Source organism: Pantoea sp. XY16, assembly GCF_025153065.1.
Lineage (GTDB): Bacteria > Pseudomonadota > Gammaproteobacteria > Enterobacterales > Enterobacteriaceae > Pantoea > Pantoea alfalfae.
Window position 1 is genome coordinate 57,672 of the sequence record NZ_JANZNP010000014.1, and the last position, 57,671, is coordinate 115,342.

Annotated in this window: 48 protein-coding genes (2 of these 48 cut by a window edge); 21 read left to right on the forward strand and 27 right to left on the reverse strand. The window is 52.9% G+C overall.

The features are described 5' to 3' along the window. On the forward strand, positions 1-1,316 hold the 3' portion of the coding sequence (locus tag N1689_RS18490) for a GGDEF and EAL domain-containing protein (protein WP_222925675.1). 466 nt of this gene lie to the left of the window's left edge; 1,316 of the gene's 1,782 nt are visible here — the last part of the coding sequence; its start codon lies off the left edge, out of view; it ends in the stop codon at positions 1,314-1,316. Positions 1,317-1,340: 24 nt separating this feature from the next. Here the strand turns inward: N1689_RS18490 and N1689_RS18495 are convergent, their stop codons facing one another. Together N1689_RS18495 and N1689_RS18500 are read right to left on the reverse strand one after the other, a co-directional pair. Continuing rightward, positions 1,341-2,924, reverse strand: coding sequence for a diguanylate cyclase (locus tag N1689_RS18495; RefSeq protein ID WP_161736553.1), 1,584 nt, complete (start codon positions 2,922-2,924; stop codon positions 1,341-1,343). A 396-nt stretch (positions 2,925-3,320) separates the two neighbouring features. After that, positions 3,321-3,530 carry a hypothetical protein gene (locus N1689_RS18500; protein WP_061061018.1) on the reverse strand — a complete coding sequence of 70 codons (210 nt, stop codon included), beginning with the start codon at positions 3,528-3,530 and terminating at the stop codon, positions 3,321-3,323. A 476-nt stretch (positions 3,531-4,006) separates the two neighbouring features. On the opposite strand from N1689_RS18500, the gene N1689_RS18505 reads away from it, so the two are divergent. Next, positions 4,007-4,918 (forward strand): GNAT family N-acetyltransferase, encoded by a 912-nt coding sequence (locus tag N1689_RS18505; RefSeq protein ID WP_161736554.1) that lies wholly within the window; start codon positions 4,007-4,009, stop codon positions 4,916-4,918. Between the two features lies 1 nt (position 4,919). Here N1689_RS18505 and N1689_RS18510 read toward each other — a convergent pair whose 3' ends face one another. After that, positions 4,920-5,165 carry a hypothetical protein gene (locus N1689_RS18510; RefSeq protein WP_260059724.1) on the reverse strand — a complete coding sequence of 82 codons (246 nt, stop codon included), beginning with the start codon at positions 5,163-5,165 and terminating at the stop codon, positions 4,920-4,922. A gap of 215 nt (positions 5,166-5,380) precedes the next feature. Here N1689_RS18510 and N1689_RS18515 point away from each other — a divergent pair, with 215 nt between their 5' ends. The 4 genes from N1689_RS18515 to N1689_RS18530 all read left to right on the forward strand — a co-directional run bounded on the left by N1689_RS18515 (position 5,381) and on the right by N1689_RS18530 (position 9,161). After that, positions 5,381-5,914 carry an SRPBCC family protein gene (locus N1689_RS18515; RefSeq protein ID WP_161736556.1) on the forward strand — a complete coding sequence of 178 codons (534 nt, stop codon included), beginning with the start codon at positions 5,381-5,383 and terminating at the stop codon, positions 5,912-5,914. Beyond that, positions 5,915-7,081 (forward strand): zinc-dependent alcohol dehydrogenase, encoded by a 1,167-nt coding sequence (locus N1689_RS18520; protein ID WP_260059725.1) that lies wholly within the window; start codon positions 5,915-5,917, stop codon positions 7,079-7,081. A gap of 321 nt (positions 7,082-7,402) precedes the next feature. Next, positions 7,403-7,948: a chorismate mutase gene (locus N1689_RS18525; RefSeq protein ID WP_222925678.1), complete on the forward strand. Its 546-nt coding sequence runs from the start codon at positions 7,403-7,405 to the stop codon at positions 7,946-7,948. Between the two features lie 22 nt (positions 7,949-7,970). Beyond that, a complete protein-coding gene (locus tag N1689_RS18530) occupies positions 7,971-9,161 on the forward strand; it encodes a cytochrome P450 (protein WP_222925679.1) in 1,191 nt (396 codons plus the stop codon). A gap of 28 nt (positions 9,162-9,189) precedes the next feature. Here the strand turns inward: N1689_RS18530 and N1689_RS18535 are convergent, their stop codons facing one another. The 7 genes from N1689_RS18535 to N1689_RS18565 all read right to left on the reverse strand — a co-directional run bounded on the left by N1689_RS18535 (position 9,190) and on the right by N1689_RS18565 (position 18,084). Continuing rightward, positions 9,190-10,194 (reverse strand): substrate-binding domain-containing protein, encoded by a 1,005-nt coding sequence (locus tag N1689_RS18535; RefSeq protein ID WP_161736560.1) that lies wholly within the window; start codon positions 10,192-10,194, stop codon positions 9,190-9,192. Between the two features lie 29 nt (positions 10,195-10,223). Next, complete coding sequence (locus N1689_RS18540; RefSeq protein WP_222925681.1) at positions 10,224-11,633, reverse strand: sucrose-6-phosphate hydrolase; 1,410 nt, start codon at positions 11,631-11,633, stop codon at positions 10,224-10,226. Continuing rightward, entirely contained in the window at positions 11,633-13,003 is a 1,371-nt protein-coding gene (locus N1689_RS18545; RefSeq protein WP_161736562.1) for a sucrose-specific PTS transporter subunit IIBC, read from the reverse strand. Before N1689_RS18545 ends, N1689_RS18540 begins: the two co-directional genes overlap by 1 nt. A 67-nt stretch (positions 13,004-13,070) precedes the next feature. Then, positions 13,071-14,606: a carbohydrate porin gene (locus tag N1689_RS18550; RefSeq protein WP_161736563.1), complete on the reverse strand. Its 1,536-nt coding sequence runs from the start codon at positions 14,604-14,606 to the stop codon at positions 13,071-13,073. Positions 14,607-14,766: 160 nt separating this feature from the next. Next, positions 14,767-15,693, reverse strand: a complete 927-nt coding sequence (locus N1689_RS18555; protein WP_253418524.1) for an aminoimidazole riboside kinase — start codon at positions 15,691-15,693, stop codon at positions 14,767-14,769. A 220-nt stretch (positions 15,694-15,913) separates the two neighbouring features. Next, positions 15,914-16,885 (reverse strand): ParB/RepB/Spo0J family partition protein, encoded by a 972-nt coding sequence (locus N1689_RS18560; protein ID WP_253418521.1) that lies wholly within the window; start codon positions 16,883-16,885, stop codon positions 15,914-15,916. Then, positions 16,882-18,084 carry an AAA family ATPase gene (locus N1689_RS18565; RefSeq protein WP_161736566.1) on the reverse strand — a complete coding sequence of 401 codons (1,203 nt, stop codon included), beginning with the start codon at positions 18,082-18,084 and terminating at the stop codon, positions 16,882-16,884. Before N1689_RS18565 ends, N1689_RS18560 begins: the two co-directional genes overlap by 4 nt. Positions 18,085-20,080: 1,996 nt before the next feature. Here N1689_RS18565 and N1689_RS18570 point away from each other — a divergent pair. Further along, positions 20,081-21,154, forward strand: a complete 1,074-nt coding sequence (locus N1689_RS18570; protein WP_260059783.1) for a RepB family plasmid replication initiator protein — start codon at positions 20,081-20,083, stop codon at positions 21,152-21,154. A gap of 1,437 nt (positions 21,155-22,591) precedes the next feature. Here N1689_RS18570 and N1689_RS18575 read toward each other — a convergent pair. The 3 genes from N1689_RS18575 to N1689_RS18585 all read right to left on the reverse strand — a co-directional run bounded on the left by N1689_RS18575 (position 22,592) and on the right by N1689_RS18585 (position 26,619). Beyond that, positions 22,592-23,779, reverse strand: a complete 1,188-nt coding sequence (locus N1689_RS18575) for a diguanylate phosphodiesterase (protein ID WP_260059726.1) — start codon at positions 23,777-23,779, stop codon at positions 22,592-22,594. Positions 23,780-24,097: 318 nt separating this feature from the next. After that, complete coding sequence (locus N1689_RS18580) at positions 24,098-25,882, reverse strand: bifunctional diguanylate cyclase/phosphodiesterase (RefSeq protein ID WP_161736649.1); 1,785 nt, start codon at positions 25,880-25,882, stop codon at positions 24,098-24,100. A 512-nt stretch (positions 25,883-26,394) separates the two neighbouring features. Then, on the reverse strand, positions 26,395-26,619 hold the full coding sequence (locus tag N1689_RS18585; protein ID WP_013356498.1) for a DUF3606 domain-containing protein: 225 nt from the start codon (positions 26,617-26,619) through the stop codon (positions 26,395-26,397). Positions 26,620-26,990: 371 nt separating this feature from the next. Here N1689_RS18585 and N1689_RS18590 point away from each other — a divergent pair, with 371 nt between their 5' ends. Both N1689_RS18590 and N1689_RS18595 read left to right on the forward strand, forming a co-directional pair. After that, entirely contained in the window at positions 26,991-27,230 is a 240-nt protein-coding gene (locus tag N1689_RS18590; RefSeq protein WP_161736648.1) for a transcriptional regulator, read from the forward strand. Positions 27,231-27,403: 173 nt separating this feature from the next. Next, the gene (locus tag N1689_RS18595) at positions 27,404-27,892 is read left to right on the forward strand and encodes an Hsp20 family protein (protein ID WP_222925687.1); all 489 of its coding nucleotides are present in this window, start codon (positions 27,404-27,406) and stop codon (positions 27,890-27,892) included. A 73-nt stretch (positions 27,893-27,965) separates the two neighbouring features. Here the strand turns inward: N1689_RS18595 and N1689_RS18600 are convergent, their stop codons facing one another. From N1689_RS18600 to N1689_RS18610, 3 genes are all read right to left on the reverse strand, one after another. Next, positions 27,966-28,730 (reverse strand): MerR family transcriptional regulator, encoded by a 765-nt coding sequence (locus tag N1689_RS18600; protein WP_260059727.1) that lies wholly within the window; start codon positions 28,728-28,730, stop codon positions 27,966-27,968. Between the two features lie 200 nt (positions 28,731-28,930). Next, on the reverse strand, positions 28,931-29,140 hold the full coding sequence (locus N1689_RS18605) for a CsbD family protein (protein WP_010256969.1): 210 nt from the start codon (positions 29,138-29,140) through the stop codon (positions 28,931-28,933). 172 nt (positions 29,141-29,312) lie between these two features. Next, positions 29,313-30,527, reverse strand: a complete 1,215-nt coding sequence (locus N1689_RS18610; protein ID WP_161736645.1) for a diguanylate phosphodiesterase — start codon at positions 30,525-30,527, stop codon at positions 29,313-29,315. Positions 30,528-31,471: 944 nt separating this feature from the next. On the opposite strand from N1689_RS18610, the gene N1689_RS18615 reads away from it, so the two are divergent. Continuing rightward, on the forward strand, positions 31,472-31,705 hold the full coding sequence (locus N1689_RS18615) for a DNA polymerase V subunit (protein WP_260059728.1): 234 nt from the start codon (positions 31,472-31,474) through the stop codon (positions 31,703-31,705). Between the two features lie 80 nt (positions 31,706-31,785). Here N1689_RS18615 and N1689_RS18620 read toward each other — a convergent pair whose 3' ends face one another. Continuing rightward, a complete protein-coding gene (locus N1689_RS18620; protein ID WP_260059729.1) occupies positions 31,786-32,115 on the reverse strand; it encodes a hypothetical protein in 330 nt (109 codons plus the stop codon). A 620-nt stretch (positions 32,116-32,735) separates the two neighbouring features. On the opposite strand from N1689_RS18620, the gene N1689_RS18625 reads away from it, so the two are divergent. Together N1689_RS18625 and N1689_RS18630 are read left to right on the forward strand one after the other, a co-directional pair. Beyond that, positions 32,736-34,394, forward strand: a complete 1,659-nt coding sequence (locus N1689_RS18625) for a methyl-accepting chemotaxis protein (protein ID WP_161736642.1) — start codon at positions 32,736-32,738, stop codon at positions 34,392-34,394. Between the two features lie 614 nt (positions 34,395-35,008). Then, complete coding sequence (locus N1689_RS18630) at positions 35,009-36,934, forward strand: methyl-accepting chemotaxis protein (RefSeq protein WP_161736678.1); 1,926 nt, start codon at positions 35,009-35,011, stop codon at positions 36,932-36,934. Positions 36,935-36,985: 51 nt separating this feature from the next. Here N1689_RS18630 and N1689_RS18635 read toward each other — a convergent pair whose 3' ends face one another. From N1689_RS18635 to N1689_RS18650, 4 genes are all read right to left on the reverse strand, one after another. Continuing rightward, positions 36,986-37,786: an MBL fold metallo-hydrolase gene (locus N1689_RS18635; RefSeq protein ID WP_161736677.1), complete on the reverse strand. Its 801-nt coding sequence runs from the start codon at positions 37,784-37,786 to the stop codon at positions 36,986-36,988. A gap of 77 nt (positions 37,787-37,863) precedes the next feature. Further along, the gene (locus N1689_RS18640) at positions 37,864-38,979 is read right to left on the reverse strand and encodes a metallophosphoesterase (protein ID WP_253418506.1); all 1,116 of its coding nucleotides are present in this window, start codon (positions 38,977-38,979) and stop codon (positions 37,864-37,866) included. 219 nt (positions 38,980-39,198) lie between these two features. Beyond that, positions 39,199-41,526 (reverse strand): FdhF/YdeP family oxidoreductase, encoded by a 2,328-nt coding sequence (locus N1689_RS18645; protein WP_161736675.1) that lies wholly within the window; start codon positions 41,524-41,526, stop codon positions 39,199-39,201. A gap of 526 nt (positions 41,527-42,052) precedes the next feature. Next, positions 42,053-42,391 carry a cupin domain-containing protein gene (locus N1689_RS18650; RefSeq protein ID WP_161736674.1) on the reverse strand — a complete coding sequence of 113 codons (339 nt, stop codon included), beginning with the start codon at positions 42,389-42,391 and terminating at the stop codon, positions 42,053-42,055. A gap of 202 nt (positions 42,392-42,593) precedes the next feature. On the opposite strand from N1689_RS18650, the gene N1689_RS18655 reads away from it, so the two are divergent. Next, positions 42,594-43,322, forward strand: coding sequence for a 2-phosphosulfolactate phosphatase (locus N1689_RS18655; protein WP_260059732.1), 729 nt, complete (start codon positions 42,594-42,596; stop codon positions 43,320-43,322). Between the two features lie 54 nt (positions 43,323-43,376). Here N1689_RS18655 and yajD read toward each other — a convergent pair whose 3' ends face one another. Together yajD and N1689_RS18665 are read right to left on the reverse strand one after the other, a co-directional pair. Further along, entirely contained in the window at positions 43,377-43,724 is a 348-nt protein-coding gene (gene yajD, locus N1689_RS18660) for an HNH nuclease YajD (RefSeq protein ID WP_013356513.1), read from the reverse strand. Positions 43,725-43,956: 232 nt separating this feature from the next. After that, a complete protein-coding gene (locus N1689_RS18665; RefSeq protein ID WP_190285975.1) occupies positions 43,957-44,124 on the reverse strand; it encodes a hypothetical protein in 168 nt (55 codons plus the stop codon). Positions 44,125-44,408: 284 nt separating this feature from the next. Between N1689_RS18665 and N1689_RS18670 the strand changes: the two genes are divergently transcribed. Beyond that, the gene (locus N1689_RS18670) at positions 44,409-47,513 is read left to right on the forward strand and encodes an efflux RND transporter permease subunit (RefSeq protein ID WP_260059735.1); all 3,105 of its coding nucleotides are present in this window, start codon (positions 44,409-44,411) and stop codon (positions 47,511-47,513) included. A gap of 222 nt (positions 47,514-47,735) precedes the next feature. On the opposite strand, the gene N1689_RS18675 is transcribed toward N1689_RS18670, so the two are convergent. Then, entirely contained in the window at positions 47,736-47,912 is a 177-nt protein-coding gene (locus N1689_RS18675; protein ID WP_009093122.1) for a general stress protein, read from the reverse strand. A gap of 201 nt (positions 47,913-48,113) precedes the next feature. Between N1689_RS18675 and N1689_RS18680 the strand changes: the two genes are divergently transcribed. Beyond that, positions 48,114-48,407, forward strand: a complete 294-nt coding sequence (locus N1689_RS18680) for a hypothetical protein (RefSeq protein ID WP_161736671.1) — start codon at positions 48,114-48,116, stop codon at positions 48,405-48,407. 124 nt (positions 48,408-48,531) lie between these two features. Here N1689_RS18680 and N1689_RS18685 read toward each other — a convergent pair whose 3' ends face one another. Next, positions 48,532-48,771, reverse strand: coding sequence for a type II toxin-antitoxin system RelB/DinJ family antitoxin (locus N1689_RS18685; protein WP_161736679.1), 240 nt, complete (start codon positions 48,769-48,771; stop codon positions 48,532-48,534). A gap of 358 nt (positions 48,772-49,129) precedes the next feature. On the opposite strand from N1689_RS18685, the gene N1689_RS18690 reads away from it, so the two are divergent. The 4 genes from N1689_RS18690 (at position 49,130) to N1689_RS18705 (ending at position 54,346) form a co-directional block, all read left to right on the forward strand. After that, positions 49,130-51,103, forward strand: coding sequence for a methyl-accepting chemotaxis protein (locus tag N1689_RS18690; protein ID WP_260059741.1), 1,974 nt, complete (start codon positions 49,130-49,132; stop codon positions 51,101-51,103). A gap of 104 nt (positions 51,104-51,207) precedes the next feature. Continuing rightward, positions 51,208-52,224, forward strand: a complete 1,017-nt coding sequence (locus N1689_RS18695) for an NAD(P)-dependent alcohol dehydrogenase (RefSeq protein WP_260059744.1) — start codon at positions 51,208-51,210, stop codon at positions 52,222-52,224. 274 nt (positions 52,225-52,498) lie between these two features. Further along, positions 52,499-53,278, forward strand: coding sequence for an MBL fold metallo-hydrolase (locus N1689_RS18700; protein WP_260059746.1), 780 nt, complete (start codon positions 52,499-52,501; stop codon positions 53,276-53,278). Between the two features lie 75 nt (positions 53,279-53,353). Continuing rightward, the gene (locus tag N1689_RS18705) at positions 53,354-54,346 is read left to right on the forward strand and encodes a GlxA family transcriptional regulator (protein WP_260059749.1); all 993 of its coding nucleotides are present in this window, start codon (positions 53,354-53,356) and stop codon (positions 54,344-54,346) included. A 90-nt stretch (positions 54,347-54,436) separates the two neighbouring features. Here N1689_RS18705 and N1689_RS18710 read toward each other — a convergent pair whose 3' ends face one another. Beyond that, the gene (locus N1689_RS18710; RefSeq protein WP_161736736.1) at positions 54,437-54,838 is read right to left on the reverse strand and encodes an H-NS family nucleoid-associated regulatory protein; all 402 of its coding nucleotides are present in this window, start codon (positions 54,836-54,838) and stop codon (positions 54,437-54,439) included. A gap of 274 nt (positions 54,839-55,112) precedes the next feature. On the opposite strand from N1689_RS18710, the gene N1689_RS18715 reads away from it, so the two are divergent. Together N1689_RS18715 and N1689_RS18720 are read left to right on the forward strand one after the other, a co-directional pair. Continuing rightward, on the forward strand, positions 55,113-56,684 hold the full coding sequence (locus N1689_RS18715) for a sensor domain-containing diguanylate cyclase (protein ID WP_161736737.1): 1,572 nt from the start codon (positions 55,113-55,115) through the stop codon (positions 56,682-56,684). A 55-nt stretch (positions 56,685-56,739) separates the two neighbouring features. Beyond that, entirely contained in the window at positions 56,740-57,192 is a 453-nt protein-coding gene (locus tag N1689_RS18720; protein WP_260059784.1) for a VOC family protein, read from the forward strand. A gap of 224 nt (positions 57,193-57,416) precedes the next feature. On the opposite strand, the gene N1689_RS18725 is transcribed toward N1689_RS18720, so the two are convergent. Next, positions 57,417-57,671: the 3' portion of an H-NS family nucleoid-associated regulatory protein gene (locus N1689_RS18725; protein ID WP_098049800.1), read on the reverse strand. It continues 147 nt past the right edge of the window; the window shows 255 of its 402 coding nt (coding positions 148-402); its start codon lies beyond the right edge, outside the window; the stop codon is at positions 57,417-57,419.

A 57,671-nucleotide genomic window follows, 5' to 3' on the forward strand; every position in this document is an offset into this window, starting at 1 on the left:
TTCTTGACGCCTGGTACTCGGCTGGCTTTGCCGACCCGGTAACTGGCCTGCCCAATCGTCAGCGTCTGATCCGCGACCTGCAGTTCCTTGCGACCTCCGGAGACACCACGCCACGGCGGCTGGTGCTGATTGACTGTATCGATATGCCGCGTGCCTACGAACTGGCACGCTCAATGGGCATGGGGCCGGTTGAGAGCCTGCTGAAGGATGTGGCGACACTGCTGCCGCTGCGTCTGCGCCCTGCCCCAGGAGAAATGCTTTACACCGTAGCAACCGGACGCTTTGCCCTGCTGACACGGCAGGAGAGCAGACTCACTGCCAGCTGGGTGGCCAATAAGCTGGCCGGGATCAGCGCCGATCTTGGTGATGGGCTGTCGGTTGCGCTGATGACCCATACCGGTGAGGCAAGTTTCAACACGGGTGAATTGCCTGCCCAGGAGATCCTGCGGCGGGCAGTCAGCGCGTTGCACGAAGCCATTACCCGCAACGTTGCCTCAATGCCGTTCAGTGAAGCCACGGATACGCGCCATACCCAGGATTTCACCCTGATGCATGACCTGGCCACTGCCATTCGCGAAGATAAAGGGTTATGGCTCGCCTGGCAGCCGAAAATCTGCCTTCACAGCGGTAAGCCGATAGGACTGGAAGCGCTGATCCGCTGGCAGCATCCCCAGCGCGGCGAACTTTCGCCTGCGCAGTTTTTGCCCGTTGCCAGGCAAACCCAACTGCTTACCGAACTGACCGCCTGGGTCATAGAGCACGCCATCGCCCGCCTTGCCCGTCTTCGCGACAGCTATATTCAGCTGCCCATCACCATTAACGTCAGCAGCAGCGATTTTTCCCGTGACGGTTTTGCTGACGAACTGGAAGAACAGATGCTAAGAGCGAAGCTGCCGGTTTCGCTGCTGGGCATTGAGTGTCTGGAAACGGAACGGATTCTGGAAAGCCCGACCGCGATGCAGGGGCTTGAGATGCTGAAGCTACGGGGATTTGGTATTTCACTGGATGACTTCGGTACCGGCTACAGTAACATCAGTTATCTGCGGCGCATGCCGCTGGATGTGATCAAGCTGGACCGCTCACTGATCAGCGAAATTTCGTCTGACACTGCATCGCGTGTTATTGCCCGCAGTATTATTGCAATGCTCAAAGACCTTGATTACATGGTGCTGGCCGAAGGCGTGGAGAATGCGGAAACCGTTACGGCGCTGACTGAGTTCGGCTGCGACCAGGCCCAGGGATTTTTCTACTCCAGGCCGCTACCGGAAGCGGCGCTGGATGAGTGGCTTGGCTGGCGATTACGCAGTAAGTGCTGATCCTGACTTCCCTGCCCCGCAATCTTATCTGGCAGACTCAGGCGTACTGAATCCGTCCGGCCCGGCAATGATCACCGTATTGCGGCCGGCCGCTTTTGCTTCGTAAAGCGCTTCATCCGCCCGGCGCAGCAGCGCCTCGCGATCGCGACTCTGGTCATCCCGTGAAGCCACGCCTGCTGATATGGTCATCGCCCCGGCGAACGGGAAGGTGGTGGCGCAGACCGTCTCGCGGATGCGTTCCGCGGTACGGGCAGCATCGGCCAGCGTCGTGTGTGGCAGCAGCAGTATAAATTCCTCGCCACCAAACCGGCTGACGATATCGCCGGTGCGGCAGGCCTGACGCAGCAACGCCGCCAGATTCACCAGAACCGCATCGCCCGCGTCATGCCCATACCAGTCATTGATCTTCTTGAAATGGTCAATATCAATTGCGATGACACACTGTTCATGCTCACTGTCTGCCTGCGCCGCCAGCGCCGAAAATCCGCGACGGTTGCAAAGCCCGGTCAGCGGATCGGTCATCGCCTCATCGTTAAGCGCAGCCAGATGGCCTGCCACGGCATGGCGATGCTCCTGCACCGCTTCTTTGAGCCGGTCAGCCTCGTAATACCAGGTTTTGACAGTAGCGAGTGACTCCGCCTGTGCTTCGCTGCCGCCATCCCGCACTCTGTCCGCCAGCTTTTCCAGTGGCGAAGCGATCCGACCCGCCATAAACGCGATGACGCTGGCCGTCAGGAGAATAATGCCCAGAACGAACCAAATGGCGCTTTCCGCCGTGCGCAGCAGAATATGCCTGACCGTTTCAGAGGTGCCAGTAATAAATACGTTCCAGCCGGTTTTCTGCAGCGTGCCATAGCCGGTCAGATAGCTTTGCCCTCCATTTTCCAGGGTAAAATGTCCACTTTCCGTGGTGGACAGGCGCTTCTGCAGGGCCAGACTCAGCAGCATCTTTGTTCCGACAAGCGTCGGGTCATGACTGAAAATAATCAGCCCCTCATTGCTGACCACGCTGACCGTCGATCCTTTGGTATAAAAATGCTGGCTCAGGATTTCGCTCAGCATGCTCTGTTTTTTTAGATAAATGGTGCCGCCGATATAACCCAGATAGCCCCCCTCTTCGCTGAACAGCGGCTGAGATAAAAACACCACATAGTTTCCGGCGGCAGAGGTAAAGGGCGCGGAGATAAAGGGCTTACGGGTCGTAATAGCCTGCAGACTGGCTGCTGAGTGAAGTTTCATGCCTGTCAGATTCAGGCTATCCGGTGAGGTTGCCGCAATGATGGCATCATGGTTAACCACTACCACCGAGTTGAAGAAGCCTGACTGCATGCGCAGGCGCTCAGTTTCTGCTTTTAGCTGCTTCAGATCGCTAAGGCTCTTGATCTGCGATGCACTCCAGGCCAATTCCCGTTGCGCTGTCGTCAGGTAACGATCGGTGGTATCGGCCAGTTTACGGGCATAGGCAATGTTTCCTTCTAGCAGACTGTCTTCAATATTGGCCTTCTGAAACAGTAGCAGCGCACTCAGCAACAGACCGGAGGTCAGAATGACGCCCCCAATGGAAAGTAAAGTCAGCAGCGAACGAAGGCGCATTTTTTTATGGGGCATTGCAGTCGGGATCCGGATGAAGTATCACCTGAGTGTAACAGTTGATGCTTAACGTCAAGGGAAGAAAAGAAGAGGATTTACAGTGGATCACGATGCATTGCCGGGTGTAGGACAAATCCGTACGCACTTGCATAAGGCCTTGTTGAGCATTTCTCAGGCACTGATAAACAGCAGCCTAAAATAATTAAGCAGTAATAATGAAACTGTTTAACCTGCGACCGTCTCAGGTGAGGTGCATTATTATTGCTGAGCGCCAGCGTGAGGTACTGCAGGCACGAAAAATAACGGGGCAGAATCTGCCCCGTTTAATATGGTGAATGAAATTCTCGGAAACAGTTAAATTAAATCTGCGTTATGAATACGCAGTCAGGCACAGGCTTAATCATTGCGGTCGGATTAACGCCAGAACGACTTAATATAAGAACGGCTGCTGAGTCTTTTAATAAACTGATGCGGGCAGGTAAAGCGACACCCTTCCCACTCCAGATTAAACCATTGGAATTCATCATCTTTAATTTTATCCAGCAGGTTCATCGCCTGCATGGGCGTCTGGAAAGCATAAGCCTTCATCACACCCTCTTTGGTACATAAATCAATATGGACCATATAACCCCCGGGAGTTAAAAAGATCGTAAATCTTATAATTATTGAACAGCCTGTTTAGCATAATCCATTTGCCGGCCGCCGATTATCTGATTCCGTCATATTTACGTAAAAAATGAATATTTTTATTTTTCATTTAATTTTTGGGCAACTTAGCCCCATTACATCAATTAATTTGACCATGTTTGCGTAACATGCCAAAAATCGGGGAAATACTCTTTGTTTTTTAAATCAGCACAGCCGGCGGCAATAATAAGCGCACAGGAGGATGACGTTTATCTGACTCCATTTCCGGCATGAGAACGTGTGTGCGGCAGGTCCGGAACCGTTATGAAACGTTAAATATTCCTGCTGACCGATGCGATGGTGATGGTCATAAAGCGAACGTATCGTTTACACTCTCAGCAGCCTTATCGGCACGGTTCTGTAGTGTACGCAGAGAGGCAGGAGATTACTGACGGCGGGCAATAAGGAATCTTATGCTGAATTATATGTTATCGCTCTACCGTACTGTGCCTGTCTCATCTGAATGTCTCAGCGACTGGCTTGCCAGCTGGCTGACTCAGCAGCAGGCCCTATGCCACGATCATCACTTCTCCGCCGCCTTCCCCTGGCGTGAAACCGGCCTGCCCCAGCACACATTTTTGCAGCGCGAACTGACGATTAACGGCCAGCGTTTTCTCACCGGCCCGCGCTATCTCGGCGGCGACCCCGCTCAGCCTTTTATTGAGATCGTGGCCCGTGATGGCGCACTGGATTACGCAGCCGCAGCCGCCATCATGCGTGAGTGGCAAACGATCAAGCCGCTGAAGATGCGTATTCTGTTACCTGCCACCAATCCTGATATTGGTATAACCGATCAGCTGATTTACCTTAGCGTTCCAGGCTCACACTCCGCGTCTGACGACGAAGAGATTTCGCTGATTACGGCCTGCCGGAAAGATTATCCCCTCTGTAGCTCCGCCATTAACCGCGCTTATCGTGCCAGCTGGCACACGCTTCCGCATCTGCGGGATCAGCTGATGGCCACCAGCAGGCAGGAATTACGGGACGATATTGCCGGAGGGCATGTTTTTCTGATCCTCTGGCAGGGCATGGTGGCTGGGCTGATGATTTGCGTGCCGCGACGACTGGCTTTTATTGAGGGATTTCAGATCATGGATGAGGTGATTCTGCCGGTGTATCAGGGTCGTGGACTCGCTGCACGCGCTCAACAGCGTCTGCTGCAGCAGCTTCACCATTACTGTGGTCAGCATGCGATGCTGACCGGCACCATTCTGCCCGGCAATACGCCTTCTCTGCGAAGCGCGCAAAATGCCGGACGGCGCTGCGTGCTGAAATATCACTTTTTTACCCCAGCAGATTTACGGGCGGACCAGCGGGCCATTTAAATCACCCCAGCGCCAGCTCAATCAATTTATGCTGAATGCTGTAAACACGCAGCTTCAGGTTCAGGCTCTCTTCTGCGCCGATCCGTTTTGCCTCAACCACATGATTACTTTTTTCCAGTGCGATTCTGGTGCTGCTTTGCAGACCGTCGTGCCAGTTGACATCCGCACGGTTCGCCGCCTGTTTTTCCAGGGGGCCGACGAGTTCCGCGACATTTTCACCCCTGGCTGACGTTTCAGTTACAGACATATCTGCCTCTTTTTGCTGCTAAAAATGACCAAACTGGCGGCACGTATTCTACCGACTATCCGACAGGCATGACGCCTCTCTGTTCGCATAACCCGGCATGCATCGCAGAAGCTTTATAGCCCTGCAGGGCGCGGCTTCGCTCGCAAAATTCCGCCAGCTGTTCTTAACTCAAAATCAGTGATTTTGTTCCACTGAGAGAACTATCGGAGGACATTTTGACATCAACATCTCTGATTACCGCCAGTGATAATACCCTCACGCTACGGCGCTGGATTACTGTAGGCCTGCCCGCTACCGAGCTTTTTAACCTGTGGCTTGAGCCCGATACTCTGCCCCGCATTATGAGCCACTTTGCCAGCGTGACACCGGTCAATAAAAGCGATGCACACTGGCAGATTGAGGGCCCACTGGGTAAGCACTACCGCTGGGATTCCCGCATTGTTGAAGCGCAGCCAGGCGAAGTTATTGCCTGGCGCTCGCTTGAGGATGCAGACATTCCTAACGAAGGTGAACTGCGACTGCGCCCGGCGCCGGGGGAATGGGGCACCGAGCTGGCTCTGACTCTGCAGTTCACGCCGCCGGGTGGCGCACTGGGAAAAAAGGTAACAACGTTATTTGATCTGCTGCCAAAAGAGGTGGCCAGCAAAGCGTTACATCGCTTTAAAAGTCTGGCTGAAACCGGTGAGATTCCTACCCTGCACGGGCAACCTGCGGGTCGTCATGGCGGACGTCAGGATAAGGAGAAATAAATGCGCGCACTCTGCTGGAATGGCGTCAACGATTTAAGCGTTGAAACCGTGGCCGACCCGGGTCTGCTCAATCCTCATGATGCCATTATTCGCGTCAGGCTCACCACCACCTGCGGCTCCGATCTGCACGTCATTGACGGCCTGATCCCGAGTATGCGGGAGGGCGATATCCTGGGTCATGAATTCATGGGCGAGGTCGTTGAAGTTGGCCGTGCGGTAAAAAATATCCGGCGCGGCGATCGGGTAGTGGTGCCCTCTTTTATCTCCTGTGGCTCCTGCTGGTATTGCCAGCATCAGTTGCCCTCCTGCTGTGACAATACGCATCCGCAGTGGGAGAAAGGCGAAACGGTGCTGGGTCATGCCACGGGCGGCATTTACGCCTACAGCCACGCGTTTGGCGGTTATGCGGGTTCACATGCAGAGTATGTTCGCGTGCCCTTTGCCGACAATGATTGCTTCGTCGTGCCCGAAGGCGTAACCGATGAGCAGGCGCTGTTCCTCTCCGATGCGACGCCGACCGGTTATATGGGTGCCGACTTCTGTAATATTCATCCGGGTGACACCGTGGTGGTCTGGGGCTGTGGCGGTGTCGGACTGATGGCACAGCAAAGCGCCTGGCTGATGGGTGCGCATCAGGTCATTGGTATCGATCGCTATCCTGAACGGCTGGCCATGGCACGCGACTTCGCAGGCAGCATCACGCTGGATTACACCGAGGTCGATATCAACGAAGCGCTGCTGGAATTAACCGGCGGGCGCGGCCCGGACAGCTGTATTGATGCTGTCGGCATGGAAGCCCGCGGTGAAGGATTAAGTCAGGTCTATGACAAGACCAAACAGATGCTGCATCTGGAAACGGATGTCGGTGCAGCCTTGCGCCAGGCGTTATATGCCTGCCGTAAAGGCGGCAACATCGCGATTCTGGGGGTGTATGGCGTGATGGATAAGTTTCCGCTGGGGCTGATGATTAATAAAAGCCTGACTATTCGTACCGCCCAGCAGCACGGGCAACGCTACATGCATCGCCTGCTGGAGCATGTTGCCAGAAATGAACTTAATCCGGCTTTTATGGCGACACATCGTTTTCCACTGGAAAAGGCCCCGCGAGGCTATGAGATGTTTAAACACAAAGAAGATGGCTGCGTTCGTGCCGTGTTCGTACCCTGAAAACACATAAACCGATTCGGGCGGCGCTGCCGCCCGGCGAGACCTATCCTGAACCCTGGCAAAAATCCCACTTATTTTCGGACGCTGAAAGACAGATGATAAGAGCCTGTCACGGCCAGGCTGAATCTGAATTAACCCACCATAACGCCATGCAGATATGAATTTTTTATGAACGTGAAGTGAAAAAAACACATCTGAATCATATCCCTGCAAACGCCATGCGGACACTTCTGCCTGTTCACATTTTGAAAACAAAATAATCACACTAAGTTATTTTTTCATGCGTAAATTAGTGCCAGTTTTCATTTATGGAGCAGGCCAATGACGCAATATGTGGCGGTTTTTCTCTCTTCACTGTTCATGTGCAGCACCGTTTTCGCAGGTTCGGTTTCTTCCGTATCACTCGACGCGCTTTCCACCGCATTGAATGAACGCATGCAGGTCATGAAGGCTGTGGCGGGTTATAAGGCGCAGCATCATTTACCTGTTGAGGATCTGCCTCGTGAGCAGGTTGTTCTGGAAAATATGCTGCATAACGCGCAGCAGGCAGGACTTGAACCTCAATCGGTTGAACCTTTTGTCCAGGCTCTGATGAACGCCAGCAAAGCGATTCAGTATCGCTATCGGGCTGACTGGCTCTCAACACCGGAGAGTGACGTATCCGTCACCGATCTGGCCGGGACCCGGCAGCAGATTGAACGGCTGGATACCCAGCTCCTGGCTGCGATCAGCCAGCGCCTGATGACCGGTAGCTTCTCGCAGGAGGACAACGTGTTTCTGATGTCACAGCTCACGGCCCCCCACCTCAGCGAAAGTGATAAAAACAACCTTTTCGCTTCTCTCGCCCGCATTCAGCGCTCGCATTAATCCTCAAGTCCTGGAGTAAGCTATGCAGCTTCATGAACTCATGAACCCCGACTACGCTGACAATCCCTTACCGCTTTATCGGAAACTCCATCGGCAGGGCCCGCTTATTCCAGCCGGGGATAAGATCATCATCAGCGGCAGTCACGCGGTGGTGGATGCCCTGCTGAACGATCGGCGGGTCGGTAAGAATTATATAGAAAGTGTCCGGTTAAGATTTGGTGATGCCGCCGCCGACATGCCGCTGTTTCAGAGCATCGGCAGAATGTTTCTGGTGCTGAATCCGCCGGACCACAACCGGTTGAGAGCACTGGTCATGAAAGCGTTCAGCGCCCGGGAGATTCATCCCCTCAGAGAGATGGCGCTGACGATAGCCAATGATCTGATTGATGCACTGGCAGGCCTTCGCACCTGCGATTTAGTCCAGGCATTCGCTTTTCCGCTACCGGTACGTATTATCTGCAGGATGCTGGGAGTCCCGGAGTCGGATGCGCCTGAACTGGGTCGACTTACGTCTGTGCTGGTCAAAGTTTTCGACCCGCAAATCAGCCAGACAGATCTGCTTGAAGCCGCCGATGCGTTTGCCGTACTGGAGAGTTACTTCAGCGCCCTGATCGTCGCGCGCCGTGACAGCAGCGCCAGTGATCTGGTGTCCCTTTTCCTGCGTAGCGGTAACGACGGTGACCGGCTAAGTCACGATGAGATCATCGCCAATGTGATACTTCTGTTTCTTGCCGGTCATGAGACCACCTCAAATATGCTCTGTAATACCATTCTGGCTTTGCATGACCATCCGCAGGAACTGGCATGTCTGCAGCAGAATCTTGCGCTGATACCCGATGCTATACAGGAATGTCTGCGCTACGACAGTTCGGTCCAGATGCTTTACCGCACGACGCTGGAAGAGATTGAGGTGGCAGGCCAGCTCATCCCGCCCGGAACGCGCTTCTTTCTGAGTCTGGGCGCAGCCAATCACGACCCGCTTGTCTTTACCTCGCCGGAGCGGGTCAATATCCGTCGGCATGAGGGACGCTGCCTGGCATTCGGTGGCGGGATACATCACTGCATGGGCTACCGGCTGGCACTGGCGGAAATGGAGGTGGCGTTACAGGTACTGCTGACCCGACTGCCAGCCATGCGGCTGGTAACCGCCGGGGTTCGCCGCAACCACAGAGCCAACCTGCGCGGTGTCAGCGCACTGCCGGTCGAGTGGTAAAGCCGCCCGGGCCAGCTGCGCCCGGCGATTAACCGCGCAGACGCAGCGTGGCGGGCAGCACCAGTTGGCTGTCTGCTGGATCATTTCCGGCAATCATCGTGGTCAGCATAGAAAAACAGGCCTGCGCGAGCGCCGGAACATTCTGCTCTATAGTGTCGACAGAAATCGAGAGTGAATCATAGAGATAGTGGTCATCAAAACTGGCGATGCGGATATCGCTGGTCAGCAGGTTGTGCTCACTCATGTAGCGCAGTACCCCTTCCAGCAGGCCGCAGGCCGCAGTGAACATCGCTTTGGGTGGACGCCCCAGTCGCTTACATAGCGCGGCAAACATCTCGTAGCCGCTGCCGGGATGGTAGTTCCCCTGAATAATCCACTCCGGCTGCAGCGTCACACCCGCCCGCGCCAGCCCCTCTCTGAATCCCGCCAGACGATCCTGGGTCGGGGAAAGATTGGACTGTCCGCCCATAAAGTAGATCTCCTCCGGACAGGCGCGCGCCAGCTTTTCAACCAGCTCAGCGGTGGGCGTCACGGCATCGGTGATGACCCATGGCAGCTTCGTGTTGTTCATGTGGCGGTCAAACAGCAGCACCGGCAGCTGTTCGCTGAGACTGACATAGTCGCTGTCGGTTAGCATACTGGAGGCAACAATCAGCCCGTCGACCTGACGCGCCACCAGATTGTTGACTACGACCCTCTCCTGACCGGCATTTTCGTCGGTACAGGAGATCAGCAGCTGCAGACCCGCTGCGCGGCAGAGATTTTCCAGCGCATGAGAAAAGGCAGCGAAACCGTGGTTAGTGATCTCCGGTACCACCAGCCCCAGCGTATGACTGCGGGCATCGTGCAACATCCGCGCATGGATACTGGGCTGATAATGGTGTTCGCGGGCCAGCGTCAGAACCCGCTCTCGCGTCTCCTTCGCGACCCGTAACTCTTCGCCACGGCCGTTGAGCACCAGGCTGGCAGTGGCTTTTGAAACTCCGGCCAGCCCGGCGATATCACTGATGGTAACGCGTTTTGTTTTTCTCACGACAAGACATCGGTTAGTGAAACAAGGGTTTATTCTACCATGCAGCGACGTAACGACCAGTAGCGGGCCTGCAGTTCTGCGCGCCCGCGCAGGGTCAGCAGCGCCGGCTGGTCCGGAAAATAGCGGCTGCTCATCACCCCTTCCCCGTCGTTGATGAAGATCTCAACGCTCGAATGGTCACACAGGATCTGCAATCGACGCGCTGCACCGGTCCAGTAGCGGGTTATCCATTCACCCGACACCAGGCTGCGACGGGCAAGCCGCAGTTCGTTGTGTTGCCAGGTCAGGATCAGGGTATCGGCGAAATTGAGTTCGATGTCGCCCTGGCTCGCAAGCTCAATTTCAAGCCGCTGGGCGGCAATCGGCGGCGCATCATCGGCGCGGCCCTGATAGTGCTGCTCGTTCCCGCGCAAGGCCTGCAGTTCCGCGATGGGCTGCTGACAGAGCCGGCCGTTACGTGAGCTCAGCTCGCGCAGACAGGTCATCTGGTGGATCCACCCCTGCGCCACGGTTGGCTGGGCCATCTCTTCACCGTCCGGCGTCCCCATCCAGCCCACCAGCAGACGTCGGCCATCAGCGGTCAGCGTGGTTTGCGGAGCATAAAATTCAAAGCCGGCATCCATTTCGTTCAGCGGGCCGTGCTGATATGCAGGCTGCTGATAATCCAGCTCCCCACTCAGCCAGGCACAGGCGTGACTGTTCAGATAACGCTTCTCTTCGGGCGCAACGCCCTGCGGACAGCAGATCAGATAGGTGCTGTCGCCGAGCGTGAACATATCCGGGCACTCCCACATATAACCCGCGGCATCCAGGCCGCCCAGTTCACTGCCCGCGATCTCGCCGAGATTCTGCCACTCCCGCAGCGTGTCAGAACGCAGCAGAAGCACCCTGCCCTGCCGCTGCATATTCTGTGCCGCCAGCACCATGTACCAGCGATCGTCATGACGCCACACTTTAGGATCGCGAACGTGGCCTGTATAACCCTCCGGCACGGCAATGACCGGGCCAAGCTTGTCAAAACCGCCCGCGCTGTTCTGCTGTGCCAGGCACTGCCACGCCGTGCGCGAACCATCATCGAATTTTACGTTGCCGGTGTAGACCAGTGTCAGTACGCCGTTATCGTCGACTGCGCTGCCGGAGTAGCAGCCACTGCGGTCATACTCCTCATCCGGCATCAACGCGATGGGCTGATGCTCCCAGTTCAGCAGATCGGCTGAGCGCCAGTGCCCCCAGCATTTATGCTGATGCGCACAGCCCAGCGCGTTCCACTGGTAGAAGAGATGATAGTGACCGTCGAAATGGATGAAGCCGTTGGGATCGTTAAGCAGCCCGGTAACCGGTGCCAGATGCCAGCCAGGATAGTGGCTGTCGCTGAGCGCCTTTGGCATACCCTGCATCACCGCCTGCAGAATGGCGGCAAGACGTGTTGATGAGGCCATTATTCAGAGTCCGTTTTGTATTTGAGCAGATAAGAGATTACAAACGCGGTGGTGAACGCGATAGCAACGCCGATGACATAATTGAGCAGAGAACCCGCTTTGACAATCGCCATACCCGGCAGGCCGGTCAGTCCGACCGCCGTCATATAAACATGGACCGACACCACCCAGGCACCGCCCAGCGCGCCGCCCACCAGACCCGCGATAAAGGGTTTCATAAACCGCAGGTTGATACCAAAAATAGCCGCCTCGGTGATCCCCAGCAGTGCTGAAAACGCGGAGGGCAGCGAAATCGCCTTGATCTTCGCATCGCGGGTTTTGAACCACACCGCCAGACAGGCCCCGCCCTGAGCGACGTTTGCCATCGCCCAGATGGGCAGCAGGAAGTTCACGCCAATCGAAGGATTGCCCAGCAGTCCCGCCTCAATCGCATGGAAGCTGTGATGGACACCGGTGATGACAATTACCGAATAGAGTCCGCCAAATACCAGACCTGCCAGCCAGCCGGCGTGCGCAATCAGGGTGCTGAGCACAAAGGAGATACCATCGCCCAGCATACGGCCCGCCGGACCGATAATCAGCAGCGCGACAAAGCCGGAGATAATCACCGTCAGGAACGGGGTCAGGATCAGATCGAGCGCATCCGGGATCACCCGACGCAGCTGCTTTTCCAGCATGCTCATAAACCACACCGCCAGCAGTACCGGGAATACCGTACCCTGATAGCCAATCATCGCCACTTCAATGCCGAAAAAGTTCATGGTGTGGAAACCGGCGGCGACGCCCCAGGCGTTGGTTAGCGCCGGATGCGTCAGAATACCGCCCAGCGTGGCACCCAGAAACGGGTTACCGCCAAACTCGCGGGCCGCCGTAAAACCAATCAGGATCGGCAGGATAATAAAGGCCGCCGAGCTGCACATATCCAGCATGATATAGAGCGCATTTTCCGGATTGACCCAGCCGTAGGTTTTAACCATCCCCAGCAGGCCCATCAGCAGACCCGACGCCACGATCGCCGGAATGATCGGCACAAAGATGTTCGACAGCAGGCGAGCGATGCGCTGGAAAGGATTGAGCTTGCGGGCGGCAATATCAGCAGCTTCTGACTTGCTCGATTCGCTGATGCCCGCCTCGGCGATAAAAGCGGCGTAGACCTTATTCACCACGCCGGTGCCGAAGATAACCTGAAGCTGTCCCGCGTTGCGGAAGCAGCCTTTAACGCCTTCAATCTGGCCAATCGCTTTGGTGTCCGCCTTCTCATCATCCGCCAGCACCAGCCGCAGTCGGGTCGCGCAATGAGCCGCGCTGGCGATGTTCTCTTTACCACCCAGCAGGGGCAGCAGGGCCCGCGATATTTTTACATAGTCCATACATACCTCACTCTTGTTATGTTTTTATCCGCGTGACGTTCAGGCCCCGGCAGCCGGGGCCGCCCGATCAGAACCAGGTTTCCATCTGTACACCGAAGTTCCATTCACCGCCGGCATCGAAGCCTTTGCTGCCGAACGCGTCGTCACTGGCATAGTTATCCAGCCGGTGATCCCAGTTCATCCAGGTTGCAAACAGACGAATTTCCGGACGTTTAAGGAAGTCGCCGACATCACCGGCTTTCAGGGTTGGCGCAACAGTAAGTTTGGTGAAGCTGCCGCTGACCGCGTTACGGTTGTTGTAACCTTCCGGACGCAGATCCATGTACTGATAAGAGCCTTCATACTGCATCTCGAAGTTCTGCGTGATTTCCTGAATCAGCCGCAGGTTGACTGTCGCCCAGTCGTAGCTGTCACCTTTGACGTAGCGATCGTCACTGCGCTGTGCCAGTAAGGCGGGCGCAATGTGCCAGCCGCCGCCAAGGGGAGTGATCCCGTAACTTGCCAGCCGCCAGGTGTTCGCTTCCGGCAACAGTGCGCCGTCAGAACCAATCGACTTCACCTCAGCGCCCAGGCCATGACCATAGAGCAGGGCTGTTTTCGACGTGCCTTCTGTCAGCCCATAAAAGCTGTCGTTATGAAGGCCCAGCAGCGCATGGACGCCGGTTTCGGCCGCATCGCTTTTAACACGGAGGCCGTCAATATCCCGACGATCGTCGTTATCTTTCGCCCGCATACCGCTGACCATCATCTGCACCGGGCCGACAAAATTATTCAGCGACAGGATGTAGTTCTGCGCGGTGTTTTCATTGTTTTCGATGTCACCAAAGGTACGACCATAAAGCGAGAGGTTGCTGCGCGCCTGCTCTGCCCATTTCATGTCGTAAATACCGGCGCCGGTTCCGGCAAGGAACACGACATCGGAGTCGATCCAGTGAATATCAAAGTTATCACGATCAAAACGCTTACCTGCCCAGACCGTTGCGTTATCGAATGCACCGCTGAAGGTGGGAAGCTGTCCCAGTTCGACAAACGCCTGACGCAGGTTGAGATCGCTGCTGGCGGCCGTCCAGTCGTTATAAGTGCGCTGTCCATCGGCCAGCATCGCTTTGAAGCGGGTGGTGGCACCATTATCCAGCGTCTGCTTATGTTCAAGGTTGAGCTCAACGTAGGTATCCGGCTCATTACCCAGACGCCCGACGTGACCGCCGGTTTCTCCAGCCGGGGTTACGGTCGGGCCGCCCTGCGTTTTGGCGGCGGAGCTGTTCATCAATAATCCGGAGCGGGCATAACCGTGGAACTCAAAGCCACCTTCATCGGCAGATTTTTGTTCCAGTTTCGCGGTGCGCTGCGCGACCTCAGCGGTGGAGGTCTGGGTCTGCTGCTGAACCGCCGCCAGCTGCTGAGCCTGCCGTTCAGCCATCTGAGCCTGCTTTTCGGCGATCTCTGCACGGCTTTCAGCCGCATTCGCCCGCTGCTCGGCAGCCTGCAGTCGCTGCTCCATTGCCGCCAGGCGGGCTTCGATGCTGCTCATGCTGGGATCGGCCCAGACGGATGTGGAAAAGAATATTGCAGAGAGGGCGATGGCTAACGTGCTTAGTTTCATTTTTTTTATATCCCTGAGGAGAGGCTATCATCACCGGTTTTTTTGCTAAACCGGTTTAGGCGCAAATCATAGCCACGGGTAATTTCCCTCTGCAATGAAAAATGCTAAACCGGTTTAGTGATTGTGAGATAGCTCGCAAAACAGGGCTGTCAGATGACGATTAGCCAGCCAGATCGTCCAGCTGGTGGCGCAAGGGAAGTGCTGTCATGGCACCTTTTGCCGTGGTGGCGAGTGCGCCACAACGTTGGGCAGTCAGCAGGCAGCTGACAAGCTGCGATTCATTAACAGGCAGACCTGACTTCGCCAGCTCCCAGAGTAATCCGGCCACAAAGGCATCACCTGCACCGGTAGTATCGACGCTGTTAACGGGCGTGGTAGCATGGTGGGTGATTCGGCCCTGATAACAGGCCATCACCCCTTCCCTGCCCCGTGTCACCAGTAACAAGCGAATGCTGAATTTTGCGGCCAGCTGCGGCATGCTGACAGCCGCTTCCTGACCCGGGCTGAGAAAATCGAGTTCTTCGTCGGAGAGTTTCACCACGTCTGTATGATTGAGGGCCTCGTTCACCACCGTATGCAGCAGCGCCGGGTCGGGCCAGAGATCTTCCCGCAGATTTAAATCGAAACTGACATGGCCGCCTGCCGCCCGAATCTGTTTCATAGCGGTCAGCGTCGCGGTGCGTGAAGGTTCCGCCGCTAAGGCAATTGAACAGCAATGCAGCCACTCCCCTCGATTAAATTCGGGCAGATCGGACGTTTCAAGAAACAGGTCGGCACTGGGCCGCACCATAAAGGTAAAGGTGCGCTCGCCCTGCTCATCCAGACCGACCACCACGGTTGACGTGCGATGCTGTGAATCAGCGATCATATAGCGGGTATCAACATTCTCCTCATTTAGCGTCTGCCGCATAAACTCACCAAAAGGATCGGCACCCACCCGTCCGATAAAACCGCTGTTTCCCTGCAGTCGGGCAATGCCAACGGCAACATTGGCAGGTGCTCCGCCAGGACATTGCATCAGGCGCCCCGGTATTTCGGGTAGCAAATCGACCACGGCATCCCCGAGGCACCATACGCGAACAGACATAAAAAACTCCTATGATTAAACCTGAAAGCTAAACCGTTTTAGCTATAGCGCTAAATGGCGTAAGGTTCAAGCATTAACATGCTGAAGTGATATGTGATTAACATAAGACGTTTATGGTAGAGAGCCGAACAGGCACATGCCCGATAATTACGGGCAGAGGTCAGGTATAAAAAAAACCGGCACAGCGGCCGGTTTGATTGTCAGTGATGTGTGATGAAGATTATTTAAGCGTAGAGAGTATCTGTCTGATCGACGCATCAATCTGTTCAGCAATCTCTTTTGGCAAACGACTGAATTCATACTGCACGGTGCGCTTCTCATCGTTGGTTTTACGACGCGCATAGGTATTGGCTGTAGTAAACGTTGCCAGCTTTTCCGTCACCATTTTGCTGACCGGTGCAGGTTTTTTTAACTGACGACGGGCGCTTTTGAAACCATTCAGGATTGCGCTCTTCTTCTCATCTGAATTAGCGTTTTGCAGTGAATCATCTGCCTCCAGCTTTTGCTGGATTTCGCTGGCCAGTCCGGCGGCATCCATCGCTTCCGCTTTCGCCTCCTCCCAGACATCAAGCAGTAACTGATAATCCTGAAGGGTCAGCTCAGAAACGACCGGGAAGAGTTCGATAAACTCAGCGGGCACGGATGCGGCCTGAAATGCACGTGAGACCTTAGCGTTTGAGATGCCTTCCGCTTTAGCAATTTCTGATTTGCTCATGCCACTTTCGTTCATAAGCATAAAGCGCAGACCTAATTCACGCAGGTTATGCTCTTTAGCCGTCTGAATATCAGCAGCCAGCTGACGCGCATCGCTGAGGCTCAGTTCATCTGCAGTAACCAGCACTTCCAGACTGGCCCCGGAAAGAATGCAGGCAGCACGACGGCGCGAACCATCCATAATCTCAATCCGGTCGCCGTTTACGCGACCAATGGCCGGGAAAAACTGCTGCAGTGTAATCGTACGGGTGATTTCCTGCAGCGATTCCGGCGTCAGCGTGCTCTGATCACGTCCGTTGATCTTCGGGTCAACACTGGTTCGGGTTTCTATATCATCATGCAGGACCAGCTGGCGCACAAAAGTTGCCTTCGCACCTGACTTCAGCGTAAAGGTGCGCGACTGGCTGCTGCTGTCGATCATGTTCGCAATAGCAGAATCGCCGAACTTGCGGCCAATGCGCTGTATAGGTTTGCTCACAGGGTACTCCTGATATATTCGATGCGATCAAACACAGCCCTTGAGAACTGCTCAGCTTCATATTTGGCTTTACGCAGGGCGTCTGCACTGCCGGGATAGGAAGCGGGATTAGCACTGATTACCGTGTCAAAGGATTCGCCACAACGCTCGAATCCATCAAGACGAGGTAAGCCACAGTCCAGCATCGATTTAGTAAACACCTCACGTGCATAACTTTGCGACGTCAGGTGGTCATGCTTGGATGTCATCTTAGACATAAAGCCGATATTAGCTTTGAGCCGCGGTTCGATACCTTCGGACTCGATACGCTCCAGCATTTCTGGCAGGCGCGTCAGATACTTCATGGTGGAATGGAAATCGACCTGTGCCGGTGGCGTCGGTGTCAACAGCACATCGCTGGCCGCGATGGCATTCAGCATAAAGGAATCAAGATGAGGACCGGTATCAAGGAAGATAAAATCATAGTCACCTGCCAGACGATCGATCACATTACGGCGAAGGACCTCTGAAGGCGCAACACCGGGCAGATGTTCAGCAACCAGCTCTTCCCAGTCGCTGGCAACGAAGCCATCATCGATTGAGGCCGGAATAACGTCAACGCCGGGCATAACGGTAGGCTTAATAAACTGCTCACGAAGCTGATCTGCATCCAGATCGTTGAGCATAGCCTGCGCTGCTGTTTCCAGTACGGAACCGACACTGTTGGTATGGCTCAGGAACATCGTGCTCGATGCCTGTGGATCCAGATCGATAACCAGTATACGCAGGTCATTGTGCAGCATAGAAGGATGGGCGCGCATACCGTGAGCCAGCGTCACGGTGCTGACGGTTTTAGAGACGCCGCCTTTAAGACTGACAACAAACACGACAAAGGGGCCAGCATGCCGATCGCGATATTTAGGCACTTTACGATGCTGATAAATGTCGACGACGTTCTGAATGGTCAGGGCATATTGCGATGTACTGCCGGTTTGCTTTTTACCAAACTGGTATCCTGCTGCTTCCATATCACTAATCGCTGCGACGACAGCGTGCTTACTCAGCAGTGGCATATTTGCTACAGCATTGCGAGAGAAAGTCTGGTAAAACCCTGTCTGGTTAAATTCCTGACGCTGCTGCTCAATGTGGTCACTAAGTCCATGTAACATGGAGTTGGCACGTGTTGCCATCTCCAGCACTCCACCATAATCACGCTTCATAAGCCCCTCTGCGTTAATGTTTTTTGCATACTACACAAAAAGCGAATATCTGCCAATTTTTTAGGAAAATGCCAAAAACCTGGATTTTTTGTCTCAGGTAGTGGAATGATGATCTGAGATTTATGGTTGGCTGTAAAAGAGGTTTGCTTAAGCTCTATGACTTTTGTTCATTCAGTTTGAGTATGTTGAACAGATATCAGAGTTAAGTTTGATAATGGATGGCGGATGTCAGCACTCGATATCTGTTTTTTGGTAAGGCAGAAATGATCGGCCAGCAACGCTGACCCATATTACAGACGCTCCACATGGTGTTTTCATCATGAAAATATCAGATATCTCTATTAAAATCATAAACTTAAATGAATATAAGCTTGGTGAAAATGCGTATTGAAAACGTGTTTTTATCAAGCTTACTATTATTTGTAAATTTGTTTCATCAGACATTACCAGAGCATGGGTTCTGATCAACCATAGTGAATTAAACGTTGATGAAATTGATAAGTAGCCATACTGTCAGTAAACCCTTGTTAGCCCTGCCAGTAGTTCATACCTTTACATTACTCGATTACGATTTGTTTAGAGTCTGCATGAGTGTTTTCCAGCCTGGTTCAGCAGCATTTTTCATTACATCTGATAGAGATTCTTTTGTTATTTCTGACTAATTATTTTTCTCATAAAAAAGCGGTCTTTCAATCAATCGGTTTAGTCGCGTTATGAATTACTACCATGACATATTGATACCTTTGAACGGAGCAGGGGATTGAGAGCGTCACGCGAGATAATAATAAGCAATAAAACCTCGCATAAGCAGCAAAAAGAAATCTGCATAATTTAATCTTTTAAATCATTTGCGCACCAGTAGGCCCATCCACTTTCTTTCCCCCTCCTTATCAAGGATTACTTGCTTTCAGATAATAATGTGATTATGCATAACGAGTTCCTTTATGAGCCGTGTTGATTATGCCGGGTAAAAGAGTACCTTATTTCAAACTAATTTATGGCTACTTTAATGCAGTAAGGAGAGAGCTCATCGGACATAATAAAACGATGTTTAAGCCTCAGAAAAGCTGAATCTGGCGTTATACTGCTGGTGTTTTCACAGTGAAAATTTAAAAAAATATCTTTACTATCAGATACATAAGTAATTTAATTCATGGTGAAAATTGCGCTCCCCTCCCGGATTATTATCTGAATAGCGCCAAATTATTACCTCAGGGCTAAAAACCTTTACACCTACAAGGTTATCAGCGGATGTCTGGTTTCATGTTTTGTTTTGTCTTGCCAGTAACCGGTTGCGTTAACAGGTAATAACCTGCTTATAGCGATTCTCTATTTCATATCCGCAACTGAAAATCTGTCTGATGTCAGCCTCGATGATTTCTGAATCAGGTATGTTTTATCCCCGTTATTCACAGGCCAGATCCAATTGGTCGATCCTCAATAGATCAAATTGAGATCCTTAACAGATCCCTGCAGGCTCTGAAGCCACGTAGCACAAGGTCTGAAAGGGTGTTGGTAACCACTGTAGCGAGAAGAATAACCACTGGAGAGAGCACAATAACCACTATAGCGAGTAAACCAACCGCGCTGGCGAGTACGCAATAACCACTGTAGCGAGTAGAGCGTGCTTTATGATGTGTATAAGCCTGGTCGCTGTCATTTTTCTTATCCTGGGTAATAAAACAGTACGTTATCTGAGAAGGCTAAGGTGTTAACTGACGGACCTGCTGGTTTTTTTGGGCAAGTTTTCCACTGAATAGATCCCATAACAGATCCACATTAGATCCCTTTAAAGGTCCTGAAAGATCCCCATGCCGCCTTAGCCCTTGGTATCACTGCGATAAAGAAGGATGGCTAACCACTATAGCGAGTAAAACAACCACTGTATCGAGATAAATAACCACTATGGCAAGTAGATTAACCGCTATAGTGAGTGCTAGTATCCACTGTATTGAGTAACAGCGGCTCTCGCCTGTTCACATCACGGATCTTCCTAATGCCAAGAAAAGAACCAGATATCCTGAACATAGCTGATGCGTTTAGCGAAACAGACAAGCGTACAGGCGAAGTTGTTACTCTGACGCCCAACAGTAATAACACCGTGCAGCCGGTCGCGTTAATGCGACTCGGCTTGTTTGTTCCAACGCTGAAATCCACAGCGCGCAGTCAGAAAAACCAGATGAATGCGATGGATGTGACTCAGGATCTGAAACAGTTATCCCTGGTCAGATCGGAAGGGTATGACAACATCAAGATTCTGGGTGCCCGACTGGATATGGATAATGATTTTAAGACCTGGGTTGGGATCATTCGCGCATTCGCCACGCATGAGTGTCTGGGAGACACGGTAACGCTCTCGTTCGTAGAATTTGCAAAACTCTGCGGCATACCTTCTGCGCGCCTCTCATCGAAGCTCAGGAGCCGTCTGGACGCTTCGCTGACGCGGATTGCGTCTAACACCCTGACTTTTACCAGCAAGGGCGGAGAGAACTACACAACGCATCTGGTGCAGTCCGCCAAATACAGCGTTAAAAAGGACACGGTGACCTTACAGGCCGATCCTAAGATCTTTGAGCTTTATCAGTTCGACAGAAAGGTTCTGCTGCAGCTTAAGGCTATTAATGAGCTGGCACGCAAAGAGTCCGCTCAGGCACTTTATACGTTTATTGAAAGCCTTCCGCCCAAACCTGCGCCAATATCTATGGCGCGCCTGCGTGCACGGCTCAACCTTACGTCGCGCGTGATCACCCAGAATGCGACGGTCAGAAAGGCGATGGAGCAGCTAAAAGAGATTGGTTATCTCGACTATACCGAGACCCGCCGCGGCTCTTCTGTGTACTTCTGGGTCCATTATCGTCATCCCAAGCTGCGCCCTGCCGAACTGCCGCTCAGTAAGGCAGGCTTGATCGATGATGAGATGGACGAGTTTGACGATCTGGACAGCGACTCCACTATGATTGATGTCAATTTGCCCGAACAGGTGAGTGAGGATGATAGCAGTGAGCTTGTCATGGTATCGCGTGAGGAAAAAGAGTTACTTAATAAAATCAGGAAACAGAAAAACCGTTAGTTACCTGTTCACCACACCGCTCATGGCTGATGGATCCTGCTAACCACTATAGCGAGTAAGATTACTCGCTATAGTGGTTAATCTTTTCCCGACGGAGCATCAACATCCTGAATCGCCTGCCTGAAAAACATCCTGCTATTTGCTCTGGTTTTCCATTGCGCCTCTCTGATCAGGAGGGTGCATTAAGCTTCGCAAAAGATCGACTTCCTGCAGTAGTTAGCCAGTTCGTCCCGCGGTATCTCTGCAAACGTTGCGTTAACGCTTTAGCGTGTCAGCACTCGCTATAGTGGTTAGTCTGGTCTGGTTGACAGCATGCGGATTTACCTCCCGACGCCATATGTCGTGTTTCGCTGGCGATATTCAGCTCTTTGGCCTTACTCGCTACAGTGGTTATGGCCATTCTGAAATGACCATCTCATCTTTGTTTACCTCATTCTGCCCATAAGATTTACACGCTATAGTGGTTTTCTGATGATTTATTGGCTAATACGTTCAGATAATGATCAGATGACAGACCTGGCTGTTACAACATTCTCGCTACAGTGGTTATTTTTTGGGATAGAAGGGAGGAGATCACTCGCTATAGTGGTTAGCGGTATCGTTTTATACTGTTTGTTACTAATATTCAGTAATTTAAAGTGAGTGCTTACTATCATTATATGTCTCTCACCGTATCATGAGGATAAAAAACCAGCGCGACAGGAGAGATCAGGCAGGCACTCGCTACAGTGGTTGCGTTACAGGATGAGCAGAATGGTTTCGCTAACAAAACAAAGTTATTTTACTGAATAACAGCATAGAGCAGGGCAGGGCTATGATTCTGTTCCTGCTACATGCACATCTTCACACGACCTTTTTACTCGCTATAGTGGTTGCCCCGCAGGTGAATCGTGCGAGGTGCCCTGTTAAGCACGGATATTTTCAGGCTCCTCTTTCTGAATGACTTACTCGATATAGTGGTTATCCTCTTAGGAAAGAGGTGAGCAGGCACTCGCTACAGTGGTTATCTTTGCGCTTATTCTCTGCGCGAGTTAGTTATCGTTATGATTCGGATGATTATTGCGCAACTTACTGGCTACAGTGGTTGACAGTAACGCTTCTGGCACACGTTTACTCGCTATAGTGGATATTTGTCACATTCCCTGGCCGGATAGCGCAGTTCAGTCTCCGATTTACTTCCTATAGTGGTTAACCTGTCAGAGTTACTCGTTATAGTGGTTATCCGGGAATGCATGTCGGATACGCGTCATCAGCTCATTCAAAAGTGTCAGTATCGCGTTCAGAATGATTGCAAAAGAAGTGCTGAATGCGTGGATAAATACGGGGACGCAGGGGATGCCTGTCAATGACACCTGTTCCTGAGAGCTGGCAGGGCCATAAATGAAGAAAGCGGCCGCTCGCTGGCGCACCGCTTTAGGATTATTAGGACTGCGTACGTTACATGGCCTCGCGATATTCCGGCCAGGCGACAGCTTGCGCCTCATATCGGCCCGCAGCGGCGAACAGCGTACCCTGGAAATTGATTACACCTGCTGCTTCCAGCCACATCCACTCTTCTGCCTGTACGATCCCTGCCGCGATGACGGTGATCTCCAGCGCTGAGCAGCACTTGATGATCGCCAGCACAACCGCCTGCTTTGGCCCACTGCGATGAACGTCGCAGGTAATACCGGCATCAATACGGATACGGTCGGGCTGAATATGAGTCAGCAATGATAATCCTGCGGAGCCGTCTCCAAAATTGTCGATAGACAGGCTGATCCCGAACGCTTTCAGTGCGCGTACGGCTTCAGAGAACGCGTCCAGTTGTGAAATCACGCCGGTTTCACTCACACCAATAACGACCTGCTCCGGTACCAGCCCCGCCTGCTGAATTGCTGCCACAATGTGCTCGACGGCGTCGGGTATGACAACCAGCGTCATTGGCAGCAGACTCACGTAGAGCGTCATACCATCGGGACAAACCAGACCAGCCTGGGAAAAGGTTTTCTTCACGGTTTCCAGGTCGTCAACATAAAGCCTGTCGCCGGAAATTTCATCGGTAAGCGCCGGACGAAGGGTAACAGCTTCAATGGCGGTCACCTGACGCGCCAGCGGATCGACCACCGGACGGAAGCTCACGCCTTCTGTCTCCGGGCGGGAGTCCGGCACATGAGTGTGCTCTGAAATAAACTCCCAGTAACCTGGCGGAAGAACCTCGTAGTAGTTTTCTTTCTCACGTGACTCTACAAAAGTACGCAGGAATTGCAGTGCCCGATCATCATAGGTCAGGCGATATTTAGACGTACCTTTGTCCAGCACCGCCTGTAGCAGTGATGAGCGATCGTGTTCGCGCAGGTCAAACAGCGACATGCCCGCATTACCAAAACGTCGGGAAGGCGCATAGTCACGCATCAGTTCGACGACATTATGATGCCGCCGATCGGCACAGATTCGCTGATAAACTGCCTGAATGCCCGCTTCAGGACCTTCGAGTAACTGGAAGAAATGGGTGCCGTTGAATAACAGGATACCGGTTACATCGTGCGTGCTGTTGATTTTGCTGGCGTTATCGACCATCTCCGGAAGGGTTCTGACCGGAAAGTCATCTGAAATATGGCTGCGATAGATTATGGTAGTTAGCATGTGCAGCTCCGTTTTACGTAATTGTTGCGGACACGCTAACACTGATCAAAAAATGTTTCATCTATACTTGATTGCTGTCGCACGGACTGCAACAGAGCAGGTGGCACTAAGCGAAACGGCAAATCGGCAGATCTGCATTCAGTTAACGTAACCGTAATGACGCTGCTGGATCTGTGCCGATGAAATCATGTCATTGCATCATAAATAAGGCAGCCATCGGGGCGGCCTTGTGGTTCTCGCGGAAACGTAATCATCGGCTCAGCAGTGACATAAGCGTAATGTTCAACACAGGCATCGATGATTTTTTAGCGCGCAGGTTTAATGGCACTCACCACGCAGTTTCCAGTGAAGCCAGTGATCCAGCGCTTCTTCGTTTAATGGCTTCGAATAGAAATAGCCCTGGGCCTGATCGCAGCCATATTCTGTCAGGGATGTCACGGCGTCAGGACACTCAACGCCCTCTGCCACCACCGTATAGTCCAGCTCTTTGAGCATGGCGATGATGCTACGGGCAATAATGCGTGAAGCCGTATCTGAAGAGAGCTCACTGATCAGAGAGCGATCCAGCTTGATAACATCCAGCGGCATACGACGCAGATAGCTGATATTGCTGTAGCCTGTGCCAAAATCATCGAGTGAAATCGTGAATCCCCGTTCTCTGAGCATCTCCAGTCCGCGAAGAGCGGTGGGGCTTTCAAGGATGCGCTCTGTCTCCAGACATTCGATGCCCAGCAGCGAGGTCGGAAGCTTAGACTTCAGCATTTTGCTTTCCAGCGCGGAAGCAAATCCCTCGCATGCAAAATCGCGCACGCTGACGTTTATGGTTAATGGCAATTGAATACAGTTATTACGCAGTCGTCTGAGACGTTCAACGGCCTGGTCGATAATCCAGGCGGTCAGCACCGAGAGCAGATCGGTCTGCTCGGCCAGCGGAATAAAGGCAGCCGGTGAAAGTTCCCCTCTGCTGGGATGTCGCCAGCGGATGAGCGCTTCCAGGCCCACCGGTTTACCACTCTGCAGGCAAATCTTAGGCTGATAGACCATATAGAGCCCGATGTTATCGCGCAGAGCTGTTTTCAGATCGGTCATCAGCAGGAAATCTTCTGAGCGCTGTGTCTCCGCCTCAATATCAAAACGCTGAGAAGGCAGCCCGCGCCCGACCGCTTCATTCAGCGCGCTCACCGCGCGGCGCAACACTTCCGACGCTGACATGCTGCCGGCAACAAAGCCGGCCTCACCGGTATGAGGCGTCAGTGCAACTGACAGCCCCTCATCCATGTCTGCACTGATACCCTCCAGGCGATCGGCGACCCAGGCTGCACTTAGCCGGCTATCGGCACGAGTCAAGATGGCAAACCGCCCTGTGGCCACAGTGTAGATCATTTCACCTACCGCCGGACGCAGGCGCAGCGGCAGCAGGGTAGCCATATCCTTCAGGAGGCTTTCAACCGGATTCATTCCCATGGTGCGTGCCAGTTCATAAGCACGTGACATGTCGATGCAATCAATCAGCACCAGACGGCGTGGCGTGGTGTCGCCGGCCACAGCCAGATATTGCAAATCACGTATCAGGCGCTGGCGATTAGGCAATCCGGTCACCGGATCGCAAAAACCAGCCGAATGCCAGGCTTCAAGAAAGGACATGACCAGTGTGGAGAGCAGCGTTAATGTCGTCACCTGCTCAACGGCAAATGCATGCGGCTCGGTGTCCGTAACACAGAGCGTGCCCAGAATAATGCCGTCGCGGGTTTTCAGGGGCACACCGGCATAAAAACGAATAAAAGGTGAGCCAGTGATCAGCGGATGCGTGACAAAGCGCGCATCGTGATAGGTATCCGGCACGATCACTGCGCTGTCGCTGTCTACCACATGACGGCAGAGTGAATCCCCACGCGTCGAGCGTTGCAGATCAAAGTTATGTGACGCGCGTACGGTCTGGAATTCGTCATCCAGCACCGAGATAAAGCTTCCCGGGATACCCAGGGCCTGACTGGCTAACCGGACAAATTTTCGCAGAACGTCATCGCGACTTTCGTCAGGGTTGCGCAGTGCCTGCAAAGCACGACTTCGGCGCTCATTGTCGCCGTCTAGATTCTTGAGCATGTGTGTGTAACCTCCGCACCGGCTGATTACGGAGCGAAAAAAGAAAACTGTCCGGAGCGAAATCTGATTCGGGCGGCAGGAAATATAGCGTATTTTTTATTGTCAGCCTGATAATAAGGGAGTATGCGGCGGGTGTCTCTTAATATTTTCTTTAACGCATAAAGGGAATATTAACGATTCGAAAATTTAATCGAAGCGGTGTCTGATTATTTACCTTTTATATTTTCAGCCAGCCACTTCAGCACGTTTAAGCTTCATTTACGGGCAGAAAATCAACAAGCATTCAGGATGGTTAATATTATTTCTAAGTCGGTTTTCATGGGAAACAGCCCAGATGACGGAGGCAGGATCGTTATGCACAGGCTACTCTGCGGGATAACCTCTTCAAACACAACGTAAAAGCCGGGAAGGAACCCAGACCGGCAGAGGTGACCTGTCAGCGTGCTCCCGGCTGATGCAGGCCAATCCACCGTAATGCCGGCGTTAACACAGCGTTTCTGACAGCAATCAGCTTAACGTTTGATGCCATTCAGAGATTGAGCCGGGCGACGTGGGGGTGGGTTCTGTTCCAGCCAGTCACGAACCTGTTCGGTTCGTGCGCCGCTTTCACGGATCGCGCGTGTCAGTCTTTCCTGGGTTGTCCTCAGCTCCTGAGTCCAGTAGGTGATTTGCCACTGTTCACGAATTTCCACATGCGACAGATCGTCGGGTGAGCGACGCTGGATGGGATTTTTCATTCATTATCCTCCTCTGGTTTCAATGATGCAGCCTGAACAGGGACCTCAGGCTAAACATCCATCCTGATGAAGAAAGGGGCATTGAGGTAGCGGATTAATCCCTGAATGGTCCTTAAGTCAAATAACAGGATAATTCCTGGCGGAAGAAATAAAGCATTCTAAGGAAATAGGAAAAGCGCTGTCAGGACGAAATATGCCGTTTCGCTTACAGAAAAATTTCGCTTAATTGTTGATTCTGAAATTTGACATTTAAGCAAAATAGTCAATTATTCTCTGGTCTTTTCGCTCTGAGCGCTTTCGGGTCGCTTCGCTTTAATTGCTGGCGAAGCGCTGTGCTTTAGCGGTTTTTATCATGTTTAAGGAGTCTTTGTTTGGTTAATCGTCCCCCCAAGCCGCCTGTGGTTGTCCAGAGTAATGTGCGTGAACTTCGTCTTGCCGCTGGCCTCTCACAGCAGAGCGCCGCTGAGCGTTTTGACCTGAGCCTGAGAGTCTGGCAAACCAAAGAAGCTGCAGGTAATCCGACGCTACTTAGCCAGGGCGAATATGAACTACTGTTGTTACTGGCGGGTTGTCATCCCCATTTTGTTCTTGCGCCTCAGAGCAAAAAGTAACGGCTCAGTTAATATCCTTAAATTTGTTTCTGTGATAACAGGCCGTACCGTCACGTAAAAAAATTCTATTTAGCCACTTGAAAGCTGACAACCGATCCCTATTTTAACGGTGATCGGAAATATGATACCGGTCAGATGAACTTTTGGATGAACCTGTTCAGGAGATTATCACCATGTCAGTGCAACAGTTTTCTGTTTTCCCTTCGCTGGCTGATTCTGTCTTTTCAGACCGTTTTAGCCGTATCGATAAATTGTTCAGCCAGCTGACTGGCGACAATCCGGTGACGTCAGTTCCCGCTTATGATCTGCAGCGGGTTGAGGATAACCGTTACGCGCTGACCGTCAGCGTACCCGGCTGGAAAGAGCATGAGCTGGAAATAGAACTGCGTGGCGGACGGCTTTCCGTAGCAGGTCACCGGAATGATGCATCAGAGGAATCGTCTGGCGAGACCCGGCAGGAGAACAGCAGCTGGATCCATCGCGGCATTTCCCGGCATGATTTTCAGATGAGCTTTACTATTCCGGAGCACATGAAGGTGACCGGCGCCAGTCTGGCGGACGGTTTACTCAGCATTGATTTGATCCAGGAGATACCGGAGAGCGAGAAACCGCGCCGCATCCCGATTGCAATCGGCGGACCACGAACGCTGGAACATCAGTAATGTGAACAGGGCGGAAGCGGCTCAGGCTGTTTCCGCCTTTTTTAACTGCCGGCAGGGCAGAAGATCAACCGCGTCAGGCGCTGGCAGACATCGGGCAAACGGATGAGTGCACGCCAGTATTTGTTCCGGTCAGCATAATGGGCTCACCCGCCTCAAGACGGGAGTGAAATGCCGCCTTCATCGATACACTGATACCATCGCCACACCACATCAGATGATGCTCAAAACGGCGATGCGCCACGGCGGGAACACCGCGTGTGGCCGCGGCGACTTCAACCCGAAAGCCCTGTCCGTTGAGCCGTATCGCTTCCATCCAGATCTCGGTTTCATCCGTCACGCTGACCGCTTCAAGAAACAGCGGTATGGTGTTGCGTCGCCGTGCGGCCAGCGACAGGCTCTCCCACTGGCGGATTACGGCAGTATGAAAGCGCTGCTGACGCTGGGCTGCTCCTTTACTGAGGTCAGAACGCAGCCAGAGGTTGAGCGGCCGCAGATAGCGGTTAACATAATCATCGCCACAGTAGTCGGTATTCATCATCTGTAGTTCACGTTCAACATCTGCGTCCGGATTGTTCGCCAGCAGTTGCAACATATCCTCTTCCCGGCAGGCCCAGCCGCCAGGCAGCGTGACGTTGGGACAGTTAAGGGCAGCATGGATATCAAACAGCGTATGGCCTCCTGATGTCATTTCACGAACGCAGAGGGCGCGCGTAAGCTGCTGATCTGAGTAGCCAGCAGGGCCAGGCGGTGTGAGCAGCCCGGCACGGCGCCAGCGACGCAGAGTTTCAGGAAGAACACCGACGAGACCACATACGGTGTCGGTAGAGTGCTGAGGCATAGTTGATATCCGTGAAGCGTAACGCCCCCCGATCGGGGAAGATGGCCGCAGTATGCACGCCAGAAATAAATAAAGAAACAATCATTTCCATAATCTGTGCCCGCGACTGGTGCGGAGATGGCGTGGAGTAAACGCACATACGGAGAAGAGCGCTGATGGGCAGGTGCCGGGCGCAGAGACGCCCGGCGATGAAGAACGCTTTACCAGTGGTACTTGTTGGAATCTTCCCACTCTTTCACTTCTTTTTCGGCACGGTCTTTCTCGTAGCCGTAGCGTTCCTGAATTTTACCGACCAGCTGATCGCGCTTCCCTTCTACAACGGTCATATCATCATCCGTAAGATCACCCCATTTTTCCTTGACCTTACCTTTGAACTGCTTCCAGTTGCCGCCAATGCGATCTTCGTTCATGGTGAATCTCCCAATTCCGGTTGTTATCCAGGGACCTGATGAATATCTGTCTTGCCAGAAGGCTGTCAGATGAATTAAGCATGGCACAGCTTTTGCTTTTTGCAGCGAAGCGGTGTGAGCCGCTTCAAACTATGAGCAAAAGCGCAGGCAGGGGAATATTTTGCCGGTAAAATTACGGACGTCGTGCAGGCCAGCTCACGGCAGGCAGGGCATTAAGGGCAGGGCGGGCAAACAGAAAGCCCTGGTAATAGCGGACCCCGGCACCTTCCAGCCAGAGCCACTCTTCCATTTTCTCGACGCCTTCCGCAATGACCGTGATTTCCAGCGCATGGCAGCATTTAAGGATGGCCAGCACAATCGCCTGACGCGGGCCGCTACGGTGAATATCGGTAATGAGCTTGCGATCGATCTTAACTTTGTCGGGCTGGAAATCGGCCAGCAGCGACAGGCCTGCGAAACCGGCACCAAAATCATCAAGGGCCAGGCTGATTCCGGCTGCTTTCAGCTGCCGTACAGCAAACTGAAAGGCATCGAAGCGGGAGATGACCTCATCTTCAGTCACCTCAACCACCACCTGCTCAGGGCGCAATCCCTGTTGCCTGATCTGCTGAATGAGATGGTCAACCGCATCGTCGATCACGACCAGCGACATGGGAAGCAGGTTGACGGAAAGGGTCTGCTCCCGCAAGCCGAGATGTCTGGCCAGCTGAAACGCGTAGGTTTTGGAATGGAGATCCGCCTGGTAACGCTCGCCTTCCGGCAGCTGTAAAAAGTAGTCTGCAGGGGATGCGCCCTGAAGACCGCGTATCAGGGCTTCGCAGGAGACAATCCGGCGATTCGCTACGTCTACGATAGGCTGAAGCGCGAATTCACAGCGCTGATCCGCTGCAGGCTGCAGAGGTGGCTGGGCACTGACGGCAAGGGGCGTAGTCAGTGTCCACTCGCTGGCAGGGGCAATCCCGATAAACGTCTCTTTGTCCCTACCCTCGACAAAAGAACGCAGGAACTTCACTACCCGGTCATGTCTGATTCGCTCATCAGTCAGGGTGACCCGTTTAAGCAGGGCTTCCACGACGGTATGTTTCTGATAGTCACGTAAATCAAATAAGGCCATGCCGGCATGACCAAAGCGACGCGCAGGGGCGTAATCTCGCATCAGTTCAATCAGATTAAAATGCCGATCATCCTGGCTGATACGCTGGAAAACCGTATGGACGTTCTCAACGCTCCCTTCAAGCACCTGAAAAAAGTGCAGCCCGTCATAGAGCAGTATCCCGGTGACTTCAGCTTCAGCGTTTTTGATACTGGCGCGCTCCACCAGCGCTTTGAGCTTCTCTGGCGAGACCAAACCCGCAAGCTGGCTACGGTAAATCAGGGTGGAGAGCATAAGCAGCCTCATATGGCAGGAAGTTACTGATTAACCATATCACAGAAATATTGAGGGTTAAGGGCATAACTGCGGCCAATATATCGTTCTGCTTGCGGCATCAAACCGGGCATAGGGCAGGGCAGCACATCAGGAATTAAGCGTACGCATGTCCGATGGTGTTTCAATAATAAACCGGCGAATAAGCAGAGATAAAAGAATAGCCCCCGCAAAAGCGGGGGCGAAGAGCGGACATAGCATATTATTATCACGCAACGACATCCCTGGTGAGGCGCCGGTCATTCGGTTTGTGCCTGATTATTGCGCGCTTTACGTTCTCCTTACCATGCTGAACTGGCGGAATTATTAAGCGGGTAAAATCAGTTTCTCTGATATGTCAGAAAATTGTCATGATATTCAATCAACTGGTTTAGGCTTTTGATAACATCAGGGCAACCATTAAATTACCAGATTACAAATTCTCCTTTTTCCAGTCACAGTCTTGACGTCTTCTGCAGGTTTAACCGGTACGCGTAAACATTACCGTTCTGCAGATTTACTCCGTCTCGACATCGGCGGTATCGGAAAAAGTGCCCCCTTTCGAAGGGGGCAAGGGTAGGAGTCAGATCACTCTGAAACAGAAGTGGATTTCGTTGCAGAGCCATTTAAAGATAGGGCAAAACCGCTGTTATTTCCGCTGCGGTTACTATTTTTTTAGTTAGATATCAAACAATTAAAATGCTTACAATGTAAAATAATGAGTATGATCAATCATTTAATCAGGTATGAAAACGATTACTAAGATTAGGATTAAAGTCCTGATCTGCCTGCGGCTACGGCTACAAATGGCCATAATTCAGGCATCGTGCACCAATGTGAGAGCAAACTTGACCGCCTGACGGATTAATTATACTGTTCATGCATACAGCATTATTTCAAACAGAAGCCGTTGTGGAGTCAATGTGATGTCACAGGATGATGAGATTTGGTATGCATTCAGAGAGGCGATTAGACAGGATGATGCCGGTCAGTTTACCGTCAGCACCCAGGATTTTGTGGCGGAGCTGCAACAGCGCAACGCACCTTATACACTGCGAGCCGCAAATACCTGGATAGAGATGCATATCACGACCTTCAGTGATATCTCTGTTGAGCCTGGAGAGTGCCGGCTGTTTCAGATGCCTGCGGCGCACGATTAATACGCGCCGCAGAACTGAAAATAACACGATAGTGCAGGCATCTCAGCCACTCTGCTCTGGCAGATGCTGACTGAATAGCTTCAGAGCCTGGACGAATGACGACGCCTATCCGGCCGATCCTGGAAGTTAGGATTTGCAGGATAGCTCTTGTCGCAGGCCATACGTGCCAGGTTGAGCGCAACTTTACGTTTTTTAAGCTTTAACTTTGGCAGCCACTCTTTGAACTGTGCCGTCAGCGACGCTGCCTGCTGTTCAGTTGCGACGCGACAGATAAACAGCTTGCTCTTCGTCTGGCGGCTGACATCAATGGCGTAGATTTCAAAGCCAGCACTGCACTCTTCATATTCAACATCCGTAAACTGCATGTGTGGCCAAAGACCGGTTCTGGTTTCAAATGTGGCTAAATCCATGAGAACTACCTTTTTTATTGTAAGCGTTATTGCTGCGCGACAGGCTTAAGCCTGGTCGGGCCAGTGAGCATAGACCAGAATCAGCATTCCGCCAGTGAATTCCCTGATTTAATCTGGCCCTGACACAAATGGTTAAAAACTCAGAGTAGTACCCCCAGCGTATATCCCGCCATGTTTACACGTATCAGTTAATCTGATGTCACGCCCACACTTCGAATTTTCGTCCCCGGTAACGCCTGCTATTCGCAACACTGATGTTGCAGGATCTGTAGCCCTCTCCCGTGGTGTTAACGTGCCTCTCAACAACCATTATCGTCAGCGATCCTGTTGAATTAGCAGGCTAATCATCAGATTCCAACGGACAGCATCTGAAGCCTGATCCTGACCATCGGATTGTGTAAGCAGGCTGGCAAAACTTTACGTTGGGATACGTTGTTAAAGGGGAAAGATGAAATGGATTATTAACTGAGAACGTCGGGAGATAGTTCACTCTGTTACAGATGCAAGGAAAAATAAAAAAATATATCCTCCACGATTGATTAAAGCCCCGCAGACCAAAGCCGATAAAAATAATCCAGTTCAAACCAGGATCACACTTATTTTCTCTCCAGGGGACGTTTATGACTATTACGCAGCGTCTGGTATTGATTTTCTCACTGCTTGCAATGTCACTGATTGCGTTGGTGATTATTTCCTTATCAGTGATTTCGGGCTTTCAATCCCGTTTTGAATATGTACAGATGAACGCGATACCCAGCATTCGTGACCTTAATAAATCGATTAGTGTCACCAATCAGTTAGGGATCGCTCTCTATCGATACCAGAGCATTACCGATGCGACCAAATTTCCTGCGGCAGAGGAACGTATTGAAAATCTGCTTCAGCAGGTTAAGTCATTGAATGATTATTATATGGCTAACGACATCTCAAACGATGAAGATAAAGCCATGACCGAGCAGGCTTATAAAAATCTGGATGATGTACGCAGCGCATTGCCAGCTTTTCTTGCCGCGTCACGCGCTCAGAATGATGCTGTTACGCTTCCGTTACTGCAGAGTGATAATGGAGTAGGTGCTGCAGCCCGTAAAATGGAAGCAGATTTTACCCGCCAGATTCAGCTGAATATTGATATTGGCGAACAGCTCAGGGTTGAGAACAAGCGCATTTATACACAGACGCTGTGGATGATGTCTGGCGGTTCGCTGCTGCTTGTTCTGCTGCTGGCCGGTTTCTCCGCTAAAGTGATCCTCGGCATTAAAAGGAGCCTGTCAGGCATCGTCAACACCATGACGCAGGTGAGCCATACGCTTGACCTGACCCATACCGCTGAAGTCAGCCGTAAAGATGAGATCGGCAAAACGGCGATGGCGTTTAACCAGTTGCTGTCACGCGTTTCCGGCACGCTGCTTTCGGTCAGTCACGCCGCACAGTCGGTCAGTGCCGGATCCACGCAAATTGCTGCAGGTAACGAAGATCTTTCCGCGCGTACTGAAGAGCAGGCGGCATCTCTTGAGCAGACAGCAGCCAGCATGGCGACCCTGAGCGAAACGGTTCGTCAGAACTCAGAAGGCGCGCATCAGGCCAGCAGCCTGGCGAATAACGCCAATCACATGTCGATCCAGAATGGCACGTCAGTGAAGCAGATGCTCAACACCATGGATGAAATCCGCGCCAGCTCCGCCAAAATTTCTGAAATCACCGGGCTGATTGAAGGCATCGCCTTCCAGACCAATATCCTGGCACTGAATGCGGCAGTCGAAGCAGCACGTGCAGGTGAACATGGTCGCGGCTTTGCTGTGGTCGCGTCTGAAGTGCGTAATCTGGCGCAGCGCTCCTCGTCTGCCGCACGTGAAATCAAAGACCTTATCTCAACGTCGGTTTCACAGGTTGAACACGGTTTAGAGCAGGCCAGCGGCGTGGGATCAAACAGTGAAAATGTCCGTCAGGCGATTCAGCAGGTAGCCGATCTGGTCAACGAAATTGCCGCGGCGACGTCTGAGCAGAGCAAGGGCATTGAGCAGGTTCATCAGGCGATTGGCCAGATGGATGAGGTGACGCAACAGAACGCCTCGCTGGTAGAAGAGGCTTCATCCGCCTCTAAATCCCTGCAGGAGCAGGCAGAGACGCTGTCAGGGCTGGTGGCGACCTTTACGCTGGAGAGTAACCAGCGTGTGGCGTCGTCGCAACAGCCCGCTGGTGTACGTCGTCCGGGATTGCCGGCGAAGCAGCCTGAGCGCCACACTATCGACCTGACTCAGGCGAACTGGGAAAGTTTCTGATAGCTGAGCAGTAAAATGATAGCCTCCATACTGTGGGGGCTTTTTTATATCCTTAATTAGCTAAATGAAACAGTGCTAAGCAAAATAAACTTTTAATGAAATCGATTTCATTATTAAAATAACCTGCTGGGATTAACTCTTTCGAGTGAGGTGAGACTATATCGATATTCATGGGGGAAGGTCTCGCCAGGGTTAATAGGATAATGAAAGTTAATTCGATACAGTGCGGATGACTGTTATCGGCGACAATAACATTAACTTGAGTTTCTTTATTTTCATAACGTTGATGCTGAAGTCAGGCTTACGACTAAAAAGGCAGGTATGTGTATTGTTATTTTATGTTATTGATATTTATAGCTATTTATAGATTTGGCTTAGGTGAATGTTGCAGTAAATATCGTCATTTTATTCACTGTAAAGTAACGTATCACAATCTATACTCCTTTCTGTTGCGATATACATTTCTGATATTTTATACGAAACTCCTTCCTTTATAGCAATATTGTGCTGAATGAGGCGCCTCTGGCTATGCAAAAGAAAGGGTAAAAATAATATTACACGAGCAATTTTGTGCACTACTCACCAGCACGCCTCACACATCAGAGCGGAAAAGAATGAAAAAAATACTCGACCGGATTAATTTGCCAGCAAAATTCCTGTTACTGGGCACCTTTGCACTGGTGTTGTTTATTTTACCTACCTTTCTGTTTATTCAGACAGGTAATCAGCTTATCGATACCAAGAATGTAGAGCTATCTGGCATACCGGTTGAGAAAAAAGTCCTGAAACTCCTTAACCTGTTACAGCGTCATCGTGCAGAGAGCGCTATCGCCATCTCCCTTAACAAGCCTGATAACGCACCACGTCTGGCGCTGGTCTCGCAAATCAATACGTTATCCGGAACGATTGCTGACGATCTGCGCAAGGAAGACGAGCAGGCACAACCGCTGAAATCGCTGCAGCGGGTTAATCAGGAGTGGGGTCAGCTGCAGGATGATATCAACGCTGGCAAACTCACGCTGGCAACCAGCCTGACGCGTCACGCCCATCTGATTCAGGTCTTACTGGACACCAATCAGGATGTGCTGGATTTTTATCAGCTTTCGCTGGATGCAGATTTAAATACCTACCAGCTGATCGTCAGCATCTATAGTCGCCTGCCGCTGCTGACTGAAACTCTGGGTCAGATCCGAGCCAATGGTACGTCGCTGATTGCCAGTGGAAATATTTCTGAGGCCGATCGCAGTCGTCTGGCATTCCAGCTTGATAATGGCAGAACCGCGCTGGCACAGTTCAGCAAAAATATGGACAAGGTATTCTTCATTGAGCCGGATCTGAAAACCACGTTCTCCGGTCTGGCAGAGGATGCGAATCAGCAGGCACAAGGCGCACTGCAACTGGCTGATAGTATATTTGTGAGCGGGCACGCCAGTGTGGCGCCGGTTGAATATGTACGGGTGTTTACTCAGGCGATTAACCGCTATGCGGAGCTGGGCGAGCAAACCAGTATCCGCCTGCAACAGCTGATGGAAGTACAGATTGATAAAAGGCGTCAGGCGCAGTATCTGCTGCTGGCAGGTCTGCTGGCCGTCGCTCTGCTGGCCATTTTGGTGGCGGTGATGATCACCCGCTCGGTGACCCGTCCGGTCAAAGAAGCGGTCGAAGTGGCCAGTCGCGTCGCGGCAGGCGATCTGACAGCACAGCTGACGATTTCCGGTAGTAATGAAATGGCTGAACTGCTGAATGCGTTAATGCGGATGCAGCAGCGTCTTGCCCAGCTGGTTTCGGATATCAAAGGTAACGCCGCCACCATTGCTAACTCTTCGGAAGAGATTGCCCGTGGCAATGGCGACCTTTCGTCTCGCACCGAACAGCAGGCGGCTTCATTGGCTGAAACAGCGGCCAGCATGGAACAGCTGGCATCAATTATTCAGCAGAATGCGGATAACACCCGCTTTGCCTCTGATCGCGCAGAATCAGCGACGCAGGCGGCACTGTTAAGCGGCGCGGCGATGGATTCCGTGATGCAGACCATGCACAAAATCCGCGGCAGTTCGGGTCAGATTGAAGAGATCACCTCTGTGATCGACAGCATTGCCTTCCAGACCAATATTCTGGCACTGAACGCCGCGGTTGAAGCGGCGCGCGCCGGCGAGCAGGGCAAAGGTTTTGCGGTTGTCGCATCCGAAGTGCGTGCGCTGGCACAACGCTCCGCCAGTGCAGCAAAAGAGATCAAGAGCCTGATTGAGCAGTCGGTCGGTCATGCGCAGGAAGGGATTGCGATGGCGCAGAACGCAGGCGACAAAGTGAAGCAGAGCGTCAGTGCTATTGAACAGACCTCTCAGCTGATGCGTGATATCTCTTCTTCATCTGAGGAGCAGAGCAGTGGTATTTCTCAGGTCAATATTGCAGTGAACCAGATGGATCAGGTGACGCAGCAGAACGCCGTGCTGGTAGAAGAATCGGCCTCCTCTGCTGATGAGCTTGCCGCACGCGCAGGCCAGTTGCGTACTATGGTTGCGGTGTTCCAGACGGCATAATAGTGTTAAAGCAGCCGCCACCTGTGGGCGGCTGTTTTCTCTCAACGCCTGCTACGCCTGATGATCCCGCAGACAGGCCAGATAGGTCTCTCCCGATCGAATCACTTTCTCTTTCGCCTGCTCACGAATATCCTGACCTTCAAACGCGCCATAAAGCTCCCCGAATGTCACGTCATCAAGCCGATGCAGGATGTCGCCTACTGTGGCGGCTGACAGTGGCAGCATATTCGGGTAGCTCCACATAAATGACACGCCATGCGCACCCGGCGTGACCTGCATGATATCCCCCGCCAGCATTACGCCTCCGCCTTCATCCCAGTGCAGCACGCTGCCACCAGGAAAGTGGCCGCCCAGCCGTAACAGTGTCACCGATGGCATCAGCGCCAGGGATTCACCCTCCCAGAACCGGATATGCGGGCTATCCCGGACAATCCATTGCCGATCGCGGGCGTGCAGATGCAGGGGCGCGTTAAACGCCTCTGCCCACTCCTGCATGGTGGTGTAATAGTGCGGATGTGAAATCGCGATAGCATCAATGCCGCCCAGCGCCGTGATCAGCGTAAAAGTGGCGTCATCGAGGTTAGCAATACAGTCCCAGAGCACGTTGCCGTGTGGCGTACGCAGCAGAAAGGCACGCTGATTAATGGCAAATTCAGGCACGGTTTTAAGGCTTAACAGCGCATCGCTGTGGGCCGTCCACTTATTCGCGTGGCTGGCGCGCAGCGCGTCAAACGCGATCCAGCCCTGACCCGTGGCAGGAACGTACTGACGTTCATCCTCGCAGATTTTGCAATGCTGATGAGAAGACTGGGGCGGATAAGCGGTGCCGCAGGCGGTACATAACATCGTCATGGTGATCTCCTTTGTCTTACTCAAGCTTATGCACACCTGCAAAAACCGCACTTTCCTGACGCAGTTTCGTCACACGATCACCGCTGGCGGCGTAAAGTAATCCGCGTCAGTTCCGATGGACGGCCCAGCCTGACCGCCATGCCGGGCCAGAGTGCCGTGCCGTTATTCACATAGAGCTGCATTCCGCCAACGTGATAAAGCCCGGAGACAAATCCGGCATTGGGTTTAGCAAACAGCCGGTCCAGTCCGATAATCAGACCGCCATGCGTATGTCCTGAAAGCTGCACATCCACGCCCTGCGCCGCGTTCTGGCGGGCATTGCGCGGCTGATGATCCAGCAGGATCACCGGTGCGCTTTCAGGTGCCTGTGCCAGCGCGCGGGCCAGATCGGGGCCGGTCGCATTTCTGCCGGGTGCGGAGGCGTCTGGCAGGCCGGCAATTACCAGCTTTGCGGTTCCGCGCTGAATAACGGTGTGGCTGTTGAGCAGCGGCTGCAGCCCTAGTGAGGCAAGATGTGCTGTCCAGATTGCCTGATGGAAGAAATATTCGTGGTTCCCGGTAATCGCCCATACGCCGTCAGGGGCGGTCAGCGCGCGCAGTGGTGCGACGTCATGACGCCTGTGTTCCAGGCTGCCATCGATCACATCGCCCGTTATCACAATCAGATCGGCGTTAAGAGACATCGCTCGCTGAACCATCGCGGCGGTCCAGGCCGCATTAAACAACCGGGTGATATGCAGGTCGGTCAGCTGCAGCAGCTGATAGCCCTCGAACTCAGCCGGAAGATTGGGCAGGACCAGCGTCACTTCTTTGACCGGCGGCACCCGAATCGCCTGCTGCACTCCAACAGCAGCCAGCACCATCGCCAGCACCGCAGCCAGATAGCGAACACCAGGCACCAGCTCCAGCGGATGCCGCAACAGCAGCGCGATCAGCATGACTGCATCCATCAGCATCTGCAGCAGCGCCAGCAGCAGCACGGTGCTGTACGCCCAGTTAAACAGGATGATGATAATGCGGGGCATTTCTGCCGAGAAAATGCCGCCTGACGTAAAGCGGCTTACCAGCAGATATTGTGAGGCCAGCAGCACCAGTGCTGAGAGCAGGACCTTGATGGCCAGTGGCAGGGATAAGGGAATGATTACGCGCGCAATAACATACCAGCTGGGTAAGCTGAAAATCAGGTGAAACATGGCAGTCTTCCGGTAGGGCGCTAAACGTCAGCGCAGGCAAATATGAGACAATCGTTTATAGAACTGTTTTTCGCACATCAGTGTATACGATGCTGCCGTTCGGGTTACTTCGCGCGGGGTGCTTTACCGGTGATAAAAGAAGCTGAGGGCCGAAAATCTAAAAACAGCGTGACCGGAACACTGGCCACGCTGACAACATTCACTGTCTGGCAGGTCAGACTAGCGAAGCATACCTGAGGTGGTGTGCGTCTCGTCGGTTACCCGCGTCATAGCGATCGGAATACTTTTATAGGCGGGAATGCCGCTTTTCGTATCGTGGCTGTCGAGCGGAACCATCACATTGGCTTCCGGGTAGTAAGCGCCGACTGAACCTGGTGCCATATCAATAATCACGATGGTCAGGTTTTTCATCTGACGCGAGGTGGGATTACCCTCCGGATCCAGTGCCATAAGATCGACACGGTCACCCACCCGCAGTCCTCGTTTCTCTGCCTCTTCGGCATTGATAAACAGCACATCGCGGCGGCCTGTCACGCCCCGATAGCGGTCATTTAGTCCGTACAGCGTGGTGTTGTACTGGTCGTGACTGCGCAGGGTGGTGAGGACCAGATCATGGCATTTCAGCGAGCGGGGATCTTCGTTAATGCCCTGCATCACTTTAAACTGCGCACGACCGGAAGGCGTGAGCCAGACCCGTTCTGATGCGGCGTTATGGAGCCTGAAACCTCCCGGATGCTTAATCCGCTCGTTAAAGTTTTCGAACGCCGGGAACACCGCTTCAATGGCATCACGGATGCGGCTGTAATCGGCGACCATGGCTGACCAGTCAACCACGCTGTCTGGCAGGGTTGCCTTAGCCAGTGAGGCGACCAGCGCGGGTTCAGATTTAAGATGAGGTGAAGCCGGGTTCAGCGAACCGCGCGAGGCATGTACCATCGACATGGAATCTTCAACGGTTACGCTCTGCGCGCCGGTAGCCTGAACATCGGTCTCAGTCCGGCCCAGCACCGGCAGCAGATAGTTGTGCCTGCCGAGTAACAGGTGTGAGCGGTTGAGTTTGGTGGCCATATGCACGACCAGATCTAAATTACGCATGGCCGGGAACGTCACCTGGGGATCGGAGATTGCTTCTGCCAGGTTACCCCCCAGACAGAGCAGCGCTTTAGCTTTGCCATCGCGCATGGCCTTAATCGCCTCCACCGCGCCGTGACCATGCTTTTGCGGCGGCCTGAAACCAAACACCTTCTCAATACCATCCAGTAGCGACTGCGGCGGAATCTCAGTGATGCCTACAGTGCGGTCGCCCTGCACATTGGAGTGTCCACGTAACGGACAGATACCTGCGCCCGGCTTACCGATATTGCCGCGCATCAGCAGCAGGTTGGCGATTTGCTGCACGTTCTGGGTGCCATACTGGTGCTGGGTAATCCCCATGCCATAACAGATGATGGTCCGTTCGGCGCTGGCATACAGCCGGGCGATATGCTGGATCTCCTCGCGCGCCATGCCAGAGACTTTCAGGATATGCTCCCAGTCGGTGCTCTCCAGGTCGGCCTTGAGGGCATCAAAACCTTCTGTGTGCTCCCTGATAAATGCGTCATCAATGACGCCGGGTTTGCCCTGGCTCAATGCCTCCTCGTGCATAGTGAGCAGGATCTTCATCACGCCTTTGAGCATTGCCGCGTCGCCGCCAACCCGCACTTTGTAATAGGTCGACGCCAGCTCAGTAGAGCTCATTGACAGCATTTCAATCGGACTTTGCGGCGAGGTAAAGCGTTCCAGCCCGCGCTCACGCAGTGGGTTTATCGCCACGATAGTGGCCCCGCGTTTAGAGACTTCACGCAGCGTGCCGAGCATGCGCGGATGGTTGGTGCCAGGGTTATGACCGATACAGAGCACCAGATCGCAGTGGTCAAAATCCTCCAGCTCTACCGTACCTTTACCAACGCCAATCGACTCCGGTAGCCCGACGCTGGTCGGTTCGTGGCACATGTTTGAACAGTCCGGGAAGTTGTTGGTGCCATATTCGCGGGCGAACAGCTGCCACAGGAACGCCGCTTCATTGGAGGCGCGGCCCGACGTATAGAACTCCACGCTATCGGGATCGTCATAGCTGCGCAGATGCTCACCAATCTCCTGGAACGCCGTTTCCCACTCAATGGGCTGATAGGTGTCGGTAGTGGCATCGTACTTCATGGGATGGGTCAGCCGTCCTTCTCCCTCCAGATGCAGTGCGCTGCGCTCCCACAATTCAGTCACGGTATGCGCAGCAAAAAAGTCTGGCGTGGTGCGCTTGCTGGTGGCTTCCCACGAGACGGCTTTCGCCCCGTTTTCGCAGAATTCAAAAGATGAGGCGTGTTGCGGGTCTGGCCAGGCACAGCCCGGACAGTCAAAGCCCTGCGGCTGGTTGACTTTAAACAGGGCAATCACATCCTGCTTTACTGACATCTGGCCGCGGATAGCATCGGCAACCGCCTTTAGTGCGCCCCAACCACCGGCAGCACCCCCATAAGGGGCGATGCCATTTGTGCGATTTTGCTCTTTCATAATGCTCCACATTGTCTCTATTGTTATCGGCTAAGCCTGGTACATAAAAAGGAACAGCAATGTGGATTGTGGCTATTATTCATCAAAATTTTTTCTCAAAATGTTTCGGCAGGGATCCTGCACTCTGTTTTTCTGGTATGAAATAAGAGGGAGGGTCAGGTGATAATAAACGAGACGGTACTGCGTTATCATCAGGGTAATTTATCAGAGACTGAAAGGTTACTATGACTGGTAATAAAACGATGGCAGGTAAATGGTTGTTATAGAAGGCTGATAATCTGATAGCGAGCCTGAAGTATTTAATTTCTTAGGGGGAAAGTCATTACGGTTAATATTTCTACCTGTACACTAAAGCGGAAAAAATATTCACAACGGCAGTGTTGGTGTAACGGGATCCGGGCACAGGAAAATATAACAGATCGTTATTACCGCACAAATTAACAACCCGCTCTGGTATTTAAAGTATCGTTCTGCAGGTATCTGTTCACATCATGAGACAGCACCGTTGCCGGGCGTTGTTGGCCGATCAGGAGAGGTCTGTACGATCGCCTCGTGTTGTCGGATGAGAAATCACAATAAACTCCACTGGCGCATCGCTGTTATTTCTGGCCTGGTGTTTAGCGTGTGGCGGAATTTCGATTCCCTGTTGCGCACTGATATCATGCACTTCGCCCTCCAGCTCCATCGACAGTACGCCCTGAAGAACAAAGAAAAACTGCCGGGATGAAGCATGATAGTGTCTTTTCTCACGGGTGGCGGGCGGCATTTTTTCATGAATGACTAACATATCTTTGCGGTTTATCAGATACCAGCCATCGCACCCGTCTCCCCAGACATAATGTTCTGCATTCTCTTTTGAAATCATCGTCCTGCGCCCTGATTGTTGTTGTAAGGATTCAAACCCCGGCTAACTATACAAGGCCAGGTTGTTGACGCTCAAATTTTAGTGTTGGTAATAACCTCAATGGATTTTTGGCTGTGGTGGTAACCTAATCGATCATGACCCGCCAATGGCGTGTCATAGATTGAGCGGTGCACGCCTGACAGGCTGTAACGGAGGATGAGATATGCACTGGTTTAATCAGGACAGATTTGACGTTCGCCTTGAGTGGGGGACAGCAGCAGTCCGTTACGCGGCAAAGAATGTGGAGTGTATCGTGATCGTCGATGTGATGTCTTTCTCCACCTGTGTCAGCATAGCGGTCGATAATGGCGCACAGGTTTATCCTTACCCCTGGAAGGATGCATCTGCCATCGGTTTTGCAAACAACATCGGCGCACGGCTCGCCAGCTTCGACAGATTATCTGACAGGGACGGTTTTAGTCTCTCGCCTGCGTCGATCAGGAAAATAGCAGAGGGCGAGAAACTGGTACTGCCGTCTCCCAATGGATCAGCGATTTCATTCCTGGCCCGGGATGTGGATACGGACGTCACCGTATTCAGCGGTTGCTTCAGGAACCTCTCGCAGACTGCAATGGCCTGCCGGGACTTTAAACGCATTCTGGTTATCCCCTGTGGGGAGCGCTGGCCCGATGGCACGTTTCGGCCGGCCACAGAGGACTATGCTGCAGCCGGTGGCATTATTGCGGCAATCGGGCATGACCGTTGCTCCCCGGAAGCAGCAGGTGCGGTTGCCGCCTGGCAGCAGCTGAATCTATTATCTCTTCGCGAATGCGCTTCAGCGCTGGAACTTCAACAGCGCGGATTTCAGGAGGATGTCGATCTCTGTCTGGATCTGGATAGCGCGCAGTGGGCCTGTCAGTTGCAGGGTGATTTTTATGCGGCAGGTTCGTAACGAGGCTGAGCCTGTCAGCGCATTGTTGTCCTGACAGGCTCAAAAATTAAGCGGTTACTTCTTCTTATTCAGCATCGACTTCAGATCGGCAAAGGGATTGTAGGTCGCCTCACCAACATCTTTTTGTGCATCCTCGCCTGCGACCACGCGGGTGCCATACTGGTCAGCTTCGGTGTACTTCGAGTGCTCATGGTCGTGACAATAGAGACACAACAACTCCCAGTTGCTGCCATCTTCCGGATTATTGGTGTGGTCATGATCAATATGGTGAACCGTCAGCTCGCGCAGATTTGAATAAACAAATTCGCGTGAGCAGCGCCCACACACCCACGGATAGATTTTAAGTGCTTTCTCACGGTAGCCGCTTTCCAGCCGCGAATAGTTTTTAGGGATCAGAGCCATGGCATTGATTACCTGTTTTGCAGAGGTGTTCACGATAGTGCAGACACTATATCCCACAACGGAACCAGAGGAAAAATCATCCTGTTACGCGGGAAGGCGGGCTGACAAGCTCAAAGCGATAACCGGCAGCTACCCGCTACTAAAAACTTAACCTGTTGCCAGCGCTAGCCCTGCCTATCAGCAGGATAACGCCAGAAACATGAAGATTTACCGCTTTGCTTAAAATTCCGCGCTAAATGTAATGCCGGATGCCATAAACTGCCCAGAAAATCGCGTTGGCTCCCAGATAAATCCAGCACCCCCAGTAGGCAATGGGTTCGCGTCGGGTACGGAGTTTGGGCAGAAAGATCAGTAAATAGAGTGCAGAGGCGATAAGCGAAACGAAGTAGAAAAATTTCATTGTTCTCTCCTGATTGATATCCTTTTTTCAGGATAGTCAGGGATGACTATTTTGCTCAGTTCATCATCAGATTCGTTCTACACCGATGTTTTTAGCAATCACACCGGATATGACCCGATCAGGCCGCTACAAAATAAACTGGCGGCACCGCGTCGCGATCAGCCCGGTTGAGGAAAAGATCATGTCAGGATGTTTAACCGGATGTGACAACCTATAATCAACGCAGTTTGTTGACCTGCAGGAATGCAGGTTTTACTCCCGCCCCACAGGATGAGATCCCGCTGATGTTTTCTCGCTTTTTTATTTATCGTCCCGTGTTCGCATGGGTTGTTGCCATTTTAATTATGCTGCTTGGTGCGCTTTCCATCACCCTGTTGCCGGTTGAACAATATCCTGATGTTGCACCGCCCTCGGTAAATATCAGTGCGACTTACACCGGTGCCTCTGCGGAGACGCTGGAGAACAGCGTCACTCAGGTGATTGAGCAGCAGCTGACCGGGCTGGATAATCTGCTCTATTTTACCTCCAGCAGCAGCTCGCAGGGGAATGTGTCGGTCACCGTCACTTTCAGTCAGGGCACCGATCCGGATACCGCGCAGGTGCAGGTGCAGAACAAGGTGCAGCAGGCGCTCTCGCGTCTGCCCAGCGAGGTGCAGCAGCTTGGCGTCACCGTGACCAAATCACAGTCGAACTTCCTGCTGGTGATGGGGCTGTATGATACGACAGGTAAAAGCAACAGCACCGATATCGGCGACTGGCTGGTCAGTAATATGCAGGAGCCGCTTGCCAGGACTGAAGGCGTCGGTGACATCCAGGTGTTTGGCGGCCAGTATGCGATGCGCATCTGGCTCGATCCCTTCAAGCTAAACTCTTATGCGTTGCAGCCCTCTGACGTGTCGGCAGCAATACGCTCGCAGAACATTCAGGTTTCAGCCGGTAAAATCGGCGGCCTTCCATCACCTGACAATCAACAACTCACGGCCACGGTCAGAGCGCAGTCACGGCTGCAGACGCCGGAACAATTTCGCAACATCATTGTTAAAAGTGATAAAAGCGGCGCCATCGTGCGGGTAGGGGATGTGGCGCGGGTAGAGCTGGGCGGCGAATCTTATGACATGACCACCCGACTCAACGGGCATCCTGCGGCGGGTGTCGGCGTAATGCTGGCACCGGGTGCGAATGCGCTGGCCACGGCGACGCTGGTCAAAAACAAAGTTGAAGAGTATCGCCACTCGATGCCGCAGGGCTACGAAGTGGCCTATGCGCTCGACAGCACCGACTTCATCAAAATCTCCGTTGAGGATGTGGTGATCACCCTGATTGAAGCCATCGCGCTGGTGGTGGTGGTGATGTACCTGTTCCTGCAAAACATCCGCGCGACGCTGATCCCGGCGCTGGCGGTGCCGGTCGTGCTGCTCGGCACCTTTGGTGTACTGGCGCTGTGCGGCTATACCATCAATACCCTGACGCTGTTTGCGATGGTACTGGCTATCGGGCTACTGGTGGATGATGCGATCGTGGTTGTGGAAAACGTCGAGCGCATTATGCATGACGAAGCTTTGCCGGCGCGTGAGGCAACGGAAAAGTCGATGAAGGAGATCTCCGGTGCGCTGGTGGCTATCGCGCTGGTGCTTTCCGCTGTCTTTCTGCCTATGGCCTTTTTTGCCGGATCAACCGGCGTGATCTATCGGCAGTTCTCCGTCACTATCATAGCCGCCATGACCTTCTCTGTGGTGGTGGCGCTAACCCTGACGCCTGCGCTGTGTGGCATGCTGCTGCGGCCAACAGCACCCCATCGCAAAGGCTTCTTTGGCGGGTTTAACCGCTTTTATGCTGCCACCGAGCGTCAGTATCGTCATAAAGTGGTGAAAACGTTGCGTCGTCCGCTAATCATGGTGTCACTCTACGCCGCAATGGGCGTGGTGCTGTTTGTGATGTTCACCCGACTGCCAGGCAGCTTCCTGCCGACCGAAGATCAGGGCAGCATTATGCTTCAGGCGACGTTGCCTGCGGGCGCAACCGCCAGCCGCACAGAGGCCGTTAATCAGCAGATTGTTGACTGGTTCCTGACGGAAGAGAAACAGAACATTGATGTGGTCTTCACCATCAACGGCTTTAACTTCAGCGGTGCGGCGCAGAATGCCGGTATGGCGTTTATCAAACTTAAAAACTGGGACCAGCGACCCGGCAGTGAGAACTCTGCCGAAGCGATTGCCGGACGCGCCACCTATGCGCTTGCGTCGATTCGGGATGCGCAGATCTTTGCACTGACACCGCCGTCGGTGCCGGGGCTGGGACAGAATAATGGCTTCACCTATGAGCTGCTGGCCAGCGGTGGCACCACGCGTGAGCAACTGGGTAACCTCCGCGATCAGCTGTTGCAGAGCGCCGCGCAAAGCCCGGAACTGATCGGCGTGCGGGCGAATATCCTGCCACAGACTCCGCAGCTGCAGATTGATATCGATACCAGTAAAGCGGTGGCGCTGGGACTTCAGCTGGATGATGTGACCGACACGCTGACCAGCGCCTGGGGCGGAGCTTACATCAATGACTTTATTGATCGTGGCCGGGTGAAACGCGTTTATCTGCAGGGCGATGGTCAGTATCGCTCCGCGCCGTCGGATCTGGATAAGTGGTACATCCGTAACAGTGAAGGCAGCATGACGCCGTTCTCAGCATTTGCTTCGACCCGCTGGACCATGGGACCGGAAAGTCTTAACCGCTACAACGGCTCTGCCTCGTATGAAATTCAGGGTCAGAACGCCGAAGGGTTCAGCTCCGGTGATGCCATGAACACCATTGAGCGGCTGGCCAATGAACTACCGGCAGGCACGACGGGCGCGTGGAGCGGACTCTCGCTGCAGGAGAAGCAGGCGGGCGGGCAGTCGACCACGCTTTATGCGATCTCGATTCTGGTGGTTTTCCTCTGCCTGGCTGCGCTGTATGAAAGCTGGTCGGTGCCATTCTCCGTACTGTTAGCGGTGCCACTCGGTGTATTGGGTACGGTGCTTGCCGTGGCGCTGCGCGGATTAAGCAACGATATCTACTTCCAGGTGGCGTTGCTGACTACGGTCGGGCTGACTTCCAAGAACGCGATATTGATTATCGAATTTGCCGAGGATGCAGTGCGTCGGGGCAGTTCGCTGAGTGCTGCAGCGTTACTGGCGGCACGCACCCGTCTGCGACCGATTATGATGACCTCACTGGCCTTTATCGCCGGGGTGATACCGCTGGCGTTGGCGACCGGTGCCGGTGCTAACAGCCGCATCGCCATCGGCACCGGTATCATTGGCGGCACGCTGGCAGGTACCGTGCTGGCATTATTCTTCGTTCCGCTATTCTTTGTGCTGGTGAAGCACTATCTGACCCGGCATCGTGACGCAAAATAATGCTCTCAGCTCGTCTGTCCGACAGGACTGGCGGGCTGAAATCACGGCTCCTCCGGTAAAACGTGCCGTCAGATCCGCTATCCGGGTCGCGCATACCAGAGAGGTGAAAAAGCGTAAAAGTATTTTATGGCAGAGACAGATGAGGGGCGAAAATCGTCGTGGGTTCACTCAGGAGAGATGCCACTCCATGGCGTAAAACGTCCTAAAGCGCTTTATTCAGAATTACTTAGAAGGACGGCGACTAATCTTGCCTCCTTTCCGACCGGCTTCCCTGGCTTTCTCATGATCATTTTTGAAATTGCCCCCACTGACTTTGCCTCCTGCACTGCCAGCTTCACTCGCACGTTCCGGATCGTTGGCAAAATTACCGGCACCACCTCTGTATTTCTGTTGTGTCATAGGAAGACCTCATATCAATGTTCCATTAGATAAAAAGGACTAGCTAGTCACACCAGGAAGCATAGTCGCCCGCTTCGTTTATGCAAATGCACAGCGTCAAGGCCTTGATAAGGCAGAGATTAAATTTCTTCTGCCGGTTAGCCACAGCAGGGCAATGACTGATGAGCTACGCTTAAAGGCCTGACGAAAAAGGAGAATGCTATGAGCGACGCGACATTAATCGACACGCTTGAGTTTGGTTCTGACGAGCAGAAGCAGAAATATGAAATCTACGGCGATGATGCACAGACGCCCACTTTTGCTGTGATCTCACGACAGCAGGGCGATAGCTGGCAGAAACTGGAGGAGAAAATCACTTTTGCTGCGCAGGATGAACAGCAGGAAGCGATGGGATCAATGGGCTACGGCTCCGGCGATACGCTGCCCGATCTACGCGATTTGACTGCCGAAGCGCGGGAGCGTTGCGAACGGCACTGGCAGGAGCAGAGTGCATAATGAGCAGAGAGCTGCTCATTTTTAGCAGTGAAGGCGTCCGATTAAGAGAGACGCCAGGAGGCCGCAGAATAAACCTCTGAGTGCTCTCTTTTTCCGACAGCCACCACATAACCGACCCAGCGCATTAACGATCATCCAGTGTGACCCGTACAGGCTCAGGGTTCCTCAGGCGTTCTTTAACGCTGTCTGCTAACGTTGCATCTTCGTCACTGAGTAACGTCTGCTTAAAGGGAAGACGTTCATTATCTGCGATATATTCAGCCATGAGGCGCAGCGCATCAGATGGCGTTACACCCATTTTTTCGGGCGCAGCATAGGATGGTGTTTTCAGATCATCATCGATTCGAATGTTAATTGTGCCCAGGGTCAGCCCTTTTGTATTTACATTTGACATTACAATTAGCGTATTGGTGAGTCTGCATCGCAAACAGCAGACATCAGTTACCAGCACAGCTTTACATCTGCCCGCCAGACTCTCGTCCTGTATTATTTTATGCTACGAAAATGTAACAAACTCATCCATTAAACCAACTGCAGCAATCGTTAAAGGTTTTCCCGCTGGTGGCGATAACTCAATGGCGTTGAGCGCGCCAGTCAATGATGAATCCGGCACTCAGCGACGAGTTCTGAACGCGAACGGACCTGCATTTAGCCCTCCTTTTATACACATCAGACAATGCGAATTAAGCGCAAGTTACTCACATAAAAGCGAAAATAATAATATGTCGATCATTAAGACGATCAAAAGACGCCTGCCTGTTGCCCGTCTTAGGCGTAGCAGCCAGCCAGCGAATGGCACCTGGGATTGTCGTGCGTTGCCAGATTCACTCTCTTCCATTGGTTTAAGCTCGCGCGCGGGCGGGATCCTGATGACGTTTGTTCCACCAGAAGCCGATTTTCAGCGGGTCAGTCAGGCCTGGCAGCGCTTTAACACCCCCGATCTGACGGTGCTGACGCTCTCTTCCAACGGTGCGCTGAGCAGCAGTCGATCACAAAGTACCTACTGTGAGGGGAATGGCCCGGAAGGAAGCTATCTCTGGCTGCCCGACACGCTGATCGCCAGTCATGAGACACACATTGTCGACCTGCATGTCGCCGACACACAGACCGCCAGCCAGCGTATCACCGCCATCCAGCAGGAGCTGGCACGGTTGCAGGTGCGGATGCCGCTTTCGGCGGATCGTACTTTCGCCATGATTTACTGCGATGGATTGTCAGCGTCAGAAGGCTTTCTGATGCAGGCCTGGTACAACTGTGGGCGTTTTCCCTGCCTGGCGATTGGTGGTTCAGCGGGCGGCAAAATCACCTTTGATGGCACCTGGATTGGTGCGGGTGGGAGGGTACTGCAGGGCAAGGCTGTCATCGTGTTCTGCCAGATGGCAGCAGGAAAATCCTTTGCGCCGTTTAAAAGCCAGAACTTCACGCCACGCGAGCAGAGCTGGCTGATTGCTGAAGCCGATCCGATTGCGCGCACCGTCACTTCTGTATTTAACCGTCAGGGTCAGCAGCAGCCGTTTGTCGCGTCGCTGTGTGAACATCTCAACTGCACCGAAGCGCAGTTGACCGAGCGGCTAAAGGGGTTAACTTTCGGCGTTAAAGTCGGTGGGGAGTACTTCATTCGCTCGATCGCCAAAATTGAATCGGGTGGCGTGCACTTTTTCTGTGACCTTGAGTTTGGCGATCGGCTGTTCCTGATGGAAGAAAAAGACTTTAAACAGGCGACACAGCAGGAGTGGCAGGCTTTTACTGCCCGGCATGGCAAACCGGCCGCAATACTCATGAACGACTGTATCCTGCGTCGTGTAGGTAATGCTGACAAACTGCAAAATGCCCACTTCTTCAAAGGGATTGCCGCGGCCGGCTTTTCCAGCTTTGGTGAAATCCTGGGCGTGCCAATCAATCAGACGCTTTCGGCGCTGGTGTTTTTCAATCATGACGTCAAAGCGATGAGCCAGTTTCCGGTGGAGTATGCCGGTTACGCTGCCCATTACGCGCAGCGCGCGTTGCGCCGCTGGGAAGCGCTGAACAGCATTCAGACACGGGTGCTGGATCGGGTGATCAACTATCAGCAGGCGCTGACGCCGCTGATGGAGGCGCTACCGGTACTGGAAACGGCGACTCACAGCCAGGGCGAAACGCTGAGTCTGGCAGAAAGCAGTATCCGTAACATCAGCAACATCGCCACTGAGAGTCAGCAGGCGCAGGGCCGGCTGGATGAAGGGCTTGACGATCTGGAAAAAATATCGAATGGCATCAATGAGATTACGCATGGCATCAGCAATATAGCTTTCCAGACCAACATTCTGGCGTTGAATGCCGCTGTCGAAGCAGCACGTGCAGGCGAGGCTGGCCGCGGCTTCGCCGTAGTAGCAGGCGAAGTTCGTCGTCTGGCACATTCGTCGAAAGAGCAGGCTGAAGCCACGGCGAGTAACATCGGCGAGGCGGTTACCACCATCTCACGGATCCGGCTGGTGGCCAATGACTCGGCACAGACGGCGGCACAGATGGCTGAGCGCAGCATCAGCGCGGCCGATACGCTGGCAGCCATGAATCAGCAGACCCGACATGAGCGCGCCGACATTGCGAAGCATCTCGGCAGCCTGCGTGAACTGACGCAGGGAATGGACGCGATGCAGGAAGCGGTCGCGCAGCTCAAAGTGTTACAAACGCTTTCCGGGGCGCAGGTTAAAGGCTGATTTATCAACATAAAAGACAAAAAAGTGCGGTGTAAGCGTAACGGCCAGGCAAGGCAGGCTTTCAGTTGTTACACTTGTCGGTGATTAACCACGCAGAGGTACTAATGAAAATCAAAAGTTATGCAGCCATGCAGGCTGGCCAGGCCCTTGAACTCTATGAGTACGATGCCGCCGAGCTGGCAGCCGAAGAAGTCGAAGTCCAGGTGGAATATTGTGGCGTCTGCCACTCAGATCTGTCGATGATCGATAACGAATGGGGCATCTCTCAGTTCCCGGTGATTGCAGGACATGAAGTGATTGGCCGGGTTTCAGCCCTGGGCGAAGCGGCTAAAAGCAAAGGTCTCTCAATCGGCCAGCGTGTAGGAATTGGCTGGACAGCCAAAAGCTGTCAGCACTGCGATGCCTGTATCAACGGCGAGCAGGTTAACTGTCAGCAGGGCAGCATCCCGACCATCATGAACAAGGGTGGTTTTGCCGAGAAGCTGCGCGCCGACTGGCAATGGGTTATCCCGCTGCCGGAAAAACTGGATGCGGCCAGCGCCGGTCCGCTGCTGTGCGGCGGTATTACCGTATTTAAACCCCTGCTGATGAGCAACATCACTGCGACCAGCCGTGTTGGCGTGATTGGTATTGGCGGTCTGGGCCATATCGCGATTAAACTCCTGCACGCGATGGGTGCCGAAGTCGTGGCCTTCAGCTCAACGCCGGATAAGAAGCAGTCGATTCTGGATATGGGTGCGGATGAAGTGGTTAACAGCCGTGATCCTGAAGCCCTGAAGAAGCAGGCGGGTCGTTTTGATCTGATCCTGAGCACCGTGGCAGTCGACCTGGACTGGAAACCTTATTTCGCCGCGCTGGCACCTCAGGGTAAATTCCACACTGTGGGTGCCGTATTGAAGCCGATTGAAGTCAGTGCTTTTGATCTGATCCTGGGCGACAAAGCGGTAACCGGTTCATCAACCGGCTCACCAGGCCAGCTGCGCTCGCTGTTGCGACTTGCATCGCGTGCGGATATTGCGCCACAGGTTGAATTCTTCCCGATGTCAGACATCAATAAAGCGCTGGATCACGTCCGCGCCGGTAAAGCCAATTACCGCGTGGTTCTTAAAGCCGATTTCTGATGCGAATCTGAAATGAATATGCCGCAGCCTGCTGCGGCATTTTTTTTGTCCTCATGTTGTCAGCCCTGCTCCTGATGATTTGTTTCACAATCAGGTCATGCCCTTTCTTCCATCAAGCTCGGACTCCCGTCAGCGATACATTCAAAACTGGCCCGAATCCATCGAACACTGTCCTGTGAGCCTGTCACGGGCAGGTCAGAGCATGCGGTAAAGTGAACGTATCACAGCCTGTAAGCCTGGCTGATATCAAAACAGACCGTTTATGGAGCACACAATGAAGCTGACCCAGATTCGTAATGCCACACTGCTGCTGGAGTATGCAGGCAATAAATTCATGATCGATCCGATGCTGGCTGATAAAGAAGCGTGGCCAGGCTTTACCGGTAACGCCCGTCCCCATCTGCGCAATCCCATGGTTGAGCTGCCTCTCCCGGTTGAGGCGCTGCTGGAGGTAGATGCAGTGATTGTCACCCACACACATATGGACCATTGGGACGAGGCTGCGCAGCAGCTTATACCGAAGACGATGATGATCTATAGCCAGAATGAAAGTGATGCAGCGCTGATTCGTTCGCAGGGTTTTGCACACGTTCGGGTGCTGCAGGATGAAAATTCGTTTGTCGACGGCCTGACAATCCACAAAACAGAGGGTCAGCATGGCAGCAATGCGTTGTACGCCGACAAAACAATGGGCGATATTCTGGGTGATGCCTGTGGTCTGGTGTTTACCCATCCGTCAGAAAAAACGCTCTACATTGCCGGGGATACCGTCTGGGTTAAGCCTTATGTCAGAACGCTGCAACGTTTTCAGCCGCAGGTCGTGGTAATCAATGCCGGCAATGCGACTAACGATCTCTATGGCCCGATTATCATGGGAAAAGAGGATACGCTGCGTACGCTCAATATTCTGCCTGAAGCGACACTGGTAACTTCGCACATGGAAGCGATCAACCATTGTCTGCTGACACGCGCTGAACTGCGAGCTTACACCCAGGAACAGGATATTGCTGACCAGGTAGTGATCCCGGAAGATGGTGAAACGATGATGTTCTGAGCATCGTGGCATTAAACCGGCCCAATTGCGCGGTTCATTCTTAATCATACATTTTCACACAATAAGGGGGGGAAGATGGCTGCTCTGAGAGTTGCTGTGCTGGCTACAGCCGGTTTTAGTCCATTTCATTTTTCAGTTCCCTGCATTCTGTTCGGCTCTGCTCTGCCGCAGCAGGATCTGTTTCATATTGATATCTGTGCAGAAAAATCAGGCCCGGTGATCTCAGAGATGGGGCTGTCAATCATGGTGGCGCATGGGCTAACCCTGCTTGATCAGGCAGATATCGTTATCGTGCCATACTGGCACAATCCGGACGAAAAACCGTCACAGGCGCTGCTTGATAAGCTGATGGCTACCTGGCAGCGTGGCGCGGAGGTCGTCGGACTTTGTCTGGGGACTTACGTACTGGCTTATGCAGGCCTGCTTGATCAGCATCGGGCTGCTACCCACTGGGAATTTGAGCGTGACTTCAGCGAACGCTTTCCGCAGGTTCTGCTCGACAGCAATGCCCTTTATACCCGGGACGATCGTCTTATCACCTCTGCCGGCACTGCGGCGGGTATCGACTGCTGTCTGGACATCATCCGTCAGCACTATGGCAGCGCCGTAGCGAATCGGGTGGCCAGACGTATGGTGGTGCCGCCTTACCGTGAAGGCGGACAGGCGCAATTTATTGAGCGGCCGGTTCCGGCGTCCACGCGAGACGGTAAGATCAATGCACTGCTGGCATCCCTGCGAGAGAATCTGCATCTGCCGCAGGATCTGGACTCACTCGCGCACACACTCAGCATGAGCCGGCGAACGCTGACGCGCCATTTTCATAAGGCGACGGGGATGTCACTGGGCGATTGGCTGACGGCTGAGCGTCTGCAGCGTAGCCAGCAGTTACTGGAAACCACCGGCATCAGCATTGAATGTGTAGCAGCAAAGGCAGGCTTTGATTCACCTGTCTCATTCCGGCAGCGTTTCAAATCCCGGTTTGGCGTCTCTCCCAGCGAGTGGCGCCGGGCGTTTCGTGGTCCACAGAAGAGGGTGAACGACGAGAAAGTGGCAAAAGATAACGCATGATCAAGTCGGGATGGCTATCGGCATTCCGGGATTTTAATGCCGGAATAGTGTCACACAGTAGCGGTCACTATTCCGGCAGAAATGTTGCGATTAAAGCAGGAAATCATCCAGCGACTGACCATTTTCAATCGCCGCTTTAATGACGGAGGGCGTTCGACCCTGACCGGTCCAGTAACGGACCAGGCCATTTTCATCGGTGTAACGGTATTTGGCCGGACGTTTCGCGCGTTTCTTTGTACCGGTTGCGGAAGGCGATGCGCTATTTACCAGCTCCGCTGGGTTAATGCCTTCTTCCAGCAACAGCTCCTGGTAAAACGCCAGTTTCTCCGCTTTTTCACGGGCTTCTGCTGCCCGCGCGTTTTCCTCATCACGACGCTCATTTACTACGGTCTCTAATTTCTGGCGCAACTCTTCGAGCATATCCAGAGCCATATTGCGCGCCTCTGCACGAAGCGTGCGGATATTATTCAGGCTGCTCAGGTTCTTATTCATAAATTTCCTCAAATATCCAGGCTAATCAATAAAGTGCAAATTATTCAGCCGGCAAGGGTAACATTTACGTGCCTGCGAATTGAAGCTTAAATGTGGATTTATTCGCTAGTAATGCTGCACTATGAACACTGATTGAGCCAGTTAAGGTGAGGATTTAAGCGAATTCTGCTGTTTTAATGCAGATTGTCATTATCGAAGCGGGATTGCGGGATTTGCATTTTTGCTTTTGATTAATTGTGATTAAATCAGTCAACCGGGTTTATTAAGGACAGGCATGAAGTTTCGCCGTAAAAATGATGGTCCTGCGCCAGAAATTTCACCGCTGCTGAGAAGCATAATGCTTTCAGGTGTATTACTCACTGTGGCGGTAATTGGATTAAATGTGTGGACGCTGCGGGAAGACTGGAATGAAACCGTCCGTAAAGCTGAGGATACGGCCGTGAATCTTTCACTTTCGCAGGCGCGGCAGGCTGACGATACGTTTCTGCAAACCGAACTTTCATTGCGCGAAGTACAACGTGAGCTTGAAAAGCAGCTCGCCACCACCGGTGCAGAGGGTAAGGCATTGAGTCAGACGATGCATCTCTTGCAGAGCCATCTGCCGCAACTTCACGGTCTGTTCTACTATGATGAGCGGGGCCGGTGGATAGCGACCTCGATGAGCAGGATACCGCCAGGTGTTGATAATTCCGATCGTGAGTATTTCGATTATCATCGTGCCAGCCCGCGCAATAACCTGCATATCGGCCCGGTCATTCGCAGCCGCACCACGCACGAACTGGTAATTCCGGTTACCCTGCGGGTCAACGATGCTTACAACGGTTTTAAGGGTGTATTGCTCGCCACCGTTAAAGTGGACTACTTTCGCCGTTTCTACAGCTACTACGAACTCAGTGATGGCGATGTGCTGGTGCTGATGCTGGCAGACAGTACGGTGCTTTACGCCCGGCCGATGCCCGATAGCTACATCGGCAAAAATCTTTCAGTGAGTCCGCTGTTCCTGAAGATCCTGGCCAATTCGGATAAAGGAAGCGGTCAATGGACGGCTGCGCTTGATGGTAAAAAGCGCATCTTCGGTTTTGTCCGCTCACAGCGATATCCGCTGGTGGTAGCCGCGGGCTACGATAAGCGTGCCCTCTTTAACTACTGGCTTAAGAGCTGGGTACAGGATCTGATTCTGAGTCTGGCTCTGCTACTTGTTATTCTTTTACTGGGTGCGTTTGTGCTGCGTCAGGTGCGCCATACGCTGCGTTATCAGCGTGAGCTGACACGATTACGCGATGAACTGACAGCAGCGAATCGCTCCCTGGAAAATCAGGCACAGAGTGACGGGCTGACAGGGGTTGCTAACCGTCGCCATTTCGACCACATGCTGACAGAAAGCCTGCTGAATGCGGAGCTGAGTGGCATGCCCGTGTCACTGATTCTGTTTGATATCGACTATTTTAAACGTTACAACGACACTTACGGTCATGTAGCCGGTGACGACTGTCTGAAAAAAGTGGCCACCGTTCTGAAACACGCCGCCCGGCGCAAAAACGAACTCACAGCCCGCTATGGCGGCGAAGAGTTTGCCATCATTTTGTCTGAACAACCGCTGTCCGCTGCGCTGGACCTGGCGGAGTCCATCATCGCAGCCGTCAATCTGCTCACTATTCCGCATATGACCACTGAGCTGCCGCAAAAGCACATTACCCTGAGTGCAGGCTGTGCCATGTATCTGGCTACTGATTCACAGCAGGGGAAACAGGCGCTGATAGAGCGTGCGGATGAGGCCTTGTATCGTGCGAAACGGGCAGGGCGCAACCGGGTGATGTGTGAAAAGCGCCCGGCTCAGCACGCGTGATCAAATTCTGAACTGCACCTGTGGCACGGTAATCGCTCAACCTCAACAGGGAGCGATCATGTCAGACGATACCGGTTTCACTCATCTTGCTTTACAGGTATGTGATTTAGAAAAAAGCGTAGATTTTTATCATCGTTATGCCGGGATGCAGGTAATACATCAGCGAGCACCGGGTATTGCGGAAGCGCAAAAAGTCGCATGGCTGTCTGACCTGACCCGACCTTTTGCTCTGGTACTGGTGCAATCTGATAACAGTAACGATACGCCACTGGGGCCTTTTGGTCATATTGGCGTAGCCTGCGGCAGTCGCGAAGAGATAGATGAAAAAGTGGCAATTGCGCGGCGCGAAGGTGTATTGCGACGCGATGCGCAGCAATGTGAAATACCCGTTGGTTACTGGGCATTTTTTGCCGATCCTGATGGTAATACGCTTGAACTTTCATTTGGTCAGCAGATCGGGTTGGCAATCATCAGGGCCCGTAAGTCCCCGTCGGTTGTGAATAGATAAAACGGCTCAGGTAAGTGAATAAAGCCTTTTATCTGCAACGCGATTACGCAGAGCATTTCGGTTATTACATTCAGGATAGTGTCTGTGCATGATTGTGTATGAAGGAGGATTCGCAGCGCATGAAAGGCAGGAAAAGTAGGTGTTGTTGATTGATATGTTTCTGTCTGTTGATGATAAAAAACCGCCTGGGTAATGTCAGGCGGTTATCATCCAGGCATTCTGAATTAGATCAGAAAATCGTCCAGCGATTTACCTGCATCGATGGCTGATTTAATAGCCGATGGGGTACGGCCCTGACCTGTCCACTGCTTAACGTCACCATTCTCGTCGGTATACTGATATTTAGCCGGACGAGGCGCACGTTTTTTCTTCTCAGCAGGCGCAGTGGGCATACCATTTAACAGTTCGTTAGGATCGATACCTTCCTGCAACAATAATTCACGATATTTTGCCAGTTTCTCAGCTTTTTCACGATTAGC

What these genes read in the sequence shown, in the direction of transcription:
- N1689_RS18495 (WP_161736553.1), bottom strand. Translation starts at nt 2,924, where the DNA reads ATGCCCCATAAAAAAATGCGCCTTCGTTCGCTGCTGACTTTACTTTCC.
- N1689_RS18500 (WP_061061018.1), bottom strand. Translation starts at nt 3,530, where the DNA reads ATGGTCCATATTGATTTATGTACCAAAGAGGGTGTGATGAAGGCTTAT.
- N1689_RS18505 (WP_161736554.1), top strand. Translation starts at nt 4,007, where the DNA reads ATGCTGAATTATATGTTATCGCTCTACCGTACTGTGCCTGTCTCATCT.
- N1689_RS18510 (WP_260059724.1), bottom strand. Translation starts at nt 5,165, where the DNA reads ATGTCTGTAACTGAAACGTCAGCCAGGGGTGAAAATGTCGCGGAACTC.
- N1689_RS18520 (WP_260059725.1), top strand. Translation starts at nt 5,915, where the DNA reads ATGCGCGCACTCTGCTGGAATGGCGTCAACGATTTAAGCGTTGAAACC.
- N1689_RS18525 (WP_222925678.1), top strand. Translation starts at nt 7,403, where the DNA reads ATGACGCAATATGTGGCGGTTTTTCTCTCTTCACTGTTCATGTGCAGC.
- N1689_RS18530 (WP_222925679.1), top strand. Translation starts at nt 7,971, where the DNA reads ATGCAGCTTCATGAACTCATGAACCCCGACTACGCTGACAATCCCTTA.
- N1689_RS18540 (WP_222925681.1), bottom strand. Translation starts at nt 11,633, where the DNA reads ATGGCCTCATCAACACGTCTTGCCGCCATTCTGCAGGCGGTGATGCAG.
- N1689_RS18545 (WP_161736562.1), bottom strand. Translation starts at nt 13,003, where the DNA reads ATGGACTATGTAAAAATATCGCGGGCCCTGCTGCCCCTGCTGGGTGGT.
- N1689_RS18550 (WP_161736563.1), bottom strand. Translation starts at nt 14,606, where the DNA reads ATGAAACTAAGCACGTTAGCCATCGCCCTCTCTGCAATATTCTTTTCC.
- N1689_RS18555 (WP_253418524.1), bottom strand. Translation starts at nt 15,693, where the DNA reads ATGTCTGTTCGCGTATGGTGCCTCGGGGATGCCGTGGTCGATTTGCTA.
- N1689_RS18565 (WP_161736566.1), bottom strand. Translation starts at nt 18,084, where the DNA reads ATGAAGCGTGATTATGGTGGAGTGCTGGAGATGGCAACACGTGCCAAC.
- N1689_RS18570 (WP_260059783.1), top strand. Translation starts at nt 20,081, where the DNA reads ATGCCAAGAAAAGAACCAGATATCCTGAACATAGCTGATGCGTTTAGC.
- N1689_RS18575 (WP_260059726.1), bottom strand. Translation starts at nt 23,779, where the DNA reads ATGCTAACTACCATAATCTATCGCAGCCATATTTCAGATGACTTTCCG.
- N1689_RS18580 (WP_161736649.1), bottom strand. Translation starts at nt 25,882, where the DNA reads ATGCTCAAGAATCTAGACGGCGACAATGAGCGCCGAAGTCGTGCTTTG.
- N1689_RS18585 (WP_013356498.1), bottom strand. Translation starts at nt 26,619, where the DNA reads ATGAAAAATCCCATCCAGCGTCGCTCACCCGACGATCTGTCGCATGTG.
- N1689_RS18595 (WP_222925687.1), top strand. Translation starts at nt 27,404, where the DNA reads ATGTCAGTGCAACAGTTTTCTGTTTTCCCTTCGCTGGCTGATTCTGTC.
- N1689_RS18600 (WP_260059727.1), bottom strand. Translation starts at nt 28,730, where the DNA reads ATGCCTCAGCACTCTACCGACACCGTATGTGGTCTCGTCGGTGTTCTT.
- N1689_RS18605 (WP_010256969.1), bottom strand. Translation starts at nt 29,140, where the DNA reads ATGAACGAAGATCGCATTGGCGGCAACTGGAAGCAGTTCAAAGGTAAG.
- N1689_RS18610 (WP_161736645.1), bottom strand. Translation starts at nt 30,527, where the DNA reads ATGCTCTCCACCCTGATTTACCGTAGCCAGCTTGCGGGTTTGGTCTCG.
- N1689_RS18615 (WP_260059728.1), top strand. Translation starts at nt 31,472, where the DNA reads ATGTCACAGGATGATGAGATTTGGTATGCATTCAGAGAGGCGATTAGA.
- N1689_RS18620 (WP_260059729.1), bottom strand. Translation starts at nt 32,115, where the DNA reads ATGGATTTAGCCACATTTGAAACCAGAACCGGTCTTTGGCCACACATG.
- N1689_RS18625 (WP_161736642.1), top strand. Translation starts at nt 32,736, where the DNA reads ATGACTATTACGCAGCGTCTGGTATTGATTTTCTCACTGCTTGCAATG.
- N1689_RS18630 (WP_161736678.1), top strand. Translation starts at nt 35,009, where the DNA reads ATGAAAAAAATACTCGACCGGATTAATTTGCCAGCAAAATTCCTGTTA.
- N1689_RS18635 (WP_161736677.1), bottom strand. Translation starts at nt 37,786, where the DNA reads ATGACGATGTTATGTACCGCCTGCGGCACCGCTTATCCGCCCCAGTCT.
- N1689_RS18640 (WP_253418506.1), bottom strand. Translation starts at nt 38,979, where the DNA reads ATGTTTCACCTGATTTTCAGCTTACCCAGCTGGTATGTTATTGCGCGC.
- N1689_RS18645 (WP_161736675.1), bottom strand. Translation starts at nt 41,526, where the DNA reads ATGAAAGAGCAAAATCGCACAAATGGCATCGCCCCTTATGGGGGTGCT.
- N1689_RS18650 (WP_161736674.1), bottom strand. Translation starts at nt 42,391, where the DNA reads ATGATTTCAAAAGAGAATGCAGAACATTATGTCTGGGGAGACGGGTGC.
- N1689_RS18655 (WP_260059732.1), top strand. Translation starts at nt 42,594, where the DNA reads ATGCACTGGTTTAATCAGGACAGATTTGACGTTCGCCTTGAGTGGGGG.
- yajD (WP_013356513.1), bottom strand. Translation starts at nt 43,724, where the DNA reads ATGGCTCTGATCCCTAAAAACTATTCGCGGCTGGAAAGCGGCTACCGT.
- N1689_RS18665 (WP_190285975.1), bottom strand. Translation starts at nt 44,124, where the DNA reads ATGAAATTTTTCTACTTCGTTTCGCTTATCGCCTCTGCACTCTATTTA.
- N1689_RS18670 (WP_260059735.1), top strand. Translation starts at nt 44,409, where the DNA reads ATGTTTTCTCGCTTTTTTATTTATCGTCCCGTGTTCGCATGGGTTGTT.
- N1689_RS18675 (WP_009093122.1), bottom strand. Translation starts at nt 47,912, where the DNA reads ATGACACAACAGAAATACAGAGGTGGTGCCGGTAATTTTGCCAACGAT.
- N1689_RS18680 (WP_161736671.1), top strand. Translation starts at nt 48,114, where the DNA reads ATGAGCGACGCGACATTAATCGACACGCTTGAGTTTGGTTCTGACGAG.
- N1689_RS18690 (WP_260059741.1), top strand. Translation starts at nt 49,130, where the DNA reads ATGTCGATCATTAAGACGATCAAAAGACGCCTGCCTGTTGCCCGTCTT.
- N1689_RS18695 (WP_260059744.1), top strand. Translation starts at nt 51,208, where the DNA reads ATGAAAATCAAAAGTTATGCAGCCATGCAGGCTGGCCAGGCCCTTGAA.
- N1689_RS18700 (WP_260059746.1), top strand. Translation starts at nt 52,499, where the DNA reads ATGAAGCTGACCCAGATTCGTAATGCCACACTGCTGCTGGAGTATGCA.
- N1689_RS18705 (WP_260059749.1), top strand. Translation starts at nt 53,354, where the DNA reads ATGGCTGCTCTGAGAGTTGCTGTGCTGGCTACAGCCGGTTTTAGTCCA.
- N1689_RS18710 (WP_161736736.1), bottom strand. Translation starts at nt 54,838, where the DNA reads ATGAATAAGAACCTGAGCAGCCTGAATAATATCCGCACGCTTCGTGCA.
- N1689_RS18715 (WP_161736737.1), top strand. Translation starts at nt 55,113, where the DNA reads ATGAAGTTTCGCCGTAAAAATGATGGTCCTGCGCCAGAAATTTCACCG.